Annotated in this window: 49 protein-coding genes and 1 tRNA gene (1 of these 50 running past the window's edge); 20 read left to right on the forward strand and 30 right to left on the reverse strand. The window is 52.2% G+C overall.

Annotated features, from left to right (window positions below):
- Nucleotides 1–50 precede the first annotated feature (50 nt).
- The 7 genes from ACSVDI_RS00005 to polA all read right to left on the reverse strand — a co-directional run bounded on the left by ACSVDI_RS00005 (nucleotide 51) and on the right by polA (nucleotide 9,188).
- Nucleotides 51–422, reverse strand: coding sequence for a zinc-ribbon domain and TM2 domain-containing protein (locus ACSVDI_RS00005; protein WP_457943778.1), 372 nt, complete (start codon nucleotides 420–422; stop codon nucleotides 51–53).
- 195 nt (nucleotides 423–617) lie between these two features.
- Nucleotides 618–2,384, reverse strand: a complete 1,767-nt coding sequence (locus tag ACSVDI_RS00010) for a phosphoenolpyruvate carboxykinase (GTP) (protein WP_457943780.1) — start codon at nucleotides 2,382–2,384, stop codon at nucleotides 618–620.
- Nucleotides 2,385–2,574: 190 nt separating this feature from the next.
- Nucleotides 2,575–3,597, reverse strand: coding sequence for a tRNA (adenosine(37)-N6)-threonylcarbamoyltransferase complex transferase subunit TsaD (gene tsaD / locus ACSVDI_RS00015; protein WP_457943781.1), 1,023 nt, complete (start codon nucleotides 3,595–3,597; stop codon nucleotides 2,575–2,577).
- Nucleotides 3,598–3,979: 382 nt separating this feature from the next.
- Entirely contained in the window at nucleotides 3,980–4,438 is a 459-nt protein-coding gene (gene rimI / locus ACSVDI_RS00020) for a ribosomal protein S18-alanine N-acetyltransferase (protein ID WP_457943782.1), read from the reverse strand.
- Nucleotides 4,435–5,622: a DUF2029 domain-containing protein gene (locus ACSVDI_RS00025; RefSeq protein ID WP_457943784.1), complete on the reverse strand. Its 1,188-nt coding sequence runs from the start codon at nucleotides 5,620–5,622 to the stop codon at nucleotides 4,435–4,437. The genes rimI and ACSVDI_RS00025 overlap by 4 nt, the downstream gene beginning before the upstream one ends.
- A 51-nt stretch (nucleotides 5,623–5,673) precedes the next feature.
- Nucleotides 5,674–6,501 (reverse strand): putative RNA methyltransferase, encoded by an 828-nt coding sequence (locus ACSVDI_RS00030; protein ID WP_457943786.1) that lies wholly within the window; start codon nucleotides 6,499–6,501, stop codon nucleotides 5,674–5,676.
- Between the two features lie 116 nt (nucleotides 6,502–6,617).
- A complete protein-coding gene (polA, locus tag ACSVDI_RS00035) occupies nucleotides 6,618–9,188 on the reverse strand; it encodes a DNA polymerase I (RefSeq protein WP_457943788.1) in 2,571 nt (856 codons plus the stop codon).
- A 295-nt stretch (nucleotides 9,189–9,483) separates the two neighbouring features.
- Between polA and dusB the strand changes: the two genes are divergently transcribed.
- Nucleotides 9,484–10,494, forward strand: a complete 1,011-nt coding sequence (gene dusB / locus ACSVDI_RS00040; protein WP_457943790.1) for a tRNA dihydrouridine synthase DusB — start codon at nucleotides 9,484–9,486, stop codon at nucleotides 10,492–10,494.
- 114 nt (nucleotides 10,495–10,608) lie between these two features.
- Here dusB and ACSVDI_RS00045 read toward each other — a convergent pair whose 3' ends face one another.
- On the reverse strand, nucleotides 10,609–11,451 hold the full coding sequence (locus ACSVDI_RS00045) for a DegV family protein (protein ID WP_457943791.1): 843 nt from the start codon (nucleotides 11,449–11,451) through the stop codon (nucleotides 10,609–10,611).
- 399 nt (nucleotides 11,452–11,850) lie between these two features.
- Here ACSVDI_RS00045 and ACSVDI_RS00050 point away from each other — a divergent pair, with 399 nt between their 5' ends.
- The gene (locus ACSVDI_RS00050) at nucleotides 11,851–12,984 is read left to right on the forward strand and encodes a hypothetical protein (protein WP_457943793.1); all 1,134 of its coding nucleotides are present in this window, start codon (nucleotides 11,851–11,853) and stop codon (nucleotides 12,982–12,984) included.
- 169 nt (nucleotides 12,985–13,153) lie between these two features.
- Here the strand turns inward: ACSVDI_RS00050 and ACSVDI_RS00055 are convergent, their stop codons facing one another.
- Together ACSVDI_RS00055 and ACSVDI_RS00060 are read right to left on the reverse strand one after the other, a co-directional pair.
- On the reverse strand, nucleotides 13,154–14,530 hold the full coding sequence (locus tag ACSVDI_RS00055) for a glycine--tRNA ligase (RefSeq protein WP_457943795.1): 1,377 nt from the start codon (nucleotides 14,528–14,530) through the stop codon (nucleotides 13,154–13,156).
- An 84-nt stretch (nucleotides 14,531–14,614) separates the two neighbouring features.
- Nucleotides 14,615–15,049, reverse strand: a complete 435-nt coding sequence (locus ACSVDI_RS00060) for a GtrA family protein (protein ID WP_457943796.1) — start codon at nucleotides 15,047–15,049, stop codon at nucleotides 14,615–14,617.
- 225 nt (nucleotides 15,050–15,274) lie between these two features.
- Here ACSVDI_RS00060 and ACSVDI_RS00065 point away from each other — a divergent pair, with 225 nt between their 5' ends.
- Complete coding sequence (locus tag ACSVDI_RS00065) at nucleotides 15,275–15,493, forward strand: hypothetical protein (protein WP_457943798.1); 219 nt, start codon at nucleotides 15,275–15,277, stop codon at nucleotides 15,491–15,493.
- A 40-nt stretch (nucleotides 15,494–15,533) separates the two neighbouring features.
- Complete coding sequence (locus ACSVDI_RS00070; protein WP_457943799.1) at nucleotides 15,534–16,025, forward strand: spore coat protein; 492 nt, start codon at nucleotides 15,534–15,536, stop codon at nucleotides 16,023–16,025.
- A gap of 89 nt (nucleotides 16,026–16,114) precedes the next feature.
- Here ACSVDI_RS00070 and ACSVDI_RS00075 read toward each other — a convergent pair whose 3' ends face one another.
- From ACSVDI_RS00075 to ACSVDI_RS00090, 4 genes are all read right to left on the reverse strand, one after another.
- Nucleotides 16,115–16,525: a transposase gene (locus ACSVDI_RS00075; protein WP_457945653.1), complete on the reverse strand. Its 411-nt coding sequence runs from the start codon at nucleotides 16,523–16,525 to the stop codon at nucleotides 16,115–16,117.
- Nucleotides 16,526–16,540: 15 nt separating this feature from the next.
- Complete coding sequence (locus ACSVDI_RS00080) at nucleotides 16,541–16,753, reverse strand: hypothetical protein (RefSeq protein ID WP_457943801.1); 213 nt, start codon at nucleotides 16,751–16,753, stop codon at nucleotides 16,541–16,543.
- A gap of 163 nt (nucleotides 16,754–16,916) precedes the next feature.
- Nucleotides 16,917–17,852 (reverse strand): ComEC/Rec2 family competence protein, encoded by a 936-nt coding sequence (locus ACSVDI_RS00085; RefSeq protein ID WP_457943802.1) that lies wholly within the window; start codon nucleotides 17,850–17,852, stop codon nucleotides 16,917–16,919.
- Nucleotides 17,853–17,933: 81 nt separating this feature from the next.
- Nucleotides 17,934–18,191, reverse strand: coding sequence for a hypothetical protein (locus tag ACSVDI_RS00090; RefSeq protein WP_457943804.1), 258 nt, complete (start codon nucleotides 18,189–18,191; stop codon nucleotides 17,934–17,936).
- Nucleotides 18,192–18,402: 211 nt separating this feature from the next.
- On the opposite strand from ACSVDI_RS00090, the gene ACSVDI_RS00095 reads away from it, so the two are divergent.
- Nucleotides 18,403–19,056 (forward strand): GNAT family N-acetyltransferase, encoded by a 654-nt coding sequence (locus ACSVDI_RS00095; RefSeq protein WP_457943806.1) that lies wholly within the window; start codon nucleotides 18,403–18,405, stop codon nucleotides 19,054–19,056.
- Nucleotides 19,057–19,118: 62 nt separating this feature from the next.
- Here ACSVDI_RS00095 and ACSVDI_RS00100 read toward each other — a convergent pair whose 3' ends face one another.
- Entirely contained in the window at nucleotides 19,119–19,745 is a 627-nt protein-coding gene (locus tag ACSVDI_RS00100; RefSeq protein ID WP_457943807.1) for an ABC transporter ATP-binding protein, read from the reverse strand.
- A 250-nt stretch (nucleotides 19,746–19,995) separates the two neighbouring features.
- Here ACSVDI_RS00100 and ACSVDI_RS00105 point away from each other — a divergent pair, with 250 nt between their 5' ends.
- On the forward strand, nucleotides 19,996–21,525 hold the full coding sequence (locus ACSVDI_RS00105; RefSeq protein WP_457943808.1) for a phosphomannomutase/phosphoglucomutase: 1,530 nt from the start codon (nucleotides 19,996–19,998) through the stop codon (nucleotides 21,523–21,525).
- A gap of 84 nt (nucleotides 21,526–21,609) precedes the next feature.
- Here the strand turns inward: ACSVDI_RS00105 and spoVAD are convergent, their stop codons facing one another.
- Nucleotides 21,610–22,629 (reverse strand): stage V sporulation protein AD, encoded by a 1,020-nt coding sequence (gene spoVAD / locus ACSVDI_RS00110; RefSeq protein ID WP_457943810.1) that lies wholly within the window; start codon nucleotides 22,627–22,629, stop codon nucleotides 21,610–21,612.
- A 38-nt stretch (nucleotides 22,630–22,667) separates the two neighbouring features.
- The gene (spoVAC, locus tag ACSVDI_RS00115; RefSeq protein ID WP_457943812.1) at nucleotides 22,668–23,111 is read right to left on the reverse strand and encodes a stage V sporulation protein AC; all 444 of its coding nucleotides are present in this window, start codon (nucleotides 23,109–23,111) and stop codon (nucleotides 22,668–22,670) included.
- A gap of 283 nt (nucleotides 23,112–23,394) precedes the next feature.
- On the opposite strand from spoVAC, the gene ACSVDI_RS00120 reads away from it, so the two are divergent.
- Nucleotides 23,395–24,435, forward strand: a complete 1,041-nt coding sequence (locus ACSVDI_RS00120; protein ID WP_457943813.1) for a lytic transglycosylase domain-containing protein — start codon at nucleotides 23,395–23,397, stop codon at nucleotides 24,433–24,435.
- Between the two features lie 83 nt (nucleotides 24,436–24,518).
- Nucleotides 24,519–24,995 (forward strand): GNAT family N-acetyltransferase, encoded by a 477-nt coding sequence (locus ACSVDI_RS00125; protein ID WP_457943814.1) that lies wholly within the window; start codon nucleotides 24,519–24,521, stop codon nucleotides 24,993–24,995.
- Nucleotides 24,996–25,103: 108 nt separating this feature from the next.
- Here ACSVDI_RS00125 and ACSVDI_RS00130 read toward each other — a convergent pair whose 3' ends face one another.
- From ACSVDI_RS00130 to ACSVDI_RS00145, 4 genes are all read right to left on the reverse strand, one after another.
- Nucleotides 25,104–27,002 carry an NAD(+) synthase gene (locus ACSVDI_RS00130; protein WP_457945654.1) on the reverse strand — a complete coding sequence of 633 codons (1,899 nt, stop codon included), beginning with the start codon at nucleotides 27,000–27,002 and terminating at the stop codon, nucleotides 25,104–25,106.
- An 18-nt stretch (nucleotides 27,003–27,020) separates the two neighbouring features.
- Nucleotides 27,021–28,142 carry a lysylphosphatidylglycerol synthase transmembrane domain-containing protein gene (locus tag ACSVDI_RS00135; protein ID WP_457943816.1) on the reverse strand — a complete coding sequence of 374 codons (1,122 nt, stop codon included), beginning with the start codon at nucleotides 28,140–28,142 and terminating at the stop codon, nucleotides 27,021–27,023.
- Nucleotides 28,143–28,262: 120 nt separating this feature from the next.
- Nucleotides 28,263–29,252 carry a glycosyltransferase family 2 protein gene (locus ACSVDI_RS00140; protein WP_457943817.1) on the reverse strand — a complete coding sequence of 330 codons (990 nt, stop codon included), beginning with the start codon at nucleotides 29,250–29,252 and terminating at the stop codon, nucleotides 28,263–28,265.
- Between the two features lie 260 nt (nucleotides 29,253–29,512).
- Nucleotides 29,513–31,150: a VanW family protein gene (locus tag ACSVDI_RS00145; protein ID WP_457943818.1), complete on the reverse strand. Its 1,638-nt coding sequence runs from the start codon at nucleotides 31,148–31,150 to the stop codon at nucleotides 29,513–29,515.
- Nucleotides 31,151–31,513: 363 nt separating this feature from the next.
- Between ACSVDI_RS00145 and ACSVDI_RS00150 the strand changes: the two genes are divergently transcribed.
- A complete protein-coding gene (locus tag ACSVDI_RS00150) occupies nucleotides 31,514–32,641 on the forward strand; it encodes an MGDG synthase family glycosyltransferase (RefSeq protein ID WP_457943819.1) in 1,128 nt (375 codons plus the stop codon).
- Between the two features lie 190 nt (nucleotides 32,642–32,831).
- Here the strand turns inward: ACSVDI_RS00150 and ACSVDI_RS00155 are convergent, their stop codons facing one another.
- Nucleotides 32,832–33,260, reverse strand: coding sequence for a Fur family transcriptional regulator (locus ACSVDI_RS00155; RefSeq protein WP_457943820.1), 429 nt, complete (start codon nucleotides 33,258–33,260; stop codon nucleotides 32,832–32,834).
- Nucleotides 33,261–33,471: 211 nt separating this feature from the next.
- Between ACSVDI_RS00155 and ACSVDI_RS00160 the strand changes: the two genes are divergently transcribed.
- The 5 genes from ACSVDI_RS00160 to ACSVDI_RS00180 all read left to right on the forward strand — a co-directional run bounded on the left by ACSVDI_RS00160 (nucleotide 33,472) and on the right by ACSVDI_RS00180 (nucleotide 40,197).
- Nucleotides 33,472–34,608, forward strand: a complete 1,137-nt coding sequence (locus ACSVDI_RS00160) for a cysteine desulfurase family protein (protein ID WP_457943822.1) — start codon at nucleotides 33,472–33,474, stop codon at nucleotides 34,606–34,608.
- A 209-nt stretch (nucleotides 34,609–34,817) separates the two neighbouring features.
- A complete protein-coding gene (gene thiI, locus ACSVDI_RS00165; protein ID WP_457943824.1) occupies nucleotides 34,818–35,999 on the forward strand; it encodes a tRNA uracil 4-sulfurtransferase ThiI in 1,182 nt (393 codons plus the stop codon).
- Between the two features lie 6 nt (nucleotides 36,000–36,005).
- Complete coding sequence (locus ACSVDI_RS00170) at nucleotides 36,006–37,283, forward strand: competence/damage-inducible protein A (protein WP_457943825.1); 1,278 nt, start codon at nucleotides 36,006–36,008, stop codon at nucleotides 37,281–37,283.
- Nucleotides 37,284–37,801: 518 nt separating this feature from the next.
- Entirely contained in the window at nucleotides 37,802–38,305 is a 504-nt protein-coding gene (locus tag ACSVDI_RS00175) for a hypothetical protein (protein WP_457943826.1), read from the forward strand.
- A 56-nt stretch (nucleotides 38,306–38,361) separates the two neighbouring features.
- The gene (locus tag ACSVDI_RS00180; protein WP_457943828.1) at nucleotides 38,362–40,197 is read left to right on the forward strand and encodes a serine hydrolase domain-containing protein; all 1,836 of its coding nucleotides are present in this window, start codon (nucleotides 38,362–38,364) and stop codon (nucleotides 40,195–40,197) included.
- A gap of 57 nt (nucleotides 40,198–40,254) precedes the next feature.
- Here ACSVDI_RS00180 and ACSVDI_RS00185 read toward each other — a convergent pair whose 3' ends face one another.
- The gene (locus tag ACSVDI_RS00185) at nucleotides 40,255–41,715 is read right to left on the reverse strand and encodes a S1C family serine protease (RefSeq protein ID WP_457943829.1); all 1,461 of its coding nucleotides are present in this window, start codon (nucleotides 41,713–41,715) and stop codon (nucleotides 40,255–40,257) included.
- 183 nt (nucleotides 41,716–41,898) lie between these two features.
- On the opposite strand from ACSVDI_RS00185, the gene ACSVDI_RS00190 reads away from it, so the two are divergent.
- On the forward strand, nucleotides 41,899–42,423 hold the full coding sequence (locus ACSVDI_RS00190; protein ID WP_457943830.1) for a cob(I)yrinic acid a,c-diamide adenosyltransferase: 525 nt from the start codon (nucleotides 41,899–41,901) through the stop codon (nucleotides 42,421–42,423).
- A 111-nt stretch (nucleotides 42,424–42,534) separates the two neighbouring features.
- Here ACSVDI_RS00190 and ACSVDI_RS00195 read toward each other — a convergent pair whose 3' ends face one another.
- Together ACSVDI_RS00195 and nifJ are read right to left on the reverse strand one after the other, a co-directional pair.
- On the reverse strand, nucleotides 42,535–44,823 hold the full coding sequence (locus tag ACSVDI_RS00195; RefSeq protein WP_457943831.1) for a vitamin B12-dependent ribonucleotide reductase: 2,289 nt from the start codon (nucleotides 44,821–44,823) through the stop codon (nucleotides 42,535–42,537).
- A gap of 244 nt (nucleotides 44,824–45,067) precedes the next feature.
- Complete coding sequence (gene nifJ / locus ACSVDI_RS00200) at nucleotides 45,068–48,628, reverse strand: pyruvate:ferredoxin (flavodoxin) oxidoreductase (RefSeq protein ID WP_457943833.1); 3,561 nt, start codon at nucleotides 48,626–48,628, stop codon at nucleotides 45,068–45,070.
- 357 nt (nucleotides 48,629–48,985) lie between these two features.
- Here nifJ and ACSVDI_RS00205 point away from each other — a divergent pair, with 357 nt between their 5' ends.
- Together ACSVDI_RS00205 and ACSVDI_RS00210 are read left to right on the forward strand one after the other, a co-directional pair.
- Entirely contained in the window at nucleotides 48,986–50,398 is a 1,413-nt protein-coding gene (locus tag ACSVDI_RS00205) for a hemolysin family protein (protein WP_457943834.1), read from the forward strand.
- 350 nt (nucleotides 50,399–50,748) lie between these two features.
- On the forward strand, nucleotides 50,749–51,267 hold the full coding sequence (locus tag ACSVDI_RS00210) for a QueT transporter family protein (RefSeq protein ID WP_457943835.1): 519 nt from the start codon (nucleotides 50,749–50,751) through the stop codon (nucleotides 51,265–51,267).
- A 54-nt stretch (nucleotides 51,268–51,321) separates the two neighbouring features.
- Here ACSVDI_RS00210 and ACSVDI_RS00215 read toward each other — a convergent pair whose 3' ends face one another.
- From ACSVDI_RS00215 to ACSVDI_RS00235, 5 genes are all read right to left on the reverse strand, one after another.
- On the reverse strand, nucleotides 51,322–51,675 hold the full coding sequence (locus tag ACSVDI_RS00215; protein ID WP_457943837.1) for a helix-turn-helix domain-containing protein: 354 nt from the start codon (nucleotides 51,673–51,675) through the stop codon (nucleotides 51,322–51,324).
- Complete coding sequence (locus ACSVDI_RS00220) at nucleotides 51,662–51,784, reverse strand: hypothetical protein (RefSeq protein WP_457943838.1); 123 nt, start codon at nucleotides 51,782–51,784, stop codon at nucleotides 51,662–51,664. Before ACSVDI_RS00220 ends, ACSVDI_RS00215 begins: the two co-directional genes overlap by 14 nt.
- Nucleotides 51,785–52,029: 245 nt before the next feature.
- Nucleotides 52,030–52,106, reverse strand: a tRNA-Arg gene (locus ACSVDI_RS00225).
- A gap of 348 nt (nucleotides 52,107–52,454) precedes the next feature.
- Nucleotides 52,455–53,849 carry a serpin family protein gene (locus tag ACSVDI_RS00230; protein ID WP_457943839.1) on the reverse strand — a complete coding sequence of 465 codons (1,395 nt, stop codon included), beginning with the start codon at nucleotides 53,847–53,849 and terminating at the stop codon, nucleotides 52,455–52,457.
- A complete protein-coding gene (locus ACSVDI_RS00235) occupies nucleotides 53,842–54,327 on the reverse strand; it encodes a sigma-70 family RNA polymerase sigma factor (RefSeq protein WP_457943841.1) in 486 nt (161 codons plus the stop codon). The genes ACSVDI_RS00230 and ACSVDI_RS00235 overlap by 8 nt, the downstream gene beginning before the upstream one ends.
- Before the next feature lie 294 nt (nucleotides 54,328–54,621).
- Here ACSVDI_RS00235 and ACSVDI_RS00240 point away from each other — a divergent pair, with 294 nt between their 5' ends.
- The 3 genes from ACSVDI_RS00240 to galE all read left to right on the forward strand — a co-directional run.
- Entirely contained in the window at nucleotides 54,622–55,908 is a 1,287-nt protein-coding gene (locus ACSVDI_RS00240; RefSeq protein WP_457943843.1) for a galactokinase, read from the forward strand.
- Nucleotides 55,909–56,122: 214 nt separating this feature from the next.
- Nucleotides 56,123–57,097, forward strand: coding sequence for a galactose-1-phosphate uridylyltransferase (galT, locus tag ACSVDI_RS00245; protein ID WP_457943844.1), 975 nt, complete (start codon nucleotides 56,123–56,125; stop codon nucleotides 57,095–57,097).
- 39 nt (nucleotides 57,098–57,136) lie between these two features.
- Nucleotides 57,137–57,671 carry the 5' portion of a UDP-glucose 4-epimerase GalE gene (galE, locus tag ACSVDI_RS00250; protein ID WP_457943845.1) on the forward strand. Its footprint extends 464 nt past the window's final position, so the window shows 535 of its 999 coding nt (coding positions 1–535); it begins with the start codon at nucleotides 57,137–57,139; its stop codon lies beyond the right edge, outside the window.

Genomic DNA, 57,671 nt, shown 5'->3' on the forward strand with positions numbered 1-57,671 from the left:
GTCCAGTATCCGCCGGAAAGCGGAACCGAACCTAATTTTATACTCTTGTACTATTCTTTCAGCGGAAGTCCTCGACTGTCGGTAAAGCTGCCGCAGGCGATCATAATTAAATCGACAAGCCAGCCAATGCCGAACAATCCCGCCGTAAACAAATAAAGAATTCCCGTACCGATTTTATTGACATAAAACCGGTGAATTCCCAATCCTCCGAGAAAAAAACAGAGGATAAATGCAGCCCATCGGCGGCAGGGGGAAATTGGAAACGGATAAACCACTGGCTGGTAGCCGTATATGGGCGGTTGGGGAGGCTGGTAATACTGCTGGGATTGGGGCTGAGGAGGCTGCTGGGACATCGGCGCGCCGCATCCGTTGCAGAATGTTGCGCCTGCCGGGTTGTCTTTTCCGCAATTGGAACAAATCAAAATCGTTTCCCCCTTAATAATGTTCTATTAATTTCACGGAACCACTTCAAGCAGGTTCCGCTGATCTTGAGAGCCGAACCATACTGCTTATTACTACACAGTATATTGAGAACATCGTAAGTTGTCAATATTGGCTTTTCTACATAAAGAAAAGCGGCGCCCCAACCGAACAGGGCGCCGCACTATTTTGGAATCTTACTGGAGTCTGCTCTTCAAAGCATTGAGCTCGTCGGCCAGTTCCTTCGGGAGCTTGTCGCCGAACTTGGTGTAGAATTCGGCAATGCCGTCGGCTTCTTTCAGCCACTGATCCTTGTTGACTTCGAGGATGCTCTTCAGGGTATCACGATCAAAGTCCTTCAGGCCTTCCAGGTTGATGTCCTCCGGCTTCGGCACATAGCCAATCGGAGTTTCGACCGCGTCAACCTTGCCTTCGCAACGGTTGATGATCCATTCGAGGACACGGAGGTTGTCGCCGAATCCCGGCCAAACGAAGTGACCTTCGTCGTCCACACGGAACCAGTTCACGTTGAAGATCTTCGGAGCCTTGTCGCCGAGCTTTTCGCCCATTTCGATCCAGTGCTTGAAGTAGTCACCCATATGATAGCCGCAGAAAGGCAGCATAGCCATTGGGTCACGGCGTACAACACCGACTGCACCAGCAGCAGCAGCGGTTGTTTCAGAAGCCATGATGGAGCCTACGAACACACCGTTGTTCCAGTCACGGGACTGGTACACCAGCGGAGTGGTCTGAGCACGACGGCCGCCGAAGATAATGGCAGAAATCGGCACGCCCTCGCCCTTGTCGAATTCAGGGCTGATGCACGGGCAGTTCTTAGCAGGCGCGGTGAAGCGGCTGTTCGGATGAGCGCCCTTCTGGTCGGAAGTGGTGCCGTCCCACGGCTCGCCCTTCCAGTTCAAAGCGTGCTTCGGCGGATTCTTGTCGAGGCCTTCCCACCAAACCGTATTGTCGTCCAGGTTCTGGGCAACGTTGGTAAAGATGGTGCCGGATTTTGTGGAAGCAAGAGCATTCGGATTGGAATGTTCGTTGGTTCCCGGTGCAACGCCGAAGAAGCCATTTTCCGGGTTAATGGCATACAGTCTGCCGTCGGCACCCTGGCGCATCCAAGCGATATCGTCGCCAACCGTCCAAATTTTATAGCCCTTCTTGCGGTAGCCTTCCGGCGGAATGAGCATAGCAAGGTTGGTCTTGCCGCATGCAGACGGGAACGCAGCAGCAATATACTTGATTTCGCCCTGCGGATTCTGCAGGCCGAGGATCAGCATGTGCTCAGCCATCCAGCCCTGGGTCTTACCAAGGTAGGAAGCAATACGAAGTGCAAAGCACTTTTTGCCGAGCAGCACGTTTCCACCGTAACCGGAGTTCACGGAAATAATGGTGTTGTCTTCCGGGAAGTGGCAGATGTATCTCTTTTCTGCATCAATGTCGCACTTGCAGTGCAGACCGCGCACCCATTCGTTGCTGTCGCCGAGGGTATCCCATACCTTCTGGCCAACGCGGGCCATGATGCTCATATTCAATACAACGTAAATAGAGTCGGTCAGCTCAACGCCGATTTTGGAAAGCGGGGAACCGATCGGGCCCATGGAGTACGGAATTACATACATGGTGCGGCCTTTGTAGCTTCCACGTGCAATATCGTAAAGCATTTTATATGCTTCTTTGGGGTCTTTCCAGTGGTTCGTCGGGCCTGCGTCTTCTTCCTTGCGGGAGCAGATGAAGGTTCTGTCTTCCACACGGGCAACGTCGTTGACGGCCGTACGGTGCAGGTAGCATCCCGGGAGCTTGTCCTGGTTCAGCTTAATGAGCTCCCCAGTGGAGCAGGCTTCCGCGCGCAGCTGTTCCAGCTGTTCTTCTGTTCCGTCAATCCAGACCAGATTGTCGGGGCAGACAAGCTGTTTCATTTCTTCAATCCAGCTTAGTACTGACTTGTTGTTAGTCATAACCCTTTCTCCTTTCGGCCCAATGGCCTTAACGAAATTTTCTTCACTTTAGATTATAATACAATTTTTGTCAACATTCAATTGAGTTACGAGAAATTTGTTAATTTTTTAGCAAATTATTTTTATAGAAGAATAAAATTTATAATTATTCTCTAATTTTACATATTTATGCATAAATATTCATACTTTTTCATTTGGAACCGTACGACCGCTCTATCGGAAGCTCTGCACAGGCGTTCAAATCAGGCCCTGCTATTGTTCCCGAACAGTATTCATAATATCCCTGAGCACCCACCATGGCAGCGTTGTCCCCGCACAGGGAAAGCAATGGCATGTAAAAGCTCCAGCCGCGCTGGGCGCATTCCTGCTGCAGTCTGCGGCGCAGCAGAGAATTGGCCGAAACACCGCCTGCAATCACCAGTTTGGTGCTGCCGGTTTCCTTCGCGGCACGCACAAAATTTTTGACTAAGCAGTCCACAACCGCCTTGCGGAAAGAAGCGGCGAGATCCGGCACATTCAGCGTCTGCCCCTTCTGTTCCGCATTATGAATGAGATTAATCACCGCAGTTTTCAGACCGGAAAAACTGAAATCGTACGGCGCACCGTCCACGCTGGGGTGCGGAAGCGCAAATGCTTCCGGATTTCCATTTTCTGCAATTTTATCCATTTCCACACCGCCCGGGTACGGCATTCCCATAGCGCGCGCCGCCTTATCAAACGCTTCGCCCGCCGCGTCGTCGCGGGTGCGCCCCAAAACACGAAGATCGGTGTAATCTTTTACTTCAATAATATGGCTGTGCCCGCCGGACACCACCAGACAGAGGAACGGCGGCTCCAGCTCCGGTGAAGTCAGGTAATTTGCCGCGATATGGGAGCGCAGGTGGTGCACCGGAACCAGCGGCTTGCCGCTGGCCACCGCCAGACCCTTGGCAAAGTTTACGCCCACCAGCAGAGCGCCGATCAACCCCGGCGCATAGGTTACAGCGATGGCATCCACGTCCTCCAGCTTCATGCCGGCTTCGTCCAGCGCCTGCTGCGTAACGCCCACCACCGCTTCACAGTGACGGCGCGAGGCAATCTCCGGCACCACGCCGCCGTAAAGTTTATGTTCCTCCACCTGCGAGGCAACCACCGAAGAAAGAATTTTTCGGCCGTCCTCCACCACCGCCGCTGCGGTTTCGTCGCAGGAGCTTTCCAAAGCCAAAATACGCATATTATTTTCCTTTCCCTATTTTATTTTAATTCGTTCAATTAGTATCTATATAAACCGCTTTGATGTTCTCCGCCCATAGATGTCGCAGAGTGTACCTTACGCGAAGTAATTCTTTTTCGCTCCGTCCATGAAAATCATCAAGACATCGGAAGCAAAAGTTCGTTTTTGGGGATACCTTGGAGGGTGCAGGGAGGGATTTATGGAGCCCTCCTTTGGCCTTTCAAATCCCTCCCTGCCCACACTTTGCCTACTTTCGGGCGGAACCGAAAGTAGGGGCCCGCCCGGCCTGAAGGCAAAAGTTCAGACTAAGCAGCCGGCTCTCGGGAAAATATTGGGATTTCTTTCCTTCAAAATTTAAAACAAAAGGGCCATTAATTTTGCACTATCCATTGTTCCCAGATAATGTTTTTGTCATCAGTACCGCATTCTCGCGGGGGTCGGTATAAAAATTGCGCCGTTTTCCCACCGGCAGAAATCCTGCGGCAGTATACAGCGCAATGGCGGGCGCATTGGATTCGCGCACCTCCAGCGTAAGGAACTCCGCGTGATGCGCTTCGGCATACGAAATTAAATAGTCCACCAGTGCCCGCGCGATTCCCTGGCGGCGCAGTTCGGGCGCGACGCACACCTTATCAATATAGCATTCCCCGCAGACGCAGTGCATTCCGGCGCAGCCCACCGCCGTTCCGTCCAGAACCGCAGCGGCAAACACCGCTGTATCGCTGGAAAGCTCCGCTTTCAGCCCGTCATAGGTCCAGGGGTGGGAAAAGCAGCGCACATCCAGCTCCGTAAGGGCGGCAAGGTGCTCCTCCCGCATGGGTTCAATGTGCCAGTTGTTCATGCCGCCGCACCCACTTCCCGCAGGCGTTCGGACTGTGCCAACCGCACCGTGTGGCGTGCCACTGCAATCAGGTTTATGAGCGCTACAACCGCCAATATTTCAATCGAAAGAAAATCTGTACCGAACAGATAATGGCACTCTGCGTACACGCAGAGCAGCTCCATAACAACCCCGACATACAGCTTTTTCGGAAAATAAAAGGCAAAAATCAATGCGAAGATTTCCGCCGGGTAATAATACCGCTCGTGCATATGCGGCAGAACAAACGGAACCAAAAATGCGAACAGCATAGCGAGCGATACCAACATTTCGTCGCTCAGGGTAAACTGACCGCGCCACAATAGAAACAGCGCAAAAAGCACCACCGCCCCCGCAAAAAGGACGGCCGCTGTGCCAAAGTATCTCGGCAGCTGGGAAGCATCGCCGTTCCCGCCATCCGGAATCCAGGTGTACAGATTGGGCAGTCCCATGACCAGCCGGGAATACAGTTTGGACTGCGAACTGTAAACCAGAAGCAGTTCCCCAAGGTTCCGACCGGCTAATACAGCAGGGAATATAGAGATAATATATACTAGTGGTATAAAAGCGAGCGTTCCCACCCGGATCTTTCGTTTCAAAACCATAAGCAGCAAAAGCGGCGCCAAAAACACCGCCTGAAGCTTAAACACAAAGGAAATGGCAAACGCAATCACCGCGCGGTTTTCCTTGCCGGCCATCAGGTAGTAAACGAAAGCCGCGAGCGCTGCCGTATAAATGGCGTCGCACTGCCCCCAAACCGCCGAATTCAGAAATACCCCAGGTAGGAACAGCGTTGCCGCATAGGTCAGTGCCCCGTATGTAGCGTTTCCAAACCGCAGGTTGACAATCCGCATGACATAGACCGCCAACACAACATCCGCTGCGCAGGAAATCAACTTAATTGCCGTCAGCGCAGAAATGGGGAAATAAGTAAACGCGGCCAGCAAATAGAGATAGGTTGGCATATAATTTCCGATATTCAGCCCAACGGCGGCAAAGCCTCCGTTCGCTTTCAGCAAACCATACCATTCGCTTAAAAACTGATGGTAATCCCATGATTCAAAAGGGAACAGCACCATTCGCAGCAGTAGGCCCAGCATAGTCGCAAGCAGCAGAAAAATTGCTTTTTCCGCGTCTTCCCGGTTCCACTCACGGGTTTTGAACATCGCTTCAATCCTCCCTTTCGCAGCAGCCAAATTGCTTCCGCCGCCTGTCCTTTATTCTTCCGTCTTTCGGTAAACCAGAAAATCAAACTCGATTTCCGTATCCAGCACCGCTGTTTCACTCAGGCGGCGGCTGCCCTCTACCGGCGTTTTCCAGTAATAGGGCGTCATGGCAAACAGATTTTGTATGGTTTGGGGATCTTCGATATGAATCGTGTCTTTTACCGGAACGCGCTTTTCAAAAGTGAACCCGGCGTATTCCGTTTCCCGATATTCATTTTCATAGGGCGCTTCATACAGGATTTGCTTTAGGCCGAACAAATGGCGCGGCCCCGGAACCGCGAGAATCAGCCGCCCGCTTGGCTTTAGCACGCGCAGGAATTCGCTTTCCACAATTGGGGCAAAGACATTGATAACGCAGTCTGTGGAAGCATCTGCAACCGGAACCGCAAAACAGCTTGCCACAGCAAACGCGGCGGATTTCAGCCGTTTTGATGCCGCTTTCACGGCAAATTTTGAAATATCGAACCCATACAACTCCGCAGAAATCCCGTTTTGGTCAAGGCTTTCCGCCAGTCGCGCGGTGTAGTAACCCTCCCCGCAGCCTGCGTCCAGCACAACCGGGTCGGTCTTCGGCAAATCCTCCCGCACCAGCTCATTGAGCCGGTCGCTGAACAACCGGTACAGCCCAGTTTCCAGAAACGCGCGGCGCGAAGCCACCATCTGCTTGCTGTCCCCCGGTATTTTGGAATGCATATGGTTCGGCGGCAGAAGATGCACATAGCCCTCGGAGGCAATGTCATAGCTGTGCCCGCTGGGGCAGGTATAGATTTTTTCCTGTCTGCTCAGCAGTTGCCGGCAGACGGGGCAGGTAAATATCATGAAATCACCTAGTTCAATGAGTCGTGAACAAATAATAAGCAACAGGCAAAAAGGTTCCTAACTTCTTCGACGCTGCACGGTTCTCTTCACAATTCTCTTGTTCCTTTTCAAAAGTTTCAGCCTTTGGCATCGTACCACGTGCGGCCAATATTCGCTTCGGCGGTCAGCGGAACGGAAAGGGAAACAGCATGCTCCATTTCTTCCGTCAGCAGCTTCGCAACGTGTTCGGCTTCTTCCTGCGGAGCTTCCACAATCAGTTCGTCGTGCACCTGCAAAATCAGGCGGGCGCGCAGATTTTCCCGCGCAAGGCGCTGCTCCACACGGACCATCGCAATCTTGATGATATCGGCGGCGGTGCCTTGAATCGGCATGTTGCGAGCAACCCGCTCGCCGAACGAGCGCATGTTAAAGTTGGAGGACGTCAGCTCCGGCAGGTAGCGGCGGCGGCCGAACATTGTTTCCGCGTAGCCTCGTTCCTTCGCGTCGGCGACCACCTGCTTCATATATTGGTCAATTCCCGCGTAATGCGCGAGGTAGTCACGAATATAGGTTTCGGCTTCCTTGCGGGTAACGCCGATGTCCTTAGAAAGGGAAAACGCGCCGATTCCGTACACAATGCCGAAGTTCACCGCCTTGGCGCGGCTGCGCATGATGGGGGTCACCATCTCCTCCGGCATATGGAACACCTGTGCCGCCGTGCTGCGGTGGATATCGTCGTTATTCAGGAAAGCCTGAATCATATTCCGGTCGTTTGCCATGTGCGCCAGCACGCGCAGCTCAATCTGGGAATAGTCCGCGTCCACCAGGACCCAGCCCTCCCGCGCCACAAAGAAGCGTCGCAGTTCGCGCCCCAACTCGGTGCGCACGGGGATATTCTGAAGATTCGGCTCGGTGGAGCTGATGCGCCCGGTGCGTGTTTCCGTCTGGTTAAAACTGGAATGAATCCGCCCATCCTTTGCAATCACCTTCAGCAGGCCGTCACAGTAGGTGGACTTCAGCTTGGCCAGCGTGCGGTAATTGAGCACCATCTCAACCGCGGGATGTTCGTAGCGCAGTTCTTCCAAAATCTCTGCGCGGGTGGAATATCCGCTCTTCGTCTTTTTGCCGTGGCTGAGCCCCAGCTTGACAAACAGCGCTTCCCCCAGCTGCTTCGGAGAATTCAAATTAAACTCGTACCCAACTGCGTCGTAGACCTGTGCCTGAATCTCGTCAATCTGCTTCTGCAGCACCTCGCCATAGGCACGGATTCCCTCGCCGTCCACCGCGAACCCAATGTTCTCCATGTGCGCCAGCACTTCGGCAAGCGGCAGCTCAATGGTTTCCAGCAGTTCTGTCTGATTCTTCTTAGCAATTTCCTCCGCCATCCGGTCCACCAGCGCAGGGAACGCCGCCGCAAGGGCCGCCCTGCGGTTTTCACCCAACTCCGGTAGGGAAACGCCGTATTCCTGCGCCAGCCGTTCCGGCTCATAATCAGAAGCGTTTGGATTCAGCAGGTAACCCGCAAGCATGGTGTCAAAACCCGCATGTGCAAGCCGAATTCCGCACGCGTCAAGAGCGGCGTACAGCGGCTTAATATCATGCGTGTTAACTCGAATCGACTCATCGGTGCAGATTTTTTCAATCAGCGATTCTTCCTCAATTTTATACACCCGTTCCCCGTCGTTCAGGTACAGAATGATGTTTTCTTTATTGTATTCCGCGATGAAATCTGCACGGCCGCGCTGGCGGAGCAGCCCAAGCAGTTCTTCCGCATCCACGTGCTCGACCAGTTCCACACGCGGCGCTTCTGCGGCAGGTACTTCCGGCTGTGATGCAGGCCGGTTTAATCCCATTTTTTCAATCAGCGAGAAAAATTCCAGCTTTGCCATCAGGCGTGCCGCCTTTTCACAATCGCATGGGGCGGGCACATAATCGGCCAGCTCGGTGTCCACGGGCGCATCCGTGCAGATGGTGCCCAAACGGCGGCTCAGGTAAGCGCTCTCTTTTCCGGCAATCAGCTTTTTCCGCATGCCGTCCTTAATTTCCAGCGTATCAAGATGTTCGTAAATATAATCAATATCGTGATATTTCTGAATCAGTTCCGCTGCGCCCTTCGGGCCGATGCCTGCGACGCCGGGGATATTGTCGGAGGTATCGCCCTGAATCGCTTTGATTTCAATCATCTGCTTCGGGGTGACTCCGTAATCTTCCATGATCTTCGCTTCATCGTACAGCGTAACCTGCGGCTGACCGAACTTTGTGGCAGCAAGGCGAACCGTCACATGCGGGCCGACCAGCTGGAGGCTGTCGCGGTCGCCGGTGGCAAGCACGCATTCGTTCCCGGTTTCGGTGCAGACGCGCGCCAGCGTGCCGAGGATATCGTCCGCCTCGAAGCCTTCACATTCCACCAGGCGGTAGCCAAGCAGCCGGAGCAGTTCCTTCAGGGTGGGAAGCTGCTGGGCAAGCTCTTCCGGCATTCCCTTGCGCTGCGCCTTATAACCCGCGTATTCCTTATGGCGGAACGTGGGGGCACGCAGGTCAAACGCAATGGCAACCGCGTCGGGCTGTATTTCGTTCTGCAGTTTTTGCAGCATGGTCAGAAAGCCGTAAATTCCGTTGGTATAAAGACCTTCTTTGGTGGTTAAAAGGCGGATGCCGTAAAACGCGCGATTCAGGATGCTGTTTCCGTCAAGTACAAGAAGCTTCATGGTCTCTCCTCATCATATATAATTTCCGAAACAAGGGAACGCAGCGCCCTGCGGAGAAAGCGGTGCTTTACCTTGGCAAAAGGCTTTCGGGCAGCCAGATAACATGCAAAGCCGAGCGATTCCTGGTTTTGCATGGTCCACTGTTCCTTGTTCATGATTGTTTCCGGTTGATTGATGCTAATGGAAGTATTATATCACTTTTCAAGGAAAAAAATAAGTGTTATAATGAACGCTGGTTTGAATCAATTCGGCCGCAGTTCGATGCTGGCCGGAACTTTGAAAGGGATTTCCTCTTATGTATATCGGCAACTTAGAAATAAAGGGGCGGGCGGTGCTGGCCCCCATGGCCGGCGTGGCGGACCGAGCGTTCCGCGAACTGTGCGTGCGGTTCGGCGCGGCCTACACCGTAACGGAAATGGTGAGTTCAAAAGGCCTTCAGTACCATGATAAAAAGACTGCTTCGCTTATGACGATTGGGGAAGAAGAGCGCCCCACCGCGATTCAGCTGTTCGGGGACGAGCCTGCTGTTATGGCGGAGGCCGCAAAAATGGCCATGGAGTTCGGCCCCAATGCCATCGACATCAACATGGGCTGCCCTGCGCCGAAGGTGAGCGGAAATGGTTCCGGGGCGGCACTGATGAAGAACCCACAGCTGTGTGCCGAAATCGTTGCGGCGGTCAAAAATGCGGTTCCCGTTCCGGTCACGGTAAAAATCCGCAAGGGCTGGAACAGCAGCTCTGTCAATGCAGTGGAGGTGGCAACGCTTTGCGAAGCAGCGGGCGCTGACGCCATTACCGTGCACGGACGCACACGCGACCAAATGTATGCGCCGCCTGTGGACTGGGACATCATTCGTCAGGTGAAGCAGGCGGTGAAAATCCCGGTTATTGGCAATGGGGATGTAACCTCTCCGCAGGCTGCGGCGCAGCTGCTGGAGACGACCGGCTGCGACCTAATTATGGTAGGCCGCGCGGCGCTGGGCGACCCGTGGATTTTTTCGCGCATCAACGCCTATCTGAGCGATTCTGCCACGCTGTTGCCTTTACCGGGCATTCACGAGCGGATGCTGGTTATGCTGCAGCACGTTCAGAAAATGTGCGAATACAAAGGCGAAGCACGCGCCATGAACGAGGCACGCAAACACGTGGGCTGGTACCTGAAAGGCATGAAAAACGCCGCGGAATTCCGCCGCAGAGCCGGCACACTGGAATGCCTGGAACAGCTGGAACAGCTGATTCAGGACGTATTAGCCACTGCCGATGAAAGCGGTTCTGGGCAGTCTTTCCCCGGCTTTGATGCTCTCTAACCATTCCGTTCATGCAAATCCGGACAAAAGCCGCGCCAAACGGCGCTGGGAAACAAAAAGCCCGAAACAGCAAGCTGTTTCGGGCTTTTCTTCTTATGGCTATAAAGCATTATCTTAATTTTCCATATAAAACAGCACCAGGGTATTCGGGCCGGTGTGCACCGTCATGGCACATCCCGCACGGGATGTAAGCACCTGCTGGAAAACGCCGCTGTCCTCCACCATCTTTCTCAATTCTTCAAACAGCGTGCGGTCCATCCCGGTGGTGGAAAGAAACGCACGGCGGTTGTTGATATTCGGCTGCCGGAGCACAAACCGGATATATTCCCGGCACACTTGAGCAAAATTCCCGCGGAATTTCGTCCGCACGGAAAGTACGCCCTGTGTGTTTAGCAGCAGACAGGGGCGCAGTTTAAGCAGGTTGGCGCCAAACATCTGCAGCATGGAAGCGCGTCCGCCGCGGTAAGCAAATTCCAGCGTATCCAGCAACACATTCGTCTGCACTTTCGAGCGCTCAATCTCAATCTGGCGGCAGATTTCTTCCGCGGTTTTTCCCTCGTCCCGCAGCTCCGCCGCGCGGAGCACCAGCATTCCTTCCGCCGAGCTCAGGGTAAAGGTGTCCACCACATACACATTTTCAAACTCTTCTGCGGCAATACAGGCGTTCTGATAAGAAGCGGAAAACTTTGAATTCATAGAAATGTGAACCACGTCGTTGCCCGCTTCCGTTTCCTGCCGGAAAAGGGTGAAAAAGTCCGCCGGAGCGGGCGCCGCCGTTTTCGGCAGCCGATGGGTCTTCTCGTAATTTCGAAACACCTCATCGGGGTTTATTTCAAACACATCGCGGTACGCCTGGTCCTCTATGTTGATATAAAGCGGAACAATCCTGATTTGGTACTGCTGGTACAGGTCAGGAAATAAATCGCACGCGCTGTCGGAAGTAATCACTACGCCCATAGCTGTAACCATCCTTTCCTGGCGGGCCTGTAAAAATCATTTTTGCCATTTTGCCAAGCACAACACCCTTGTTTTAATTACAATGACATGTAATTTACAAAACTATTATAGCATTATGAAAGCCCAGATTCAACTGAATTTTATTCATAAAGTTTTGAAATGATAAGTGGGCAGAAACACTGCGTTTCAGGCTGCATCAGGCACCTGTGCAGGGAAACTGCGGCGGCATTGCAGCCGGAGATTTTACAGAATATTAACAGTTGAAGGAGTCAAATATTATATGATATCATTATTAAGTATGTCATAATGATAATGTTGCCATTGCAAATTTTTTCAAACTTATTTTAACCTAAAAAATACATTACATTTCCGAGATTTTTCGAGAGGATCGGTTGCATTATGAAAAACAGAACATCAAGTAAACTTTTTGCGGTAACGCTGGCTTTGCTGCTTACCGTCGGCGCCACCGCCGTTCCTGCATACGCTACGGGCGACAGCTCTCCAGACGAAGCCATCAGCACTACGCTGAACATGGCGCCCCCTTCTTCGGAGCCCGAAGGCGGTTCCGGGGGAAATGTTGGCAAAGAGTCCGCCCCCACAGATTCCGTCAGTCCGCCCGCTTCTTCCGAACCGGAAGCTGTTTCTTCCAGTCCGGAGGAACCAAGCTCCTCCCCGCAATCGAGCTCTTCGCAGGAATCCAGTTCCTCCCAAAAATCGAGCTCCAGCAAATCGAGCTCCAGTAAGGCCGTGTCTTCCAAACCCACCCGCAGCGTGGACACAAAGGAAAATCAGATTAATCAACGCGCTTCTCAGGCCCAGCAGGCGGTCAGCGACCCCGACGTACTTTCTTCCCAGGATTGGAGCGAACTGCTTTCCAGCGAACCATCGAGCGGCAGCTCCGCCCTTGCAGCAGGCGTTGGTTCCGGCACAACCTCTACGTCCAGCACTCCGTCCAATCAGGGAGGCGGCGTTTCCGTCCTGCTGATTTCCGGCATTATCCTCATCGTGCTCGGCGTGGCCGGAATCGGGTTCTTTGTCTATGAACAGTTCTTCGCCCAACGGAGCGGCAGACGCGGCGGGTACATTGGACCCATGGACATCAGCAGCTACTCTCACGGCAGCTCCATGGATGATACCGAACCGTTGGAATTTGAAGATATCAGCTCCAACAGCGATGGACACAAACCGAACGGCAAAATCACCCTGGAAGACCTCCACCCGGCGGGAACCATCCCGACCGGAACGGGAAAAGCAGTCAAAAAAGCACCGTCCCAAAAGCAGCCCCCGAAGCCGACTGCCAAGCCGGCGGTAAAAAAGGCGCACACAGGCGACCAGGATCCTACCATTCTGATTCCCAAAGACGTAGCGAAAAAAGCCGAGCCCCATCCTGCTTCGCATAAGATCACCGTGCCAAAGCGCGAACCTTCCGCCGCCCCTGCTCAGGATACGGCGAATCGGCCGAAGTCACAGGCTACTCCCGTTCATGAAAGCAATTTTGACTGGGAAAAATTTTTCAACGAAGACGACGATTAAATCGCTCGGTTTCAGTAACGGCACCCCCGGAGCATGCTTCGGAGGTGCCTGATTTTTACCCTGCACCAAGGAATACACACAATCAAAAGCCGCAAAAAGCCGCCCTTTTCCACAGAAAAGTGGGAAAGGGCGGCTTTGCGTTAAAAGGGTTAAGACCGGCTATGAGCCATTAGAACTCCAGTCTTTGGTTGATATAGTTGGCAAGCTCGGTAATCGCGATGCGCTCCTGCTGCATGGTGTCGCGGTCGCGCACGGTTACACAGCCGTCGTTTTCACTGTCAAAGTCATAAGTAATGCAGAACGGTGTGCCGATTTCGTCCTGACGGCGGTACCGTTTGCCAATGGAACCGGCATCGTCATAATCCACCATAAAGTGCTTGGTCAGGCCGGCGTAAACCTCCTGTGCCTTTTCGTTCAGCTTTTTGGAAAGCGGCAGAACAGCAGCTTTAAACGGAGCGAGTGCCGGGTGCAGGCGAAGCACCACGCGGGTGTCCTTTTCGTCGATCTTTTCTTCGTCATAGGCGTCGCACAGGAACGCGAGTGCAACACGGTCCGCGCCGAGCGAAGGCTCAATAACATAAGGAATGTAGCGTTCATTCGTTTCGGGGTCAAAATAATCCAGACTCTTGCCGGAGTGGTTCTGATGTTGAGTCAGGTCGTAGTCGGTGCGGTCGGCAATTCCCCACAGTTCGCCCCAGCCGAACGGGAACAGATATTCAATATCGGTCGTTGCCTTGGAGTAGAAGGAAAGCTCTTCTTTTTCATGGTCGCGCAGGCGCATGTTTTCTTTTGTCATGCCAAGGTTGAGCAGCCATTTCTCGCAGTAATCTTTCCAGTAATAGAACCAATCAAGGTCCGTGCCGGGTTTGCAGAAGAATTCGCACTCCATCTGCTCGAACTCGCGGATGCGGAAAATGAAGTTGCCGGGCGTAATTTCATTGCGGAAGCTCTTGCCCACCTGGCAGACGCCGAATGGCAGCTTGCGGCGGGTAGTGCGCTGAATGTTTGCAAAGTTGACGAAAATGCCCTGCGCCGTTTCCGGGCGGAGGTAAATCTGGCTCTTCGCGTCCTCCGTGACACCCTGGAACGTTTTGAACATCAGATTAAACTGGCGGATGTCCGTAAAATTGGTGCTGCCGCAGTTCGGGCACTTAATGTTGTGCTCTTTGATGTATTCCATCATTTTTTCGTTGGACCAGCCGTCCGCGGATTCGCCGCTGAAATCTTCAATCAGCTTGTCCGCGCGGTGGCGGGTTTTGCAGTCGCGGCAGTCCATCAGCGGGTCAGAAAAGCCGCCCACATGGCCGGAGGCCACCCACACCTGCGGGTTCATCAGAATGGCCGAATCCAACCCAACGTTGTACGGGCTTTCCTGCACGAACTTCCGCATCCACGCGCGTTTGATGTTGTTCTTGAATTCCACGCCGAGCGGGCCGTAATCCCAAGAATTCGACAGACCGCCGTAAATTTCACTGCCGGAATAGACAAAACCGCGGTTTTTGCACAGGGCGACAATTTTGTCCATTGTCTTTTCGGTTGCTAACATAGTTCTTTCCTCCATAACATTCGGATATCTTTGCAAAGGAAACCGTCGATTCCGCCTTGTGGCGGTTCATTCATCCACGTTTCCTTAAGATTCCTTTTTAAAGATGAAGAGTTTGCTTAAAATATAATTTAAGACTATCACAAGGACATTCACAATTGTTTTTGCAATCCAGTCGTTCATGCCCATTACGCTGACCAAAAGCATCATGCCAAGCTCGTCAATGCCCAGCGTCAGCAGACGTGCACCCACAAATGAAATCAGTTCCCGCCTCAGCAGGCTCGGCTCAAAGCTTTTGCTTCGGAACACGTAGAGCTTGTTCGTAATAAAAGCAAACGCTACGGCAAGCACCCAGGCAATCGCGTTTGCAATCAGCACATTCCAGTAGGCATTGATATGGAACAGCGGGTGCAGCAGCCCGTAAGCCACTAAATTGAGGACCGTTGTAAGCACGCCGAAGATAATGTATAAAATCATTTCTGGGGAAGTCAAAAAACGCCAGAGCTTTTTTAGCTTATCCATACGAGCCTCCATGGATAGTAACATTCTTATAGTTTACCATTGTCCGCCTTTCCTTTCAAGCAGGAAAGCCTTATCTGCAAAAAAATTAACAGCCACAATGAATCATTCAAAATTACATCCGCAGCCGGACCGGCTCATATTTTTCCCCGTTTGTCAAACAATAACAGCGTCTGTAAAAGGACCGCAGTGAAAAAGCAGAATATGGACAGAAGGAGGTGATCCCTCATGCAGGTGACTCCGATTACTCCCCAGGAAACCATGCATTTGCATGAAATTCTGACCTTAAAGAACACCTGTGCCATAAAATCGGCTGCCGCGCGCAGCAGTATCAGCGACCCGGAGCTGAAAAAAATCTTGAACCAGGATATTTCCAACACCATGCGGCAGATTCAGGATATTCAAACAACCCTGTCCCCCGCAATCGGCTGCCGTTCCGAATCATAACGATTCTTATTATACACTATTACACGAAAGGAGAATAAATATGGACTCAAACTTTGAAAGCATGTCCTCCAACGGAATGCCCAGCGCGAACTCCGGGTACAAAACCGGCAGCATTCCTTCTGCAAGTAACCCGCAGCAGGAAACTTCTTCGTGCCGGGACATGAACAATTCCATCCCCGCGGCAGGCAGTTCGACAGAAGATTCCTCCGAGCAAAGCAGTTCCTTTGACAGCAGCAAAGCAGGAAGTACCGATTCCGGCAAAACCGTTCCGATGAATGACCGGGCCGTTGCCTGTGACCTGCTGATTTCTGCCAAAGAGAGCGTGAAAGCCTATGCAGACGCCATTACGGAAGCCGCTACCCCGTCGGTTCGTTCCCTGCTGAAGCGCCAGCTGAACGAGGCCATTGCGTTTCAGGATCAAATCGGCGCGTATGTGACAAAAAAGGGCTGGTACAACGCCTATAACATGAATCAGCAGATTCTGATTGACCTGGACCAAACACAAACGGTCATGAACCAACTGCAAAACTGAGAAAAACACGGAGAATCCCGGTGATTTTCTGGACTGTTCCCAATTGAACAGACAAAGAAATAAAAGCCCTGTCGCAGAATAACTCAGATTTAGGCGGCCTTGCTCCGTATTTCGGACGGAGTGAGGCCCTTTTTCATGTTAATACGCTCATCATTGTAAAATTGCACATATTCAGCTACTGCCTGTTCAACTTCAGCGCGGCAGGAAAACTCGGTACGGTATAAACATTCCGTTTTTAGCGTACCAAAGAAATTTTCCATAGCTGCATTGTCATATGGATAACCGGAACTGGACATGGATGGCTGAACGTGATACTCTTGACTCAGGTCAAAGTATGCTTGAGATGTGTATTGAGACCCTTGGTCGCTGTGGAGAGCAAGTCCATCAGCGACTTTCTCTTTTTGTAAGGCGTCTCGGATGGTATCAGTCACCAGTGAGGCAGTCATATCATTACCGATACAATAGGCCAAAACCATTTTGCCACACAGGTCTACCGCAATTCAGCCAGTTCGTTGTTATAACGTGTTTTTTCGTGGCCTGCCTTTAGGAAGAGGTATATACCCGTTGGCAATCAAGCGCGCCTTCCGATGCTGGCGGCTGACCAACTGTTTGATTTGATATTTTGTTAGTCCATAGCTTTCTCCTATTTCTCGGTTCGTTTCTCCAGCTGCCTTTCGACAGAATACTTCCTCGCTTAACATTTCTTCTTTTGTATATTTTCTGGGCATAAAATTACCTCCTGTTGTACTTTCCATTCTACAACAGGAGGTCTCTTTTTTCACTGTCTGTTTTCTGGGGGATAGTCCAAAAATATATCGGGGGATTTTATTCCATAAAAAGGTGCTGTAAAATGAATTTCCATTCATTTTACAGCGCCTTCTTTTTTTCGTACTATTTGACCAGTGATTTCTGGTTTGTTTGAAAGGCAATGGTTTTTCCGTCGCACTGCGCCAAAATAGTTCCCTGCTGGTCCGTCCGGTAAATCGTCACTTTTGCCTTGTTTAGGCGGCTAAGCACCTGTTTGCTGGGGTGCCCGTAATCGTTGTTCACCCCGCAGGAAATAACCGCCGCCGTGGGTGATACTGCTTTCAGGAACGCCGCTGTGGTAGAGGACAAACTGCCGTGATGCCCACATTTGAGTACATCGCTTTTCAAGTCGTATCCCGTTTTCAGCATTTCCTGCTCGCTTGGGGATTCCGCATCCCCCGCAAACAGAAAGCTTTTTTGCCCGCAGGTCAGCTTTGCTACCACGGAATAATCGTTCAGGTCCTTGTAGCTTGCGCGATTGGGGGCGAACAGCTCCAGCTTGCAGCCGTCCTCCTCCAAAGGAACCATCCCGCTTTTCGCTGCGGTAATTTTCAGTTTTTTTGCTTCGATTGTCTCTAACAAATTCTCATAGACTGCCGTGGTGGGCACTTGGGAATTCGGAATCTTCGGCATGTAAATCTGCCCGATGGGGAAGTTCTTTACTACCTCCGCCATACCGCCGATGTGGTCCTCGTGCGGATGGGTGCCAATCAGCAGATCAATCCGTGTGACCCCCAGTTCCTTTAACAGAGCGGGAAGCTGTTTGGCGGTTTCCCCCGTCCCGGCATCAATCAGAATATTTTTCCCCGACTTCAGGCGAATCAGCTCACTGTCCCCCTGCCCTACATCCAGAAACCAAACGTTTGTCTGCGCCGCCTCTTTGGAAGAAGAAACCGGCGCGGCGGATTGTGCCGCAGAGGAGGTGTCTTTTGCGGGCGCTCCGTACAGGGCAGAATACAGCATCGCCGCAATCAGCAGCACCGCTCCGCCGATGAAATTACGTTTTCTTCTGCGTGCCATTGCACGCCTCCTTTACACACAAAAAAAGCCGCCCCCCGCCGGGGGCGGCCCAAGGCCGAAAGGCCTGTGTAGTAGTTCAACTTATGAGTTTTCTTTTCCGAACAGATTAAAGCGGAAAAGCTTCCTTTCGTCTTCCGGGTTCTCGCAAACCACGAAAGCCTCGGCAATTTTGCCGCCTTCAATTAACTGAGTTAAGCCAACAAGCTGGCAGAGTTTACTTTTCAGATTCAAATGGTCACCCTCGCGAGTTACCAGATAAACATTTCCTTGGCACTCATCCAGAACTTTCAAAAATTCCGGCACATTAACGTCATGTAACTGTATTGTCGATAAAGCCATAATGATCCTCCTCTATCAATTGGTATGGATTCCCTGACCTAACTTCATTATAGCATTTGCGAATGGATTGTCAACAAAGCCACCGGTGTGAAAACTGCCAAAGTTTCGCAGTTTTTCTTTCTCTTCTTTCACATACCATTTATCAAATTTGCTGAAAATGAAAAGCTTGTGCTATAATATGTTACAAATTCACGGAATTGGAGATTTTAATATGGCTTCCACGCCCCTAACGGATATCCGCCAAGCGGCACAGATTACTGTGGGTACAATAGAAGATTTCCCCATGATTTATGAGAATTTAATCCGCCAGTTTCCCAAAACCGAGCTGTATGAATACGGTGATTTTCTGAACTTGCTGCACGGCGGGCGCTACCGTATTTTAATGTACCGGAACGCGGACGGCCAGCTGATTGGCTACGCCCTTGTCTTCTTCCCGGAAAGCAGCAGCGTTTTCTGGCTGGATTACCTCGCTATTACACAACCATTCCAGTCGCATGGATACGGGCAGAAACTGTTTCAGGCGGTTCACCAAAAATACTGCGGCCCCTATGAGGGAATGATTCTGTCGGTGGAGCAGGTGGACGAAAGCGACCCCGCCAAAGCGAAGCGGCAGAAACGCCGCATCGAATTTTATGAAAAGCTGGGTGCGTACCGGCTGCACGCCAATTTCCTTCAGCCGTGGGAAGAGGGCAGTTTCCCCATGCACCTCTATTACAAGCCGAAAACAGTACCGTCCAACCTGGGACGAACCGTACAGGCGAAGGCCATTGCCCAAATGTACACCTACTGCTGTGCCTCCTTCCCGACAAGCCGGAACCTGCTCTCGAAATTTCAGGATACAATTGTGGACGAACATTTTGCGTAATCCCGATTCAGCCGCCCAACAGGAACTTCTGAAAACACCGGGCCGCTGTCCATTGTGGCCGCTCAAAGACTGACCATGCGGCCATCCTGAATTTTCAACATCCTGCCCGCAGTATGTGCAATATTGTTGTCATGCGTAATCAGAATGACAGTTTCGCCCTCTGCGTTCAACGCTTTCAGAATCTCCATAATCGATGCCCCCGACTTAGAATCCAGATTCCCGGTCGGTTCGTCCGCCAGAATAATGGGAGGACGCGCTGCGATGGCACGGGCAATGGCCACCCGCTGCTGCTGGCCGCCGCTCATTTGGGAGGGTTTGTGGTGCATCCGCTCCGCCAGGCCGACCTGTTCCAGCGCGGATTGTGCCAGGCGGCGCCGCTCCTCGCGCGGCATGCCGCGGTACAAAAGCGGCAGCTCCACGTTTTCCAACGCATCCAAACCCGGAACCAGGTTAAAAGACTGAAACACAAACCCGATTTCCCGGTTGCGGATGTAGGTCAGCTTTTTTTCGTTTAATCCGGCCACATTCTGTCCGTTCAGAAAGTATTCGCCGCTGGTCGGGGTATCCAGGCAGCCAAGGATATTCATCAGCGTTGATTTTCCGGAACCGGAAGGCCCAACAATCGCAATAAATTCCCCCTGAGAAATGGAAAATGAAATGCCGTCCAGCGCGCGCACTTCATTTTCCATTTTGTTATATATCTTATAAACATTACTTACAGTAATTAGATTTTCCATATCTTACAGCTTTCCTTTCGTGGAATTCGTCAAAGCATCCGCTGGATTTCGGACTTTTAATATCGTTCCCGGCTTTTGGCCCGCCGCGCCGGAATGATCAAGGGATTTCGTTTACAAACGAAAGGCATTTGGGTATAATAAGGACAAGAAAAGGGTGTCGACCTGGGGTTGAAACGCCCGAACAGAAAGAGGAGACCGAGCGATGCTGACAAAATACTGGAAACAATTTAAAAGCGGTACGGATATCCGCGGGGTTGCAAGCGAGGGCGTGCCGGGGGAATCCGTAAATCTGACCGACGAAGTGATTACCAAAATGACTTTGGGCTTTGTGCTCTGGCTTTCCGAGAAGGTTGGGAAAGCGGCAAACCAGTTAACCGTGGCCGTAGGACACGATTCCCGCATCTCCGCCGACCGCATTCAGGCGGATGTAACCAATGCGCTGAAACGCTCCGGCGTGCATGTGCTGGACTGCGGGCTTGCCTCTACCCCGTCTATGTTTATGACAACCGTTGACCTGGGCTGCGACGGCTCCGTGCAAATTACCGCTAGCCACCACCCGTTCAACCGCAACGGGCTGAAATTCTTTACCAAAGACGGCGGGCTGGATTCCCCGGACATTGAAGCGATTCTGCTGCACGCGCAGGAAGGACACGAGCCTGCAAAGGGTGAAGGCTCTGTGGAGACCGTCCATTATATGGAGCAGTACAGCGCGCACCTGCGCGATATGATTCAAAAGGGCGTAAACGCACAGGACTATGAACACCCGCTGAAAGGCTTTAAAATTGTGGTGGACGCAGGCAACGGCGCAGGCGGATTTTACGCACGCGACGTGCTCGCTCCGCTCGGCGCAGACACGACCGGCAGCCAGTTTTTGGAGCCGGACGGCATGTTCCCCAACCACATTCCGAACCCCGAAAACGAAACCGCCATGCAGTCGATCTGTGCTGCAACGGTGGCGGCCAAGGCCGACCTTGGCGTGATTTTTGACACCGATGTGGACCGCGGCGGCGCAGTAGACGCGAAGGGCGATGAAATCAACCGCAACCGTCTGGTGGCAATCGCCTCCGCCATTGCGCTCGAGGGTAACGACAGCGGCACCATCGTAACGGACTCCATCACCTCCAGCGGGCTGAAAACCTACATTGAAAAAACGCTTGGCGGCAAACACCACCGCTTCAAGCGCGGCTACAAAAACGTAATTAACGAGGCCATCCGACTGAACAAAGAGGGCGTCAACTGTCCGCTGGCGATTGAAACCTCCGGCCACGCCGCACTGCGGGAAAATTATTTTCTAGACGACGGGGCTTACCTCGTAACAAAAATCATCATTAAGATGGCCCAGCTCCGCGCAAAAGGCGAAACGCTGGAAAGCCTGTTGGAACCCCTTGCTGAACCGGTGGAAGCGAAAGAACTCCGTTTGCCGATTCAGGTGGAGGCGTTCCGTGAATGCGGGGAAAAGGTTATCGCCGGTCTGGAAGCCTACGCCAAGGAGCGTCCCGGCTGGGAAATTGCACCGGACAACCACGAGGGAATCCGCGTTTCCTTTGGCAAGGACGACGGGGACGGTTGGTTCCTGCTCCGCCTGAGCGTGCATGACCCCATTATGCCGCTGAATATTGAAAGCGACACCAAGGGCGGTGTGAAGCAGATTGCCCTCGCGTTGTACGCGTACCTGCGCACCAGCGAAGGGCTGGACATTTCCCCTCTGGAAAACTTCCTTTCTGAAAAATAAAACCGGATGTAAGGCCATGCAATCCTTTGGGTTTGCATGGTCTTTGTTTTTCCAGTTTTCCGTTCCTCATTCTCGGAAAAAAGCCTACGCTTTCAGGTAAACCAGGTGTGCGATTCCGGGAATTGACTCTCCCTGTTGGGAAGAGGTCGGCGACATCAGCGCGCCGGTTGCAATAAACAAAACGTTGTGCAGCTGCCCCTGGGACATCTGCTGCAAAATGGTGGAACACAGCACGGACGCTGAGCACCCGCAACCCGAGCCACCCGCGTGCACATCCTGCGCTTCCCGATCATACAGCATCAGCCCACAGTCGTTATGCAGGGAAGAGATTTGAATGTTTTCCTTTTCCAGCAGTTCCTCCATCAGTTCGCTTCCAACCAGCCCCAGGTCCCCGGTCAAAATCAGGTCGTATTCGTCCGGGGAGGTCCCGGTGTCGTGCAGATAATCCGTCAGCGTCTGCGCGGCGGCGGGTGCCATCGCCGCGCCCATATTGTTCATGTCTTTAATGCCAAGGTCGCTGATGCGACCAATGGTAACCGCCTGCACGGTGATTTTTTTGCCTTCCTTCGGCTCCTCCGTTCCCACAATGACGGAACCGGCCGCCGTAGCCGTCCACTGCGCGGTGGGCGTGCGCTGGCCGCCGTATTCCAGCGGAAAACGGAACTGCCGCTCCGCCGAGCAGAAATGGGAAGAGGTTACCGCCGCTGCCTTTCGCGCCGCACCCGATTCCACAAAAATAGAAGCCAGGGAAAGCGTTTGCGCCATGGTGGAGCACGCACCGAACTGGCCTAAAAACGGGATATCCAGCCCGCGCAGGCCAAAGGTGGAGGAAATGCACTGGTTCAGCAGGTCACCCGCAAAAATACAGTCCATATCGGTATTCTGCAGTCCCGCCTTGTCCAGCGCAATATTGACCGCCTCGTTCTGAAGGCGACTCTCCGCTTTTTCCCAGCTGGTTTCCCCCAGGGAGGTATCGTTGTGGCACAGGTCAAACAGCTTGCCAAGCGGCCCCTCGCCCTCCTTTTTTCCTACAACAGAAGCATAGCCCAGAATACTGGGCGGATTTTTAAATCGCATGGTATATTTTCCGATTCGTTCCGGCACAGCCAGCCCTCCAGTCAGTATAATACAAACGAATGTAATCAGTATAAACGGAAGATGCAAAGAATAAATCCATACAGCACCGAAGCCGTGATCCCGTACACCAGTACCGGACCCGCGATGATAAACATCTTGGCCCCAACGCCCATAATCCGGCCCTCGCTTTTGAATTCGATGGCGGGGGCGACAATGCTGTTGGCAAAGCCGGTAATCGGCACAAGCGTGCCGGCACCGGCGAATTTTGCAATATTGTCGAACACGCCGAACGCGGTCAGCAAGGCGCTGAGCGCAATCAGAGTGATAGAAACCCATGAACGCGCGTCTTTCAGCTCCAGTCCCATGCTCACGTATAAATTAGCAAGCAGCTGACCGGTCGCGCAGATCAGTCCGCCCACCAGAAACGCCATGATAATATCTTTAACATACGGCGAACCGGGCGATGCTTTGTCCGACATCGTCTTGTACTCTTCTTTGGATACTTTCACTTTAAGTCCTCCTTTATCTGCGATTTCTTTCCCTACCAATTGAAAAGTGATCGCAATCCCGTTATCAGGTATTTTCCCTTTCTCCTAAAAAAATATACAGTTTCAAGTAACGTTCTAAGGGAATTTACGGAATGCCTTTATAAATGCAATACATTTTTTAAAACAGCCCTAACTTTTCCATGTTTCGGGACGATATAAAAGACAGCAGATTTTATAAGTTAATTCTAATATCAGGGATATTTTGCATACAGGCTATCCGATTAAAGCCCTAAGGAGAAGAACCATGAGTGAACTTCAAATTCAGGCAAAACGAACCAGCCAACCGGCTTCCGTAAGCCGCAAAGCATCTTCGGGAAAGACAGAGTCCTCCAGCTTTTCCAAGCTGTTTAACAACGCGGTCAGCGCTGCACAGAAGCCAACGGATTTGGATGATATTTTTAACCGTGCGTCGCAAACTTATGGAGTTCCCGTCAACCTGTTAAAAGCAGTGGCAAAAGCGGAATCCGGCTTTGATCCGAACGCGGTTTCCCGCTGCGGCGCACAGGGCGTCATGCAGCTGATGCCGTCCACTGCTGCCTCCATGGGGGTAACCAACCCGCTGGACCCGGAACAGAACATTATGGCCGGGGCACGGTACCTCAGCCAAAAAATCAGCCAATACGACGGCGACGTAAAGCTAGCGCTTGCGGCCTACAACGCAGGAAGCGGCAACGTGGCAAAGTACGGTGGGATTCCTCCGTTTAAAGAAACCCAGACCTATGTCACGCGTGTTATGAACTATGCAGGCATGTCGCTGGATGCACCGGAAGTTTCTTCGCTTTCGGGCGGCTCCGATTCTTCTTCGGGCCTGAGTGGGGAGCTGGCGGCCCTGAGCGGATTGGGTTCGCTGAATTCGCAGGGAATGTTGAGTTCCCTTGGGGTACTGAGCGCCCTGTCCGGAACTTCTTCCGGCTCTGCCGCGCTTGGCTCTCTGTTGAATTCCTCTTCCTCCACCGAAAACAGCGGATTTACGTATCAGGATTACCTTTCTTTCCTGAAACTTTGGGTCTCCCAGATTCAGACGGAAACCACACAGTCGCTTGCTTCCAGTATCACCGACCTAAGCAGGGATCTCGAAAGCACCAGTGATTACGAGGATATGACCAGCCTTTCCGATCTTTCCGGCTTAATGGGATTAACCGGTGATTCTTCCGATTTGTCTGCGCTGTCGGGTTTATCCGGCTTGTCCTCCGCTCTGTCCGGCATCAGTGAGCTTGCCGGCTCCTCATCTGGGGATTGGGGTTCCACGGACAATTACAACAACAGCATCAGTCTTTTGTATTAAATTCAAAAATAAAATCACGCCCGGTTCTGTGCCTAAGTGCAAAAGAACCGAGCTTTTTTATTGGGGTGGATTTGGAGGATTTCATGACGGAGCTCAGGCAAATTACGTTGGACAATTTTGAGGAATGTATCCGGTTGGAGCCAAAGAAGGAACAGTCCGGTTTTGTCGCCAGCAATCTGCGCAGTCTGGCGGAAGCCTACGTCGCCCTTACTACAAAGGACTGCATCCCCCTGCCCTATGCCATTTATCAGAACGGCACGATGGTCGGTTTTCTGATGCTGGCCTACAACGAGCCGAGCGAAACCAGAACAGAGCCGCAGTACTGGGTCTGCCGCCTGATGATTGACCAGCGTTTTCAAGGTCGGGGATTTGGAAAGGCAGCCATGCAAAAAGCGCTGGAGCTCCTGCGCACGTTTCCGTGCGGAAAGGCTTCCCATGTTTGTATTTCCTATGAACCCGAAAACTTCATTGCAAATGCCCTTTACGCCTCTCTTGGCTTCACGGAAACCGGCGAAGTGGACGACGACGGCGAGCTTGTGGCTAGGCTACCGCTTCTTTGAATCCGCCGTGCACCAGCGATTTTGCCCAAGAGCACAAAAAGCCCCGGCAAACCGCAGTTTATATCCTGCGGCCTGCCGGGGTTTTTAATAGAATTCTCTTATTCTTTGTTACAATGCTTCAATTTCTTCCATCCACAGCCGCGCGCTGGCGTCGCTTGGCATGCGCCAATCGCCGCGCGGCGAAAGGGACACGCTGCCCACCTTCGGTCCGTCTGGCAGACAGGAGCGCTTAAACTGCTGCGCAAAGAAGCGGCGGTAAAAGTTCTTCAGCCATGTTTTAATCGTTTCATCGTCATAGGTTCCGGCAAACGCGTGCTGTGCCATCCGGTAGATTTTACCGGGTGTAAAGCCGAAACGCATCATATAGTACAGGAAAAAGTCGTGCAGTTCGTATGGCCCGACGATGTTTTCCGTTTTCTGTGCGATTTTCCCATCCACGGGCGGGAGAAGCTCCGGGCTGACGGGGGTGTCCAGCACATCCTCCAGTACGGCGCGCAGGTCATCACTAGCTGTATCTGCCACATGACGAACCAAATGGCGGACCAGCGTCTTCGGAATGGAACAGTTGATGCCGTACATGGACATAATATCACCGTTAAAGGTTGCCCATCCGAGCGCCAGTTCCGACAAATCCCCCGTGCCGATGACAAACCCGCCGTTCTGGTTGGCGATATCCATTAAAATCTGTGTGCGTTCGCGCGCCTGAGAATTTTCATATGTCACGTCCTGAACTGCGGGATCGTGGGAAATATCCTTAAAATGCTGATCAACCGCAGCGTGAATCGGAATTTCCTGATACTGCACGCCCAGCAGTTCCGAAAGGCGCTGTGCGTTGCTCTTCGTGCGCGAAGTCGTGCCGAAGCCCGGCATGGAAATCGCATGAATTCCCTTGCGGTCCAGCTTCTGCAGGTCAAACGCCCGTGCAATCACCAGCAGGGCCAGCGTGGAATCCAGCCCGCCGGACACGCCGATGGCCACATCCTTCACACCGGTGTGGGCCAGCCGCTTTTTCAGCCCCCATGCCTGCATGTTCAAAATCAGTTCGCAGCGTTCGTTCAAATCCCGTACGTCATCCGGCACAAACGGAAGCGGCGGGATTTTCCGTTCCAGACGGAACGACGGAAACTCCATGACAAACGGGATAGCCGCTGCTTCGGGGCCGTTTGTCCAGGTGGTGGTGCGCAGGCGTTCCTGATGGATTCGCTGCAAATCCACATCCGCTGTAGTCAGCCCGGTATAAAACTGAGTGGACTCCGCCAGTACCGTACCGTTTTCCGCAATAATGTTATGCCCGGTATAAATTAAATCGGTCGTGGACTCGCCCTCGCCCGCATCGGCGTAAACATAGGCTGAAATCAGCCGCCCGGACTGGGAATTCACCAGCATCCGGCGGTAGGGTGACTTGCCGATAATTTCATCGCTGGCGGAGGGGTTCAAAATCAGCGTCGCTCCGGCGCGTGCAAGCGCAGCGGACGGCGGGTCGGACACCCACAGGTCTTCGCAGATTTCCACGCCGACCACCAGTTCAGGGGCATTCTCACATGGGAAAATAAGGCGGCTGCCAAGTGGAACCGTTTCCCCGCAAAGCGTTACCTCCCGATATTCGGGGGAAGGGGTAAAGTACCGTGCTTCGTAAAACTCCGTATAATTCGGAATATTGGATTTTGCCGCAAGCCCAAGCAATTCCCCGCGGCAAAACACCGCCGCAGCGTTGTAAAGGTCGGCGCCGGCGGCAACCGGCAGCCCGACGACCGCCAGAAGGTTCAAATTCTTCGTCCGTTCCATCAAATTTCTCAGCGCGCGTTCCGCACCTAAAATCAGGGTGCGGTCCCGAAACAGGTCCCCGCAGGTATAGCCCGTCAGGCTTAGTTCCGGGAATACGATGACGCTGACCCCGCGGTCGGCAGCCTGCTGCATTAGATCGAAAATCTGATCTTCATTGTACGAGCAGTCGGCAACCTTAATGGAAGGAGTTGCCGCCGCTACTTTATAAAATCCATCCTGCATCAATTTTTTCCATTCCTTCTACCGTTTTGAATCCGACAGAACCGGTTCTGCCCGCATCCCGTTTTCCTCCGACTCTGCCGGCGGAACCGCTTCGGATTCGCGGAATTTTTCTCTTAATTTTTCCTGCTTGTTTTCCAGCCCTGCATAAAAGGCGCCTACAATAATACAGGAATAATAGGTGATAAACCGCCAGAGCAGCATCGCCTGTTTAATGACATTTTCGCGGAAAAAAAGCTGAAAAATCATTAAAAAGCTGCCTTCGGCAGCCCCAGCTGCGCCCGGAAGCGGCGTATACGACGAAATCATGGTAACAAAGCTCTGAGCTGCAATCATATTTGCAACAGGAAACCCACTGTTGTGAAACGCCTTATAAAGGAAAAAAGGAACCGAAAACAGGGCCGTCAGCTGAATGACCGTGTAACCGTACATTCTGGCCCGCATTTTCCGGTTGCCGTGCATCGTCCGATTGCTCTTCAGGTAAAACTCCAACTGATTCCGGACCGAGTCCTTTGCGGCCTGCGGATTTTTTACAATATGGCATTTGGTCAGCACCCAAACCACGCCGTGAATCAGTTTGGTGGTAAATTTCGGGCTTTTGGCAAACAGCAGCAGAACCACCACAATCGCAGCCTGGGCAAGGAACCCGATGAACGCCAGCGCCATAAAGTTCTGAATCTGGCTTTGAAAAAACGAATATTTTACCACAATCACCACCAGGGAATAAACGGTGATGGTCGTTTGATAAATTAAAAATTTCCGCACCAATACGGAAAGTGCCGTGCCCGAGGACACACCCTGCCGCGTCATGGCAAGCAGCTGCATTGGCTGGCCGCCGACGGCATAGGGAGTAACGGAGTTAAAATACTGCCCCACCATCGTTACGCGGAATGCGCGGCGAAATCCGAAATCATCGCGGAACGAAGCGGACAAAAGCATCCGAATGACAAGGCTGTCCATCACCCAGTTCAGCACCATGCAAGCGGCGGCACACACCAGCCAGAAAAAGTTTAGGGTGGGAAGGCTTTGGCAAAGGGTGGCAAGGTTGTTGTCGGAAAAGCAGAAGTAACCGAGCAAAGCTAAAGTGATTGCGAAAAGGACCCATTGAAACCGTTTCGATGTTTTGCTCCTGTTCTGATTCATAGCTCCGAATGCTCCTAGTTCCCAGGGAACAAGGCAGACAAGCCGCAAAACGACCGCCGCGAACCGTGAACACGCCCGGTTTGCATTCCCGAAACAGCGGATTCCGCTTCGCGGCAGTCGTTAATAGCGGGTCATATATTCTTCCTGCAGTTTTTCAGGGGAAGCTACAACATCGGGCAATTCGCTAAACTTGGTCGCCGGACTGAACTCATTCCCGGAATAATGTTTGATGGCACGCGAAATACGCTTCATATTCGACATGCATCCATGCATACATTTTTTCTCATTGTGCAGCTTTAATACATACAAATAACAGCAGGCGCAGGTTTTTCTAGTCAAAGCCAAATAGCTTTTCCGGTACTTTTCATAGGTGCCCGTGCGTTCCAGGGAACTGCGCACCATGGCGATTGCCCGGATAAAGTCGTTGATCTTGTCCGCATTGATAGTAGCCAGTGTGCTGCCAGGGCGCTGGTTGTAGTAGTAAAGCGGACGGTCGATGACCACCACGCGCTTTGCATGGGAAAAAATCTGGTTAGCCACCGCCATATCCTCAAAGCACATGGATGGGAATTTAATATTATAATCGGTAAACAGGCTACGCTTATACATTTTATTCCAGACCAGACTTTGAATCTGCACGTCTCGCAGCAGCTTGTTCATTGCCTGCGCCTGATTGAATACGCCTTTCGTCCGGAACGGGTATTCAAAAATAAAATTATTTTCCACAAATCGAAAATAATAGTAACAGCAGGCAATATCGGACTGGGTTTCTTCACACGCGTTGTAAAGCTCCTCCAGAAAGGTGGGAGCAACGAAGTCATCGCTGTCAATCAGGCATAGGTATTCCCCGCGCGCAATCGCGATTCCCGCGTTCCGCGCGGCAGACATGCCCTGATTTGACTGATTGATTACGGTAATAAACGAATAGTTCCGTTCAAAGCTGCGGAGAATTTCAAGGGAACTGTCGCGGGAACCATCGTTTACCGCAATAATTTCAAAATCGGTAAAGGTTTGGTCAACAAGGGAGGAAAGGCACTTTCCGACATACTTTTCAACGTTGTAAACAGGAATAACAACGCTCACCTTCGGTGTTTTGCTGACAGATGCCAAATCACTCATCCTTTCTGTGACGGAAAGCCTTGTTCTAATTTTTAAACAAGTTTACACTTCCAATGGCTTGCGGCCATATTTCTACGTGTAAAGTATCGACTTTCCAGAATCATTCATACGTTTTACCCTAAAAAATATATATCAGGCTGTGAAACATTCTGTTTTTTGCGGGAAAGCATTCTTAAATACATTTTTGCAGATTGCCCATAAAAAGTCAAGAAAAATTTAGTCGGGGTGGAAATACGCCCCGACTATTGGATTTAGTTGTAAACGATGCCGTCGCCCCCGTCACTTTCGGAAGAAGCAGGATGGGAGCTGGCTGGCGGCGCAGAGGATTCCGGTACCGAACTGACCGGCAGTTTGGATGAAGCCAACGAAGAAGAAACCGTCGACTGAGAAGACGATGCTGGTTTAGAAGAAGCGGCCGGTTTAGAGGGGGCCGCCGAACTGCTGGCCGGCGTGCTGGTCGAAGTTCCCGGGCCAATGGAATAATAAGCTGGGCTGGGTCGGTAATAAGAGGAGGGAAGCTGCTCCGTTTTCACAATGCTGCCGTTTTTATAGTACAGCCGCGTTGCCGTCGCACGGTATCCGTTGCGCGCTTTGGAGGTCAGCTTTTTCGTTCCCTTTGCGAGCGTATTGTCCACAATGTACTTCACTTCTTTCGGCGCGTCAATGGTCGCCGTTTTCTGGGAAGTAATCTCGATTCTATCATAGTCCGGTGGCTGATAGCCATAAAACGTTGCAGTCAGGGTTTTGTTCTTGGTGCTGGTTACAATATAAACCGGGTAAGGGGTCGGATTTTTGAATTTAAAGTCCAGTTCCGGGTAGCTCACCGCGGCGTCCTGTCCGATGGGGCAGTACACGGACGGGATGGAGTGGTTGGAGCGCTGTACGATGACCATGCCGGAGCGCAATGCGGCCCCGTAAATGGTGGTAGATGCCTGGCAGATTCCGCCGCCGTAAGATTGAATCATGCGGCCGTTCAGAATGGCGCCTGCCTCTTTGTAACCATTCGCTTTGTTGCAGTTGCCTGTGGTGGCGTTAAAGGAAAAGACCTCGCCGGGCTTTACACACGTTCCGTTCACCGCCGCCAGCGCACGCGCCATATTGTAGGTGCCGTTGGCAGTATTGGTGGAAACGGTGCTATATGTACCCAACTTCTGAAGATGGCTCTTAACCTCTGCCACCGTCTTGTTGAACGGTACCACAACCGTGGGAACTTCTACCGTGCCTGTTTTTGACCCGTTGATGAGTTTTTCCACGTCGGCAATCAGTTTATTGGTATCCACGGACAAACCGTTCTTGCCGTCCACGTAGGAAAACGTAGCCGTTTTCGGGTCGAACGAAGCTACGGTGGCGTCCACCGGGTCATAGGCGATGTCCTTTGCTATGGTTTCCAGCTTGGTTTTCACGCCGTCGTAATTCATGGTATTGGTAATGGACCAGGTTTTGGGTGTGGTTTTTAAAGCCTGCACCTTCTGATAGCGTTCCTCCCGGTCACCGTCGCGCGCGTAGGAATATGCCTCTTTCAGCACGGAATCCGTGTTGAAGGTGAAGCTCAAGTCATCCTGCGTAATCTTCCAGCTTTTTCCCCCGTGTGTTAGGGTGATGTCGACCTTGTCGCGCAGGGATGGTTCCAGCGCTTTCATTTCGCTTTGCGCTTGATCCATGGTTTTTCCGCCTAAGTCAACACCCTGAACCACAATTCCGGGATAGAATGTGTTGGTGTCAATAGCAGCGGTAACCTCTGCCTGATGCTGATAGACGCTGTAAAGCTGCGTACCGAAAAATCCTCCCGCAGCCCCAAGCACCAAAACCACGGCAAGCGTTATCCAGAGCGCCGTATGCTTTTTGCGCTTTGCTCCGGAAGATATATCGATAACGTTGTTTGCGGCCATAATATGCCTCCCATATTTTACATAGATGCAGTTTTCATTATAGAGCGCAGCCTGGTAAAAGTAAAGTAACAGCTTCATTACAGATCCGCTGCCCCGCAGTGGGACAGACGATGATTGACAATATACACCATACCTTTTATAATCATATCTGGTTTACTTATTTTGCTTCTGCGGTGCAACGCGGTTTTATCTTATTGTAAACTGAAACACAGCATAAATTTGGTAGAATTCGGAAACAAAATTTTATAACGTGTAAAATATTTTTATAATACAAATACGGAGCCATGGAATCTTCCGCCGTCCGGCAGGCGGATGGGCGAACAGTCCGAAACTTCCGGCCCGAAAAAAGGATGGGGCATAAGCATGAAAATTTTAATTCTCTCCGCAGCGACCGGCGGAGGCCACCTGAGGGCGTCCCATGCAATTGAAAATTACATCCGCGAAAATTCCGAAGGGAATGAAGTGGTTCTGGTAGACGCAATAAAGTACATCGGCGTGGTATTGGATAAAACCGTGTGCGACGGTTATCATTTTCTTGCCACCAAAACGCCTAAGGTGTTCGGTCAGCTTTACCGCAAGACAAACGAGGAAAGTATTCTGTTCAATATGATGAACCGCTTTACCAGCGTGTTCAGCCTAAAGCTGGCCCCGCTGATTGAGGAGCACAAGCCAGACGTCATCATTTCCACGCACCCGTTTGCCACCGAAATGGTCTCCCATTTAAAAGGGAAAGGGGTTACTTCCGCGCCGCTCATCTGCCTGATGACGGACTATGGCCCGCACCGCGCGTGGATTGCGCCCAATGTGGATGCCTATGTTGTTTCTACGGCGGATATGATTCCCGAAATGGAGGCCATGGGCGTAAAGAAAGAAAAAATCTATCCGTTCGGCATCCCGGTCAGTGACGTATTTTTCAACGAGGGCAACAAATCCGCACTGCGTGAAAAATTCGGGATGGACCCGAATCTGCCGACGATTCTGATTATGGCCGGCAGCTTCGGTGTAACGAATATTATGAAAATCTACAAGGATTTAGTGCAGCTTCCGCTCGATTTCCAGGTGATTATCATCACCGGCCGCAACCGTAAGCTTTATGAAGCGTTTACACAGGAGCTGGACGAAACACCGAAGAAAACGAAGCTGGTTTATTTCACCGATGAAGTGGAAAATTACATGCACGCTTCCGACCTGCTGATTACCAAGCCCGGTGGGCTGACCGTTTCGGAAGCGCTGGCCTGCAACATTCCGTTGGCGGTGTTTGACGCGATTCCGGGGCAGGAGGAAGACAATGCGAAATTCCTGCTGACACACAACATGGCCGTAAAGCTGGGCAACGGTATTGACCCGGGCAAAACCATCGGGGAGCTTTTAGAAAACAGCCGCCGGTTGGACGAAATGCGGAATTCCTGCGCAAGTTTCGACACGTCCCAATCTAAAAAGAACATCTTCTCCCTGATCCGCGAACTGATTGCCAAGGAGAACCGCCCGTAACCGGTTACCTAATTATATGTAGCAAATAAAGCAAAAAATGTTTTTAGATTTTATTTGTGCTATTTGTGGCAATTGTGGTAATTATGCCCTTCTAGGTTATAAAAAAGGAATCCGGCCATAATAAATCATAAACAAAAAACAACAGGCTGAAAAGCAATGCTTTTCAGCCTGTTCCTGCTATTTGAAACGTTTATTCCCCTTGTTTTTCATGCGGTTCCCGGGCACCCTGCTCCCGCCGCAGGCAGTCGGGGCATTTTCCGTAAATGGTAAGCGTGTGGCCCTCAATCTCATAGCCGGTGTCACGCTGCAGCCCCTGTTCCAGGCGCATAAGCGGGCAGTCGTCAATTTTAATTTTATTGCTGCACTGTGTGCAGACCAAATAATGCCCATGATGTTCCTCCGCAATGGAGTAGCGCACCACGCCGTCGTTAAATACATCCCGGGTGACCATTCCGTTTTCGGAAAAACGCTCCAAATTGCGGTAAATCGTGGACAGTGCCAGATTCGGATACTCGTTTTTCAGGGAGTCGAAGATTTCTTCTGCGCTAACCGGGTCGGCGCTGTTTCTCAGAATTTCCATAATGGCGCCACGCTGTTTTGTGTTTTTTAAAACGGCCAATTCTCCGCCCCCTTATCCCTTTCATTCTTGTTTTTCTTATCCTAATTATAATACAGTTTTTAAAAATTGCAATGAAAGCTGCGGATTTCCTGCGCCGGAAGGCATCCCCGAGTTTTTTAAAACGGCTCGTTGCCGCCCGTTGGCAATTGATGTATAATGTGGATATAAATTTGACAGAACAGAACGGATATAATTCAGGAGGTAATCTTCTTTGAGCGAAATATATTTTGACAATTCCTCCACCACGAAGGTCTGCCGCGAAGCGGCGGACAAAGTGATGGAACTGATGACCGAAAATTACGGGAACCCGTCCAGCCTGCACTCCATGGGTTTCCGGGCAGAGCGGGAGCTGACCACCGCGCGCAGCACGGTTGCACAGCAGATTGGTGCGCGAGACGAGGAAATTTTCTTTACCTCCGGTGGAACCGAAAGCAACAACCTTGCCCTGTTCGGCGCGGCACACGCGCGCCGCAAGCGTGGCAATCGGATTGTTTCCACCGAAATTGAGCACCACTCCGTGCTGAACACTCTGCAAGAGCTGGAGCGGGAAGGCTTTGAAGTAGTCCTTCTAAAGCCGGATCACACCGGAAATATTCCGGAAGAAGCCATTCGAGAAGCAATTACGCCGGATACGATTCTGGTCAGCATGATGTGCGTGAATAACGAGGTTGGAAGCATTTTGCCAATTCAAGTAGTACCACAAGCGATTCAAGCTGCGGGGGCACCCGCACTCTTTCATGTAGATGCGGTGCAGGCGTTCGGCAAGCTGCCGCTGCGCCCGGAAAAAAGCAAAATTGACCTGATGAGCATGAGCGCGCACAAAATTCACGGGCCAAAGGGCGTGGGCGCGCTTTACGTCCGAAAAGGCGTGCACATCAATCCCCATTCATTCGGGGGCGGGCAGGAAAGCAACATCCGCCCCGGTACGGAAGCGCTGGAGCTGATTGCCGGATTCGCTGAGGCGGTACGTCAGCTACCCGAAACAGAACAGGAACTGGCGCGGATGCGCAAGCTGAATCATTACTGCCGGGAACGGCTGAGCGAACTGGACGGTGCAATTATCCATTCCACAGAACAGGGCTTGCCGTACATTCTCAGCTTTGCCGCCGGAAAGGTTCGTTCCGAAACGCTGCTGCACTACCTTTCGGAACATGAAATCTATGTTTCCTCCGGTTCCGCCTGCTCCAAGGGGAAACCCAGCCACGTGCTGGCGGCCATGAACCTGCCGCGCGACGTCATCGATTCGACACTCAGGCTCAGCTTTTCCCGCTACAACACAGAGGAAGAGGTGGACCGGTTTGTGGAGGTGCTGAAGCAGGCGCTTTCCACCCTGACAAAGCGCGCGTAGTTCCGCTTCAGACGGAAACGAGCGACTTTTTGCCGGGAACAGCACAGACCGGCATCGTCTCCGTAGAAAAAAGGTTTAACAAAAGTAAGAATGGAACCAATGAGTTTTAACCCGGAAGTTTTGTGTTTTCGCCCAGGCGAAACGTGAATGCGGCGCGGAAGAAAGGCGCTGGAAGGCTTCCGGCCCAATACAAAAGGATGGTTGTAAACATGAAGGAAGTTCTCCTGATTAAGCTGGGCGAAATGGTGTTGAAGGGATTGAACCGTAACACGTTTGAAGCCGCTCTGCTGAAAAATATCCGGCGCAGGCTGGAACTGCTCGGCAAATTCGATATCCGTGCGGCACAATCCACCATTACCGTGGAACCGCGCGACGGCGCGGACCTGGAAGCGGCGGCGGAGCGCGTGGCCAAGATTTTTGGCATCGTCACCTTTTCCCGCGCTTGCGTGGTGGAAAAGAACATCGACGTAATTCTGACCTCCGCGGCGGAATACCTGAAGCCGGAGCTGACGGCGGCAAAAACGTTTAAGGTAGAATCCAAGCGCGCCGACAAGCGCTTTCCTCTGAAATCCCCGGAAATCAGCGCTCGACTGGGGGAATTCCTTCTGCAGCAGTACCCCCACCTGCGCGTGGATGTGCATAACCCGGATTTTGTGGTGCGGGTAGAGGTACGTGACTACGGCGCTTACGTACACGGCCCCGCGCTGAAAGGCGCGGGCGGCATTCCCGTGGGCACGGGAGGCAAGGCGGCCATCCTCATTAGCGGCGGCATTGACAGTCCCGTGGCGGCGTGGATGATGGCAAAGCGGGGTCTGGAACTGACCGCTGTCCATTTTGCCAGCCCGCCTTACACCAGCGAGCGCGCCGAACAAAAGGTGGCCGACCTGCTTATCAAGGTAAGCGAATATGCGGGACGGATGACCATGTTCACGGTTCCGTTCGCCAAGGTACAGGAACAGATTATGGCAAACTGCCCGGAAGAGCTGTTCACCCTAATTATGCGCCGCTTCATGATGCGCGTTTCGGAAAAAATCGCACGGTGTGAGGGCTGCGGGGCACTCATCACCGGGGAAAGCCTCGGCCAGGTGGCCAGCCAAACCATGCAGGCCATCGCCTGCACCGATGCGGCGGCGCAAATGCCGGTGTTCCGTCCCTTAATCGGCATGGACAAAACAGAGATTATCCAAATTGCCCGTGCGATTGATACATTTGAAACTTCCATCCTGCCGTTCGAGGATTGCTGCACGGTGTTTACCCCGAAGCACCCACGCACCAGGCCGGATTTGAAATTCATACTGCAAGCCGAACAGGCTTTGGACTGCGACGCGCTGGTGGAAGAATGCGTTGCAAACGTCAAAATTCAACGAATCTATCCGGGAAAGAGGGTTTGACTTTTTATGTACGCTGAAATCATTTCCGTCGGCACTGAGCTGCTGCTCGGCCACACCATTAACTCCGATGCGGCTTACGTGGCGCGGGAACTTTCCGCGCTGGGCATTAACCTGCTGTATTCCTGCACGGTGGGCGACAACCCGGAACGGCTGGAGGCCGCGCTCCAAACTGCGCTGGACCGCAGCGACATCGTCATTACCACCGGGGGCCTGGGGCCCACGGGCGACGACCTGACCAAGGAAACCATCGCGAAAACGGCAGGCAAAAAGCTGGTTCTTCACCAGGAAAGCCTCGACCGGATTGTGGAGTATTTCAAAGGGCGCGTCATGGGAGAATCCCAGAAAAAGCAGGCAATGCTGCCCGAAGGCTGCACCGTTTTCCCCAACGACTGCGGCACCGCGCCGGGCTGTGGGTTTCAAACAGCGAACGGAAAAACGATGATTATGCTCCCCGGCCCGCCCAGCGAGCTGATTCCCATGCTGAAAAACTACGCCGTTCCCTTCCTTGCCAAAGAAAGCGGTGCAGTAATTGTTTCCCGCATCGTACGGGTTTTCGGCCTTGGGGAAGGTTATGTAGCGGAGCAAATTACCGATTTGACGGAGGGAACCAACCCGACCGCCGCCACCTATGCTAAAGACGGCGAAATGTTCGTGCGCGTGACCGCGCGTGCCAAAGATGAAGCGGCCGCTTCCGCGCTGTGTGAGCCGGTCGTGGATGAACTGCAGCGGCGCCTTGGGGACTTTATCTATGGAATCGACGTAGAAAGCCTGGAGGAATTGGTCGTTAAGGAACTGACCCGGCGCGGCCTGCACCTTGCCTGCGCGGAGTCCTGCACCGGCGGTCTGCTTGCTTCCCGCATTACGGATATTCCCGGCTCGTCTGCTGCGTTCCAGATGGGTGCGGTCACTTATGCAAATGAAATCAAAACGCTGCTGCTGGATGTTCCGGAAGAAACCCTGCGTCAGTACGGCGCAGTCAGCGAACAGACGGCGCGCGCCATGGCAGAGGGCATCGTCCGGAAATCGGGCAGCGAGCTCGGCATTGGTATTACCGGAATCGCCGGACCGGGCGGCGGCACGCCGGAGAAGCCAGTAGGACTGGTTTACCTGGCGCTGTGCGATGGCAAACAGACCTGGGTTCGTAAAATGCCCGGCAACAATGCAAAAAAGGGCCGCCGGTATCTGCGGTGGCTCGCTGCCTCCAATGCACTCGACATGGTACGGCGGTACCTGTTTGATTTAGGCGGGCTGGAGGAAGCCGCTTATACCGCAAAAAATATTTGACGGTATGAATTAATGCAAATCCCGAACGATAATGATATTAACGATACCGATGTTAGTGACCGGCCGGAATCCACAGACGGGAAAAAGCCCCAGATGTATTGGATTCTTCTGCCCCGCAGGGGGGGATGGGCGAAACGCCGTCCTGCTGAAATCTCCTTTGGGCCGTGCTGGTTTTCCTCACCGCGGCCGGTAGATCGCTGTTCCGCACCGGAGTGGACTTTTCCACCGACGGCAAAATGCTGTTTTCCACCTGTTCCTACAAATTCCCGGAATTTCGCAAAGTAGTGGCCGCCCGTAAGGTGTGCGCCGGGGAAAGCGCTCAGGTGGATTTCCGCCATAATTCTTTACAACAACCAAACGGTTTGCCCCGACTGTTGGTACCACAAATACGGCGGAAGCGCACCCGTGCGACCTAACAGCAGGCCGTAAAAAAGGGTTGCTGACCTGAACCGCCAACAGCCCATCTGTTTTTACTCATCCATTTTATTAAGGCACTTGAACGCCATGGAGTGAAGCCAATGAATGCAGGAATCTTATTTTATCTCGCGCGAAAAACTTCGCTGTGCCAAAAGCAGTTGAGTCATTATCTGCAATATTATGGTGTAAACGCGGCCAGCGTAAAAATTTGCGCCAAACAGACTGGCCTAAGCCCCGCCATGGCGGTCCTGCTGGAAAAGCACCCCATCGTGTTTGTTGTAAGCGGGGGAACAGAAGCCCGGCCCTGCGCCGCGAATCCCATTTTTGAAACTCTGCATATTCCGCTGGACGCACATGGGGAACCGAAACGCGTACTCCGGCTTACCGGCAGGGATATGTCTGGCTACCTAATTGAAAGCCTGAATCAGGCGATTGTGCTGCTGCCGGATCATCCGGAAGAACTGAATGCCATGCTCCCGCAGGCCTGTGATCGGCTGAAGCTCAAATTTGGATTACACGGTGAACCACCACCGGAGAATGACACGGACTACAAGGCATTGGTAGCGGAATCCATGGAGGCCCACCGGTTCAAAGCCGGCCGGTAAGCATAATAAAATCCGAATTGTCCAACCCCGCGATCCAATAACAGGAGGGCTGATTTATGCTGGATGTTATTTCGCAAATGAAAGTTTCCGACCTTATGCTGAAATTCGTGCGCGGCGACCTGCGGCATATCACGCCTTACCCGTTTTTCCCCCAGAAAAAATCGAGCACGCAGCAGCCGCCACTCGGCGGGCTGCCCCACGCAACGCCGGAAAGTGTAGGCATTTCGAGCGAGTACATCCGGAAGTTTTTCGAGGAGCTCGACCAGTGCGACCAAATTCAGGTGCACGGTGTTATGATTCTGCGGCATGGAAAGGTGATTGCACAGGGTGACTTTCAGCCGTACACCGCCGCGTACCCCCACATGATGTTTTCGCTTTCCAAAAGCATCACCGGCATGGCGGTAGGAATGCTGGTACGCGACGGCCTGCTTTCCACAGATGAGAAGATTGTGGATATTTTCTCCGACCGGGTTTCGTTTCTGCGCAGCCCGCGCATTAATTCCATTACCGTTCTGCACCTGCTGAACATGACCAGCGGAATTAAATTCAACGAAGCCGGCTCCGCCGTGGAAAAAGACTGGGTACGCGCCTTTCTGCAGTCCGACTGCCTGTATGAGCCTGGCAGTGAATTCAGCTACAACAGCATGAATTCCTATCTGTTAAGTGCAATTGTATGCAAAAGGTCCGGTATGAGCCTGACGGAGTACCTTACGCCCCGCCTGTACGAACCGCTGGGCATTCAAACCCCGCTGTGGGAAACCTGCCCCATGGGGATTGAAAAAGGCGGCTGGGGGCTTTATCTGCGCATTGCAGACATGGCAAAACTGGGCCAGCTTTATCTGCAGGGCGGCCGCTGGATGGTAAACGGAAAAATGACACAGCTGGTGCCCGAGGACTGGATTCAGAAATCTGTAAAAACAGAGCTTCCAGCCGGCGATGGAGACAACCGCCGGGGCTACGGCTACCAGCTCTGGGATTTCGGCGCGCAGGGCGCATACCAGTTTAACGGATTGTTCGGGCAGTACGTGATTGTGCTTCCACAGCGCGACATGGTAATTGCCGTTACCAGCGGAAGTCCCCATTTGTTCACTGACTGTTCCGCCGAAATTATCGAACGCTATTTTGGCGACAATGCGCCCACCTTTTCTGAAAAACCGCTCCCCAATAACCTCCGGCATCTGCGCGCGCTGAAGAATACGCTGAGCCATCTTTACACCATTCACGAAACCGCACCGAAAAAGGAACCGGCCAGTTTCCTCGGCGATTTGGCACGCCGCGTCCTGCCGCGCCCTGCGACTGACCGGCTTTCTCCCACGGCCAGTGCACTGAATGGAAGAACCTACCGGACGGAACCCGGCTACGGTTCGCTGATGCCCCTGATTCTTCAGTGTGTAACCAATAACTTTTGCAGCGGGCTCACTCAGGTGGACTTTGCCTTTGAACCCGGCTCTTGCTGTATTACTTTCTATGACGAAGACACGGTCAACATGGTGGAAGCTGGCATGGACGGCACGCCCCGCACGGGGACCGTCACCATACACGACGAAGTTTACGCCGTCGGTGCAACCGCACGGCTTACTACGGACGAGGACGACCGGCCCGTGCTGAAGCTGTTCGTTTCCTTTTTGGAAACCCCGTGTACACGAATGATAAAATTTGTTTTTTACGGCAACCGCGTGTACATTCGCTTTAATGAACTGCCCAGCGTAAAAACCGCTACCGAAATGCTGTTCAACCTGGTGGGCGGCAGCGGCAACACCATTGAAAAAATGATTCGTGACGCTGTACGCAGCCAGCGTATGACGGACCGGCTGAACAGTCTGGTGCTCCCGCGCACAAAGGGAACGCTGACCCAGCGTGAAAGGGAAAAAGGAGTGCCGCAAAATGAATGAACCTTCATTTTGCGGCACTCCTTTTTTACTGGGGGGACCAAATTAATTTATTACCAATTATTTTCCCGTTGCCTGGGTCAGTTTTACCGTAGCGGTAAAGCTTTCCCCGGTCAACGCACTGGTTACGCTGAGCGTTACCGTATCACCGGGTTTTTTCGCGGTCACAACGGCGGTAATAACATTCTGGCTGGTAACTGCCTTATTGTCGATCTTCGTGATAACATCGCCCTTTTTAATGCCGGCCTTCGTCACTTCGCTGCTGGTTACGGAGCTGACGTACATGCCGGTGGGCAGGTTGTAGAACCGGGCCGTTACATTGTCGATAAACTGGCCGGAAATTCCAAGCACTGCGCGGTCCTTCACATAGCCGTACTGTTTCAGGTTGCTGATGACGGGCTGCGCCAAGTTGATCGGAATGGAGAAGCCGAGGCCTTCGTAGCCGGTCGCCACAATTTTCGAGGAATTGATGCCAATGACCTGGCCGTACATGTTCACCAGTGCCCCACCCGAGTTGCCGGGGTTAATCGCCGCATCCGTCTGGATGCACTTCATGGTATAGCCCGTTTCAGAGTTGGTGATTTCGCGGTTCAGCGCGGAAACATAGCCAACGGTAACGCTGGAGTTGAATTCCATGCCGCCGGGGTTGCCGACTGCCATTACGGTATCTGCTACCTTCAGGTCATCCGATGAACCAAATTCCGCGGGGGTCAGGCCGGTGGCGTCTATTTTCACAACCGCAAGATCCGTCACATTGTCGCTTCCGATCAGTTTTGCTTCATATTTGGTCCCGTTGGAAAGAATTACTTTCAGGGACGTAGCGTCTGCCACTACATGCGCGTTGGTAATAATATAACCGTCGCTCGTCGTAATAATGCCGGAGCCTTCGCTTGCCGGGGAAACCGTGCTGTTGTCACTGTCCGTTCCGTTGTTGGTATCGTTTCCTGCCAAAAAGCCCTGTGTGAAGCGCGCATTCCGGGTTACCTGGTAGTTTTGGATGCATACCACAGAAGGAATAACCTTTTGTGCGATGGCCTGTAGTGTAAGCTGCCCGGTGGTGGAAGTATTCGTGGCTTTTGTGGTGCTGTCTATCACCTTATTGATGGTGAACGCCGGTGCGGTGCTGTCGGAGGAGGACTTCAACTGAATGGTACCATTGTTCACCAGCTGGACAAAGCCGAAGACGGAACCCGCAGAAATCATCAGGCAGGCCATAAAGCCGGCTAGCACCTTCACTGCTGTTTTTTTACCTTTGCTCTTCTTTTTCGGCACCACCTCCGCGCGAACAAATTCCGGCTGCTGCGGGGGGCGCTGCCAGCCGTAACCCGAATTGTGGCCGGGCGGCACCGGCTGCTGCGGGGGCCGCACATAACGGTAATTGTTACCCTGCCACTGTGTGTAGTTTCCCCCGTTTTCCGCCTGATACGGGTTCGTGTTGGAGCGGTTCTCCGCACTTGAATTCGGGTTGGTTAAATTCGAGTTATTGTTTTCATTATCGTTATGATTAAAAGGAGGGTACATGCCATCATTCCCTTTCTTTCTTGTTTTTGTGCTTTTATTATGCGGGAGCAATGTGAAAATAATGTGATATGCAGTTTATATTTCTATGACAAAGGCAAGAAAAATATGTTACTATATTTTTACCTGTTTATGAACAAACCACAGAAGGAGCGGCACCGATAAACCTAGAAAAGGAGGATGAAAATGACCGGATTAACTCATATTTACTGCGGGGACGGAAAGGGGAAAACCACCGCCGCCATTGGTCTGGGAATCCGCGCGTGCGGCAGGGGAAAGCGCGTTTTGCTGACCCAATTCTTAAAAGGGAGCGATTCCGGCGAACGGAATATTCTGGAAAAGATACCCGGATTCACCGTAACGCTGAACCCGGATCAAATAAAATTTACGTTCCAGATGAACGAAGAGGAACTGCGTGAGGCTGCGGAACAGTGCCGGGAGCGGTTTGCGCAGGCCGTCGGCGCTGCCAAACAGGGTGAATGTGACCTGCTGATTCTGGACGAGGTCTTTGCTGCCTGTGGTGCTGGGCTTCTGGCGCCGGAAGTAGTCTCGGATTTTATCCGGCATAAGCCGCCGGAGTTAGAGTTGGTGCTGACCGGCCGGAACCCCGACCCCAAAATTATGGAGCTGGCGGACTATGTTTCAGAAATTAAAAAGGTAAAGCACCCGTTCGACCGAAATGTCCCGGCGCGCAAAGGGGTTGAATTTTAAGGTTCCTGGTAGAGCCCTGTCACACAGAAAGACGGCGGCAACCGAAAATTCGGTTGCCGCCGTTTTGTATTTTATATGAGTAAATTGGGGTGAAATTGTTCAGCCGTCCTTTTAGCCGCATTTGGAAAATCCGCACTGGCGGCACATGACGCAGCCACCCTCGTGCTCCAGCTTCGCACCGCATTCCGGGCAGAAGTGCAGCCCCTCGGAGCCGTCTCCGTGCCAGCGGCGCTGTACCGGTGGTTCCGGCTGTTCCGTTTTCCCCGGAACCGGCATCGGGCGGGACTGCATTTCCGGCGATGACGGCCAGCGGCCTAACTCCACCTGCTCGCGGTAAACTCGCTCAATGGTCTTGGCGATGGCATCGGGGCAGGAGGTACATTTCAACCCCGGCTGGCGGATGGTGGACGGGCAGCGGATTCCCTTCAGCTGGTCCACAATGCTCTTTACGTCGATTCCGCTGCGCAGCGCAACGGAGGCAAGCCTGGCGGTCGCTTCGGACTGGGAGGGGCATCCACCCGCTTTCCCGGTATTGGTGAACACTTCGCAAATCCCCTGGTCATCGTAATTGACCGTAATATACAGGTTTCCACAGCCGATTTTGACCCGTTCGGTTACCCCAATCACGGTATCAGGGCGTGGCCGCGGCGTAATGCGGGCCGTTTCCTGCGCGGCCGTTTCGCCGTCCTTTTTGACTTTGCCGATGTTCAACACCTGCTCACTGCGACTGCCGTCGCGGTAAATGGTAACGCCCTTGCAGCCCAGCTGAAACGCGAGCCGGTACACCTGGGCCACATCTTCCCTGGTAGCGGAATTCGGGAAATTGACCGTTTTGGAAACCGCGTTGTCGGTCGCCCTCTGAAACGCCGCCTGCATCCGGATATGGTCCTCCGGGTAGATATCATGTGCCGAAACAAATACGCGACGCAGATCTTCCGGAAGTTCCTCAATATGGGCGATGGTGCCCTCCTTGGCAATGCGCTTCATCAGCGCTTCGGAATACAGGCCCCGCTTTTCCAGCTCCGCTTTCAGGATGGGGTTCACCTCAATCATTTCCGTCCCGTCCATAATGTTGCGGATAAACACGTAGCCGAAAATCGGCTCCACACCGCTGGAACATCCCGCAATAATGGAAAGTGTTCCGGTCGGGGCAATGGTGGTAATGGTAGCGTTGCGCTGCGGAACCTCCTTTGGCAGAATGCTCTGCTCAAACAGCGGGAACGCACCGCGTGTTTTAGCCAGTTCCGCGCTTTCCTGCCGACCCTGTTCCGAAATAAAGCGCATCACCTTTTCGCCGAGGGCAATGGCCTCCTCCGTATTGTACGGAATGCCCATGAGCAGCAGACTGTCGGCCCAGCCCATAATGCCAAGTCCGATTTTCCGCGTCTGCTTCGTCACCTCGTCGATTTTTTTCAACGGATACCGGTTTGCGTCAATCACGTTATCCAGAAAATGCACGGCGTTTTTCACCGTTTGCTTCAGCTTGTCCCAGTCAAACTCATAGCGGCCGTCCGTCTGCTTCAGCATTTTCGTCAGATTGATGGAGCCGAGATTGCACGATTCATAGGGAAGAAGCGGCTGTTCCCCGCAAGGGTTGGTGGATTCGATTTCTCCCTGCGAAGGCACTATGTTATCCCGGTTCAGGCGGTCCAAGAAGATAATTCCGGGTTCCCCGTTGCGCCAGGCCGCATCCACAATCCGTTCGAACACCGTGCGCGCATGCAGGCTGCCCACCTTCTGTTTGGTGTGCGGTTCAATCAGGTCATAATCCGCGTTCTGTTCCACGGCATTCATAAAGGCTTCGGTCAGGCCGACGGAAATATTGAAGTTATTAATTTCATTGTTGTTTGCCTTACAATCAATAAATTCCAGAATATCCGGATGGTCCACCCGCAGAATCCCCATGTTCGCGCCGCGCCGTGTGCCGCCCTGTTTGACAGCCTCGGTCGCCATATTGAACACCTTCATAAAGCTAATCGGGCCGGAGGCTACCCCGCCGGTGGAGTTGACCGTGCTCCCCTTCGGGCGCAGGCGGGAAAACGAAAATCCGGTTCCGCCGCCGGATTTATGAATCAGTGCCGCCTGCTTAATCGCCTCAAAAATATCCTCCATGCTGTCCTCAACTGGAAGGACAAAGCAGGCGGAAAGCTGCCCGAGCGGACGCCCGGCGTTCATCAGCGTTGGAGAATTCGGAAGAAATTCCAGTTCGGTCATCATTCGATAAAAAATCTCTTCGGTTTCTCCCAAGTCGGCATCCGGGGCGTACCGCTTGTCCGACTGGGCAATGGCGTGCGCCACACGGTGGAACAGCTCGTCCACCGTTTCCACAGGATTCCCGTTTTCATCCTTTACTAAATATCGCTTTTCCAGCACCCTCTGTGCATTTTCCGAAACAACCATATCGCTCCCCCTTAATGTATCATGCATCAGCGCAAATAATATACTATATATTGTATCACTCAAAAGTATTATGTCAATAGGTTGTGATTAAGTTCCGTGGATGAAAAGTAACAATTATTTTTTCCAGTTTTATACACAGCCACCAACTTTGTGACAGCTGAACCATGAAACAGCCGGAAAACACAAAAGGCCCCGGCGCACGCTGCAGCGTACGCCGGGGCCCCGTAACGGTACCGTAAAGAAATTACATGTTGGAAAGTTTTGTGAGATGATCGTAGGTTTCCGCTGCGACCTTCTCTGCTTCCTGGAAGAGTGTTTCTGCACGTTCCGGGAATGCACGGGTCAAAGAGTTGTAACGAACCTCGCCCATAATGAAGTCGCGATAGCTGGCGGTCGGCGCCTTGCTGTCGAGATGGAACGGATTCTTGCCCTCTGCCGCAAGACGCGGATCGAAGCGGTAGTTCTGCCAGTAACCGGCTTCCACTGCCTTCTTCTCTTCGGTCTGGGAGATACCCATGCCGCCCTTGATGCCGTGGTTGATGCACGGTGCGTAGGCGATGATGATGGACGGGCCATTGTAGCTTTCTGCCTCATGGAAGGCTTTCAAGCACTGGTTGTAGTCTGCGCCCATAGCAACATGAGCAACATAGACGTAACCATAGCTCATCAGCATGCCGGCCAGGTCCTTCTTCTTAATGCCCTTACCGGTTGCCGCGAACTGAGCCACGGAGCCGATCGGGGTAGACTTAGAAGCCTGTCCGCCGGTATTGGAGTAAACCTCGGTATCGAACACCAAAACATTGACATTCTCACCGGAAGCCAGCACGTGGTCGAGGCCGCCGAAGCCGATATCATAGGCCCAGCCGTCGCCGCCGAAGATCCACATGGACTTCTTCGCGAGGTAATCCTTGTCTGCAAGGGTCTTCTTCGCAAGTTCGGCCAGTTCGCCGGAACCGGAAGCAGCCTTTTCCAGCTCTACAATCAACGCGTCGGTTGCAGGGCGGTTTGCCTTGCTGTCGGTTGCAGTCGCAAGATAATTCTTTGCGGCTTCTTTCAGCTCTGCGGAAGCATCCGCGGAAGCTGCCATGGTTTCTACATACTCGGCCAGTCTGCCGCGAATTGCGTTCTGGGCGAGCGTCATGCCGTAGCCATATTCTGCGTTGTCTTCAAACAGGGAGTTGCTCCATGCCGGACCGTGGCCCTGCTTGTTAACGGTGTAAGGAGTTGCCGGTGCGGAACCGCCCCAAATGGAGGAGCATCCGGTTGCGTTAGCAATATACATACGGTCGCCGAACAGCTGAGTAACAAGCTTTGCGTAAGGAGTTTCGCCGCAGCCTGCGCATGCGCCGGAGAACTCAAGCAGCGGCTGCTTGAACTGGCTGCCCTTCACGGTTGTATCCTTGAACTTCTCAAGCACTTCGGGCTTCTCCGGCAGAGAACGACCGTAGTTAAAGCCTTCCTGGCTGACAAGCTGGGTTTCGGCGGGCTTCATGGTGAGCGCTTTTGCACCCTTCATGCCCGGGCATACGTTTGCGCAGGAACCGCAGCCTGTGCAGTCGTAAGCGGAAATGGTAATGGCGAACTTCATGCCCGGCATACCGGTCATGTCCTTCATCTTCTGGCTCTTCGGCGCGGCGGCTGCTTCGGCTTCCGTCATAACAGCGGGGCGAATAACAGCGTGCGGGCACACATAAGAGCAGAAGTTACACTGGATGCAGTTGTCCGGATTCCATTCCGGAATATCAATTGCGATGTGGCGCTTCTCGTAAGCGGAAGAGCCTGCGGGAACGGTGCCGTCCGCCATGTCGACAAAGGTGGAAACCGGCAGTTCGTTGCCCTTATATTTGTTGGCCGGAGTCAGAACCTCGTTCACATATTTCAGTGTTTCCGGTCTGCCCTCGGTCTCAACCTTTACCTTGGAGTCATCGGTGCAGTTCTTCCAGGATTCCGGCACTTTGACCTTGTGGAATTCCTTGGCACCGCGCTCGATAGCGGCAAAGTTCATGTCAACGATCTTCTGGCCCTTCTTCGCATAGGAATGCTCTGCAGCCTCTTTCATATATTGAATAGCCTGCTCGGAAGGAATGATGTTCGCAATGGTGAAGAACGCGGACTGGAGAATGGTGTTGATTCTGCCGCCCAGACCAATTTCTTTACCCAGCTTTACGCCGTCGATGGTGTAGAAATTGATGTCGTTCTCTGCGATATACTTCTTCATCTTGCCCGGGAGCTTCTCGTCGAGTTCTTCGTCGCTCCACTGGCAGTTCAGAAGGAAGCTGCCGCCCTTTTTCAGGTCCTGAACCATGTCGTACTCGTCGACATAGGAGGGCTTGTGGCAGGCAACAAAGTCAGCCTTGCTGATATAATAGGTGGATTTGATCGGCTTTTTGCCGAAACGCAGATGGGAAACCGTCAGGCCGCCGGACTTTTTGGAGTCGTAAGCGAAGTAACCCTGTGCGTACATATCGGTGTGGTCGCCGATGATCTTGATGGAGTTCTTGTTTGCGCCAACGGTGCCGTCTGCGCCAAGGCCCCAGAATTTGCAGGAATGTGTACCCGCCGGAGTGGTATCCGGGTTTTCCTTGACTTCCAGGGAAAGATGGGTCACATCGTCAGTGATGCCAATGGTGAAGCGCTTCTTCGGTGTGTCGCTTTCCATGTTGCGGTAAACGGCAACAATCTGGCCCGGGGTGGTGTCCTTGGAACCAAGGCCATAACGGCCGGTGTAAACCGGAACCACACCGAATTCAGTGCCATTAAGAGCAGCCAGAACGTCAAGATAAAGCGGTTCGCCGATGGAGCCGGGCTCTCTTGTACGGTCAAGCACGGAAATCTTCTTAACGGTCTTCGGCATAACGTCAAGCAGATATTTTGCAACGAAAGGACGATAAAGTCTTACTTTAATCAGGCCGACCTTGTCCCCGGCAGCGTTAAGGTAATCCACAACTTCTTCCGCTGTTTCGCAGACGGAACCCATTGCAATGATAACCCGCTCCGCATCCGGTGCGCCGTAGTAGTTGAACGGCTTGTAGTCGGTGCCGATTCTGGCATTGACCTGATTCATATAATCAACAACAACTTCCGGCAGCGCGTCGTAGTACTTGTTGCCCGCTTCGCTTGCCTGGAAGAAGAAGTCGTCGTTCTGGGCGGTGCCGCGTGTTACAGGATGTTCCGGATTCAACGCGCGGCGGCGGAATGCAGCAACAGCATCCCAATCCAGCATTTCGCCAAGGTCCTTGTAATCCCACATGTGAATCTTCTGTACTTCATGGGAAGTACGGAAGCCGTCAAAGAAGTGAAGGAAAGGAACCCTGCCTTTAATGGCGGAAAGATGAGCCACGGCGCCAAGGTCCATGACCTCTTGCGGGCTGTTGGAGCACAGCATCGCATAACCGGTCTGGCGGCAGGCATAAATATCGGAATGGTCACCGAAAATGCACAGCGCATGTGTGGAAACGGAACGCGCAGAAACATGAATGACACTAGGCAGGAATTCGCCAGCCATCTTGTACATGTTCGGGATCATCAAAAGAAGTCCCTGAGAAGCGGTGAATGTGGTGGTAAGGGCACCGGCTGCAAGAGAGCCGTGAACTGCACCAGCCGCACCGGCTTCGGACTGCATTTCCGTTACTTTAACTTCTCTGCCAAATAAATTTTTTCTGCCAGCAGCAGCATACTTGTCCGTCTCATCCGCCATAACGGAAGACGGCGTGATTGGGTAAATGGCAGCAACGTCTGTGAACGCATATGAAACATGCGCGGCGGCGTTATTGCCATCCATGGTCTTCATCTTACGAGAATCCATATCATCATTTTCCTCCTTAAGGATAATTATTAACACGGCACAACTACCCGCACTGTACCAAGATGATTTTATCATCTTTTCCCTTATATGTAAAGGATAACTCCGCAAAATAGGAATAGAAACTCGAAACATTTAGCAATCTATGATTTGGACCTTTTCGCTTGTTTTTGCGCGGTTTTGTGCGCAGGAACGCCGCATTTTCCGGTCACGTCCCTGTACCGTCCGCTTTGCTCGCGCCGCATGGTGCGGTGCGCCCGCAGACGGTTTGACAAGGAAAGGAAAAATAAGATACAATTATAATTACCATAACAAAAAAGATTTAGGATCTTTCATCGAAAGATCGAAAGGGGTAAATTTATGCCATCGGAACCTGACGGCTCTTGGGCACACCTGTTGGCCGCGCAGCCGGTCGTTACTTCAACTGAGCCGAACGCGATCATATCCATACTTATTCTCATCCTTCTTGTTTTGGTCAACGCTTTTTTCGCCGCAAGTGAAATCGCAGTTATTACGTTAAACGACAACAAGATTCGAAAAATGGCTGAGGATGGCAACGCCAAAGCGGCCAAACTGCTGAAGCTGACAGAAAACTCCAGCCGCTTTCTTGCAACGATTCAGGTTGGCGTAACCGTGAGCGGATTCTTAACCTCCGCTTCAGCATCGCAAAGCTTTGCAGGGGATTTGGCCTCTGCACTTTCTTTCCTGCCGTTGTCCGAGAGCGTCATTTACGGAACTTCCACTGTAATTATTACCATTCTGCTCTCCTATTTCTCGCTCGTGTTCGGGGAACTGGTCCCGAAAAAAATCGCGATGCAGAAAGCGGAAGAGCTTTCCTTTAAATTTGTCGGAATCCTGAACGGAACCTCCGTTGTGTTTAATCCATTCATCTCCTTTCTAACTTTTTCTACCAACGTTGTCCTGAAAATGATCGGCATTGACCCAAATTCTTCGGAAGAGACCGTCACCGAGGAAGAAATTCTGATGATGGTGGACGCCGGCGAAGAAAAAGGGGTCATCGGCGAAACTGCAAAGGACATGATTTCGAACATCTTCGATTTCAGCGACCTGACCGCCAGCGAAATCATGACGCACCGCACCGAGGTCGCTGCCGTGGAAGACACCGCCACCCTCCAGGATGTGGTCAACCTTTCCATCGAACGGGGGTATTCCCGAATTCCCCTGTATCATGAGGATCTGGATAATATTCTGGGTATTATTTACGTGAAGGACCTGCTTCAGTATGTGGGAAGTCAGGTTGACAGCAACATTAAACTGACCTCCTTGATGCGCACCCCTTATTTTGTGCCCTCCACCAAGCGCTGCAGTTCCCTTTTTACCGAAATGTCGGAGCGCCACACGCAGATTGCCGTTGTAGTGGATGAATACGGCGGCACCGAGGGTCTTGTGACCATGGAAGACCTGCTGGAGGCTATCGTGGGCAACATTCAGGATGAATATGACCATGAGGAAGAAGAAATCCATAAGGTTTCCGATAACTCATTCACCGTGGACGGGGCCACCAATATCGATGAAATTTCCGATTTGGTCGGCATCGACCTTCCGGAAGGGGATTACGACACCATTGCGGGCTTGGTGGTGGAAATGCTTGGGCGTATTCCGGACCCGGGTGAACACCCCAGCGTAACCGTGCGCAACCTGACCTTAACCGTTCAAGAGGTGGAGGATCGCCGCATTGCCCAGATTTTAATTGAAAAGCATCCTGAAATTAAGGATACAAAACCGAAAAAGAGCGATGAGGAACTCGAGTAACCATCAAAATAAAAATCAGGGCTGTCCCGAATTGGGGGCGGCCCTGTTTTCGTCTCGGAGGGATTGCTTTTATTCCCGGATTGCAGTATGATTAATGTCGTTGCCGTTTGGGAATACGCCTGGCGAATCCGGAAACGGAACCCCGCGCAGAAAGCCAAAACGGCAAAACCACGGTCAGTTCGCAATATCCTGACCGGGGAACATCGGCTGTGCATCCGGTGCGTTTTACCATCCGAAGACCGTCTGTCCATCGATATGATACATATACGGTCTTTTACGCGGATTCCGGTAAGACCTGCTGCCTTGTTCCAAGGATGTTCCCGAAAAACAAAACTACGGAGGAAAACAAAATGAAAGCACAACTCACAAAGACGCAGTATCTGGCGCAGGGCGCCGTGATTGCTGCAATCTACACCGTCCTGACCCTGCTGGCAGCGACGCTCAACCTGGCTTACGGCCCGGTGCAGTTTCGCTTTTCCGAAGCGCTGACCATTCTGCCGATTTTCACACCGGCGGCGGTTCCCGGCCTGGCGCTTGGGTGCCTGCTTTCCAATCTATGGAGCAACTACGGAGTCGCAGATATTGTCTTCGGAACGCTTGCTACGCTACTGGCGACCATTGGAACCAGGATGGTGCGAAACATCCGTATTAAAAATATCCCAATTCTTGCTCCGCTTCCGCCGGTTCTGTTCAACGCGGTCATCATCGGGGCGGAGATCGCTTGGTTTACCCCCGGCGGCTTTCTGTGGGCCGGATTCTGGAGCGCTTTTCTGAGCGTAGGGGCAGGAGAACTGGTTGTCTGCTATGCGCTCGGCCTTCCCTTGGCAGCTGCTTTGGAAAAAACCGCTATCCGGTGGTACGTCCGGTAGCAGAAAACGGCGGCTTTTATGTCGCCCCATTCCATAGAGGCGAAGAATAATCTTTCATGGCGGCGCGTTTATCCTGTTCTCATGGGACGAACGCGCCGTACTGCACTCGGAATGACGTGCGGGAAAACACCAGAAAAAGGCAGACGTTCCCCAGCAGCAGGAGGATATGCACGATACCCATCGGGTTATACTATCAGTTGGTTTTTTGTTGTTAGTACGCCCTAAAATATAGTCCACACTAACGTCGTAGAAGTCTGCCAAAGCACAAAGAACGTGTGGCGGAATCATCCGCTGGCCGCTTTCATAGTAGGCATAGCTGCGTTGAGGAATATTGATTGCCCTACCAACCTTTTCCTGCGTTAAATCTGCGTCCTCACGCAGTGCACGAATCCGTTTATACTTTTCCATTGATATCACCAACGCCGGAACTCCGCATGGTTCCGCTGCCGCCGGAAAAAGCGGACAATCTGGAATAGCTGGAAAATGCCATCATTCTGATACTGCTCGCTCCAGCCAATGGCCTACTCCCACCGCAGTCCTTCAGTATGGTCATAGTGTGCAGAATGCTTTTTCCACGCATGTGCCACTATCATATTTTTACTCTTTAATACTGATATGAAAAAAATCCATGTGATAGGTCCAAGGCCGACACATGGATTTTTTTGTTTTTGAGATGACTAGATTTTCCGGGAACTGCGTCATCACCGCGCAGTTCCCGCGAAAACGAAGAGCTCCGGCAAGAATTGCCGGAGCTCTTTTGGTTGGCCCGCCCGGAGGGATTCGAACCCCCGGCCTTCAGAATCGGAATCTGCTGCGATATCCAGCTTCGCTACGGGCGGAAATATAGCTTTACTATTATAACACAATCAGGCTGGAAGTCAACAACCGAACGCAAAAATGAAGCGTACCCTGTGTGTACTTATTTAATAGTATGCTATTTTAGGCCGCTATTCCGTCATGCAGATTCTCTAAATAAGATGCGAATCCCCTTTTCAAGCTCCAAAGGGCAATCCGGTTTCCTTTAAAAACCAAGGATGTGCCGGATTTCGAATAAAATAAGTCCAGTGGCAATGGGCCATAGGTCTTTGAACAAAAAATCCGTCCTAAAAGAGGGCGGATTTTTCTTACCGATCAGAAAGCAGCAGCGGGCGAGGATTTCGTCCGCTGCCGTGATGAAACTGGAAAATTTACTGCAAAGGGTCGGTGACCGTACCGAGAAAAATCGGAAGATTGGTCTGTGTATCCACAATTGCACAGACAAACGGACGATTAAAAACAACTTTCTTGAAATCCTCCGGAGCAGAGGATACCGTCATCATGACCTCCGTGACCGCCCCGGCCTTTGCACCCGCTTCATCTACCTGAAGGAACGTCTTGTGCAGCACACTGCCTATAAACAGTGAGCCGCCCGGGGTGCTGCCCATTTTGCTGAAATCGGCTTGCTCCGGCTGGAACGCATCCGTCAGTCCAAGCGCTTTCAGGGACTCATTCAACTGCGTTTCATATTCATACTTGAATTTCGGCAGCTTAAAGTCTGCTCGATCATCCTTCGATTTTACCAAATTCAAAAACTGCTCTCCGGTCAATCCACTGACATAAGAATCCAAGTCGATTCCCTCGTTGGGGAGAATCGCAACGAAAGCATAGCGTTCATCCTGAAACGGCTTATACATCCCCTGTGCGCGGTTATCGTGAAGGTAATCTTCACGGGAAGTCAAAAACTGCCGTGTTACCGTTCCGTTCGGCGTGTGGAATTCTTCATAGTCTTTGTTTTCGCCGGTATAATATGGAGAACTCCAATCGTCCTCAAAATACAGCGCGTTAATGAGATACATGACCGTCTGTGGGTCCACCGACTGGACAACCCGATCGATTTTTCCGCCCGTGTGGTTTTTGACCCAGCCGTTAATCTGCGCAACGATGTCTCTGCTGCCAAAATCCGCCTGATAAGCGTCGGCTTTATAATAATCGGCATTGCTTCGGAGAAACTCCTTTTGAACCGTTACCCGGTCTTTCCCGTACCAGACAGAATTGGCAGACTTCAGCTTGCTGCCGTTCGCGGTCAGTCGGTTTGCCCAAGCCGCGTATTGCCGGTTTAGCTCCTCCAGCGGGATTCCCCCGCCCAAAAGCTGCTGAAACTGACTGAGCGTGTTCCCATCGGCGCCATTGGCCGTCATTGCCAGAGCAGAGGTTACGGAAAACGGGGAAACCAAACTGTTTTTTCCTTTTTCCGATGCTTTCTGGAGCAGCTTTACGGAAAAATCCGCCTGTGCGCGCAGAAAATTTTCATCCATCGCAGAAACGGAGGCTGCCTGGGCGCGGGGGGAAATCCCGGCCATCAGGTTTACCATACCGGATGAGGATGAAACGGGGAACGGAAAACTGGCAAGCAGCAGCACGCAAACCAGCACCGCGGCCATGGCCCCCGCGGCAGCATATTTCCAGTTCCGGTGCTTTCGCTTTGGCGTTTGATTCTCTTGCGCCGGTTCGGCTGCGAAACGTTCAATCTTCTGCCGCAGCGCCTGTGACGCTTTCACTGCATCCATCTGGGCACGGTATATTTCGCGATTCGTTTTACTCATCGTCAAATCCTCCTTCCAAAGATTTTTTTAGCCGGCTGCGCGCTCGGAAAAGCCAGGAGGCAATCGTGTTTTCTTTCTGCCCAAGTGATGAAGCGATCTGTGCGATCGTCATATCCTCGTAATAATGCAGATAAATGACATTCCGGTAGTTCACCGGCAGCCGCATGACAGCGTCCAGCACATCGGGGCTTGCGTCGCGGTGAGGAATATCCTCCCGCAAATTGGTATGCCGGCGGAACCATGCGGAACGCAGGCAGTCCCTGCACCGATTCACGGTAACACGAATAAACCATGCCTTCTCGTGTTCCTCACTAGCAAACGCCGGTCTTGCCGTAATCAGCTTTAAAAAGACCTCCTGCGCAACATCTTCGGCGTCCTCCATGCATTTTAGATTCTGAAACGCAATGCGCACAACCATATCCGAATATTTATCGAGGCAGTGCCGAAGGTTTTCGTTTCCATCCGCTGTGATACTCATCTTTTCGCCTCCTATCACTTCTAATACGAACCAGCAGCCGGTTATCTTGCAGCCGTCTTATAAAAAGAGCAAATTTTTGCATTTATAATCCGAAGCCGTCAAGCCCAGAACAGGTGGGTTGCGGCGCCTGCTGCAGACAACCCATGCCTTTTGATGTATGCAACATTTTTGAATAAAAGTGATACAAATATTTCTTGCAAACTCGCTTCATGGGGAATAGAATGAGAGCATAAAATACATAATTCAAATCGGTATCGGGCAAATTTGTATCAACAGGATAGGGGAGGAAGTAAAATGCTGTCGTCTCAATTAAAAGAGTATATCCGATCCGGAAAACTGGACTCGGATCTTTCCCACATTTACGTCTGCGGGGCTGACGAGCTGGAACCGTACCGCACCCGGCTTATCCATGCGGTGGAAGCGTTTGAAGAGCAGTTTGGTGTCAACCGCGAGGTTGCGGTATTCAGCGCGCCGGGCCGCACGGAAGTTGGCGGAAATCACACCGACCATCAGGGCGGGCATGTATTGGCAGCAAGCGTAAATTTGGACGTCGTCGCCATCGTTTCCAAAAACGAAAACGCGACGGTCAATGTTAAATCCGAGGGTTACCTCATGGATTCGGTGAACATTGCCGAACTGGAGCCGAAAGAAGAAGAACAGAACCATTCCGCTGCGCTGATTCGCGGCATCCTCGCAAAGTTCACGCAACTGGGCTACACCATGGAAGGGTTTGACGCCTACACTACGTCGAGTGTACTTTCCGGTTCCGGGCTTTCGTCCTCCGCCGCATTTGAGGTTCTGATCGGAACCATTGTAAACCATCTTTTCTGCGGTGCGAAAGAAAGCGCGGTCCGGGTGGCACAAATCGGGAAATATGCCGAAAACGTCTTTTTCGGCAAACCCTGCGGGTTGATGGACCAGGCTGCAAGCTCCGTTGGCGGTTTTATTACCATTGATTTTGGAGATCAGGAACATCCCAAGGTAGAAAAAATCGACTTTGATTTTGCGAGCTGCAGCTACGCACTCTGCATTATTGACACCCGGGGCAACCACGCTGACCTGACCCCGGACTATGCCGCCATTCCGGCAGAAATGAAAGAGGTTGCAGCGTTTTTTGGCAAAGAGCTTCTCTCCCAAGTCAGCGAAACCGAATTTTACGCGCAGATCGGCGCGCTGCGCCAGAAGATGGGTGACCGCTGTGTTCTGCGCGCCATGCATTACTTCGGCGATAATGCCCGCGTCGGCAAAGAAGTAGAAGCACTGAAAGCAAACGACTTTTCCACCTTTAAAAATTTGGTGGTGGAAAGCGGGCACTCTTCTTATATGTATCTGCAAAACGTCTTTTCTCCCTCCCATGTGCAGGAACAGGGCGTTTCCCTCACATTGGCGCTGTGCGAGCGTCTGCTGAAGCCCGTTGGCGGCGCTTACCGCGTGCACGGCGGCGGCTTTGCGGGTACGGTACAGACCTTTGTCCCGGTGAATTATCTGCCGGAATTCGTTGAAAAAATGGAGGCTGTGCTCGGGGCAGGCAGTTGCCACACCCTCTCCATCCGCCCGGTCGGCGGCATTAAAATTATCTAACGCAAAATCAAAGAGCAGGGAAGCGGCTGTAAGATCGCAGCAAAAGTCTTTCCCACTATCATAGTAACCTTACCGTGTTCCATCCCGCAAAGTCTTTCTAGACAGAGAAAGAAAAAGGTTCCTTCGTGAAAAGGGAGCCCTATTCGTTCCCGGTTTTGCATGGCTTACGGTTCCTTGTTCACGGTTTATTGCAAAAATACAGGAGGTTTCACCATTGGCTGAATTAAGATGGCACCCATTAATTAAAGACTGGATTATGATCGCTTCGAACCGGCAGGGCAGACCGCAGATGCCCAAGGACTTCTGCCCGTTCTGCCCGAGCTTCGGCAAAGTTCCGGATTACGAAGTGATGGAGTACGACAACGACTTCCCCGCCCTTTCGCAGAATCCGCCGGAGCCGGACGATGTTGCAACGGACTTTTTCAAAGTCCGCCCAAGCTACGGAAAATGCGAAGTTATTCTGTACTCCCCCGGCCACACCGTAACCCTGCCGGAGCTTTCCGACAGCCATATGCGTAAGCTGGTAGACCTTTGGTGCGAGCGCTTTGAAGTCATGCGCGCTGATGAAAAAATTAAGTATGTTTTCCCGTTTGAAAACCGTGGAGAAGTGGTAGGTGTAACCATGCCGCACCCGCACGGCCAGATTTACGGCTATTCGTTCCTTCCGAAAAAGCTGGAACTTGAAACTAATTCTGCAAAAGAGTATTATGAAGATAAGCACGCCTGCCTGTTTTGCGACATGCTGAAAAACGAGTTAAAGGAAGACAAACGCATTATCTTCAAAAACGAATACTTTACGGTATTTCTGCCGTTCTTCACGGAATACCCCTACGGCGTTTATATCTTCCCGAACCGCCATGTTCCATACATGACCGACTTTACGGAAGCAGAAAAGGACGCATTCGGCATTACCGTCCGCGACACGGCCGGAATGCTCGATAGCCTGTTCGGCTATAAATTCCCGTACATGATGTGCATGCACAATGCTCCGGTCAACATGGGCGATTACTCTAAGGATTATCACTTCCACATTGAGTTTTTCCCGCCGATGCGCAGCGCGGAAAAGCAAAAGTTTAATGCCTCCAGTGAAACAGGCGCATGGGCAAGCTGCAACCCCACCTGCCCCGAAGAAACCGCTGAGGAACTTCGTGCGGCATACAAACGTTTTCAGGAAAAATCCCGGAAATAACCTGTTCCGGATTCCTGCAGAGAAAGGATGGACACAACCATGAACGTTTTGGTAACCGGCGGCGCGGGCTATATTGGCTCGCATACCTGCATTGAGCTTTTAAACAACAACTACGGCATCATTGTAATGGATAACTATAGCAACTCTTCCCCCGAAGCACTGCGTGCGGTGGAAAAAATCACCGGAAAAACCTTCCCAATTTATGAGTGCGACATGCTGGACTATGAAGGATTTGAAAAAATCTTTCAAGAAAACAAAATCGACGCCGTCATCCATTTTGCCGGACTGAAAGCGGTTGGCGAATCCGTTGGCAAACCGCTGGAATACTACCACAACAACTTGACCGGCACCATTAACCTGCTTCGGCTGATGAAAGCTTACGGCGTGAAAAAGCTGGTGTTCAGCTCTTCCGCAACCGTTTATGGCATGAACAACACCGTGCCGTTCCAGGAAGACATGCCGCTTTCCACCACCAACCCGTACGGCACCACAAAACTGATGATCGAAACCATTCTGAAAGACCTCTGCTTTGCAGAAAAGGACTGGAAAGTTGCGCTTCTGCGCTACTTCAATC

It is taken from the genome of Caproiciproducens sp. LBM24188 (assembly GCF_054130445.1).

What these genes read in the sequence shown, in the direction of transcription:
- ACSVDI_RS00010 (WP_457943780.1), bottom strand. Translation starts at nt 2,384, where the DNA reads ATGACTAACAACAAGTCAGTACTAAGCTGGATTGAAGAAATGAAACAG.
- tsaD (WP_457943781.1), bottom strand. Translation starts at nt 3,597, where the DNA reads ATGCGTATTTTGGCTTTGGAAAGCTCCTGCGACGAAACCGCAGCGGCG.
- rimI (WP_457943782.1), bottom strand. Translation starts at nt 4,438, where the DNA reads ATGAACAACTGGCACATTGAACCCATGCGGGAGGAGCACCTTGCCGCC.
- ACSVDI_RS00025 (WP_457943784.1), bottom strand. Translation starts at nt 5,622, where the DNA reads ATGTTCAAAACCCGTGAGTGGAACCGGGAAGACGCGGAAAAAGCAATT.
- ACSVDI_RS00030 (WP_457943786.1), bottom strand. Translation starts at nt 6,501, where the DNA reads ATGATATTTACCTGCCCCGTCTGCCGGCAACTGCTGAGCAGACAGGAA.
- polA (WP_457943788.1), bottom strand. Translation starts at nt 9,188, where the DNA reads ATGAAGCTTCTTGTACTTGACGGAAACAGCATCCTGAATCGCGCGTTT.
- dusB (WP_457943790.1), top strand. Translation starts at nt 9,484, where the DNA reads ATGTATATCGGCAACTTAGAAATAAAGGGGCGGGCGGTGCTGGCCCCC.
- ACSVDI_RS00045 (WP_457943791.1), bottom strand. Translation starts at nt 11,451, where the DNA reads ATGGGCGTAGTGATTACTTCCGACAGCGCGTGCGATTTATTTCCTGAC.
- ACSVDI_RS00050 (WP_457943793.1), top strand. Translation starts at nt 11,851, where the DNA reads ATGAAAAACAGAACATCAAGTAAACTTTTTGCGGTAACGCTGGCTTTG.
- ACSVDI_RS00055 (WP_457943795.1), bottom strand. Translation starts at nt 14,530, where the DNA reads ATGTTAGCAACCGAAAAGACAATGGACAAAATTGTCGCCCTGTGCAAA.
- ACSVDI_RS00060 (WP_457943796.1), bottom strand. Translation starts at nt 15,049, where the DNA reads ATGGATAAGCTAAAAAAGCTCTGGCGTTTTTTGACTTCCCCAGAAATG.
- ACSVDI_RS00065 (WP_457943798.1), top strand. Translation starts at nt 15,275, where the DNA reads ATGCAGGTGACTCCGATTACTCCCCAGGAAACCATGCATTTGCATGAA.
- ACSVDI_RS00070 (WP_457943799.1), top strand. Translation starts at nt 15,534, where the DNA reads ATGGACTCAAACTTTGAAAGCATGTCCTCCAACGGAATGCCCAGCGCG.
- ACSVDI_RS00080 (WP_457943801.1), bottom strand. Translation starts at nt 16,753, where the DNA reads ATGCCCAGAAAATATACAAAAGAAGAAATGTTAAGCGAGGAAGTATTC.
- ACSVDI_RS00085 (WP_457943802.1), bottom strand. Translation starts at nt 17,852, where the DNA reads ATGGCACGCAGAAGAAAACGTAATTTCATCGGCGGAGCGGTGCTGCTG.
- ACSVDI_RS00090 (WP_457943804.1), bottom strand. Translation starts at nt 18,191, where the DNA reads ATGGCTTTATCGACAATACAGTTACATGACGTTAATGTGCCGGAATTT.
- ACSVDI_RS00095 (WP_457943806.1), top strand. Translation starts at nt 18,403, where the DNA reads ATGGCTTCCACGCCCCTAACGGATATCCGCCAAGCGGCACAGATTACT.
- ACSVDI_RS00100 (WP_457943807.1), bottom strand. Translation starts at nt 19,745, where the DNA reads ATGGAAAATGAAGTGCGCGCGCTGGACGGCATTTCATTTTCCATTTCT.
- ACSVDI_RS00105 (WP_457943808.1), top strand. Translation starts at nt 19,996, where the DNA reads ATGCTGACAAAATACTGGAAACAATTTAAAAGCGGTACGGATATCCGC.
- ACSVDI_RS00120 (WP_457943813.1), top strand. Translation starts at nt 23,395, where the DNA reads ATGAGTGAACTTCAAATTCAGGCAAAACGAACCAGCCAACCGGCTTCC.
- ACSVDI_RS00125 (WP_457943814.1), top strand. Translation starts at nt 24,519, where the DNA reads ATGACGGAGCTCAGGCAAATTACGTTGGACAATTTTGAGGAATGTATC.
- ACSVDI_RS00130 (WP_457945654.1), bottom strand. Translation starts at nt 27,002, where the DNA reads ATGCAGGATGGATTTTATAAAGTAGCGGCGGCAACTCCTTCCATTAAG.
- ACSVDI_RS00135 (WP_457943816.1), bottom strand. Translation starts at nt 28,142, where the DNA reads ATGAATCAGAACAGGAGCAAAACATCGAAACGGTTTCAATGGGTCCTT.
- ACSVDI_RS00145 (WP_457943818.1), bottom strand. Translation starts at nt 31,150, where the DNA reads ATGGCCGCAAACAACGTTATCGATATATCTTCCGGAGCAAAGCGCAAA.
- ACSVDI_RS00150 (WP_457943819.1), top strand. Translation starts at nt 31,514, where the DNA reads ATGAAAATTTTAATTCTCTCCGCAGCGACCGGCGGAGGCCACCTGAGG.
- thiI (WP_457943824.1), top strand. Translation starts at nt 34,818, where the DNA reads ATGAAGGAAGTTCTCCTGATTAAGCTGGGCGAAATGGTGTTGAAGGGA.
- ACSVDI_RS00170 (WP_457943825.1), top strand. Translation starts at nt 36,006, where the DNA reads ATGTACGCTGAAATCATTTCCGTCGGCACTGAGCTGCTGCTCGGCCAC.
- ACSVDI_RS00175 (WP_457943826.1), top strand. Translation starts at nt 37,802, where the DNA reads ATGAATGCAGGAATCTTATTTTATCTCGCGCGAAAAACTTCGCTGTGC.
- ACSVDI_RS00180 (WP_457943828.1), top strand. Translation starts at nt 38,362, where the DNA reads ATGCTGGATGTTATTTCGCAAATGAAAGTTTCCGACCTTATGCTGAAA.
- ACSVDI_RS00185 (WP_457943829.1), bottom strand. Translation starts at nt 41,715, where the DNA reads ATGTACCCTCCTTTTAATCATAACGATAATGAAAACAATAACTCGAAT.
- ACSVDI_RS00190 (WP_457943830.1), top strand. Translation starts at nt 41,899, where the DNA reads ATGACCGGATTAACTCATATTTACTGCGGGGACGGAAAGGGGAAAACC.
- ACSVDI_RS00195 (WP_457943831.1), bottom strand. Translation starts at nt 44,823, where the DNA reads ATGGTTGTTTCGGAAAATGCACAGAGGGTGCTGGAAAAGCGATATTTA.
- nifJ (WP_457943833.1), bottom strand. Translation starts at nt 48,628, where the DNA reads ATGGATTCTCGTAAGATGAAGACCATGGATGGCAATAACGCCGCCGCG.
- ACSVDI_RS00205 (WP_457943834.1), top strand. Translation starts at nt 48,986, where the DNA reads ATGCCATCGGAACCTGACGGCTCTTGGGCACACCTGTTGGCCGCGCAG.
- ACSVDI_RS00210 (WP_457943835.1), top strand. Translation starts at nt 50,749, where the DNA reads ATGAAAGCACAACTCACAAAGACGCAGTATCTGGCGCAGGGCGCCGTG.
- ACSVDI_RS00215 (WP_457943837.1), bottom strand. Translation starts at nt 51,675, where the DNA reads ATGGAAAAGTATAAACGGATTCGTGCACTGCGTGAGGACGCAGATTTA.
- ACSVDI_RS00230 (WP_457943839.1), bottom strand. Translation starts at nt 53,849, where the DNA reads ATGAGTAAAACGAATCGCGAAATATACCGTGCCCAGATGGATGCAGTG.
- ACSVDI_RS00235 (WP_457943841.1), bottom strand. Translation starts at nt 54,327, where the DNA reads ATGAGTATCACAGCGGATGGAAACGAAAACCTTCGGCACTGCCTCGAT.
- ACSVDI_RS00240 (WP_457943843.1), top strand. Translation starts at nt 54,622, where the DNA reads ATGCTGTCGTCTCAATTAAAAGAGTATATCCGATCCGGAAAACTGGAC.